Genomic DNA, 55063 nt, shown 5'->3' with positions numbered 1-55063 from the left:
CCGGGCGGCACTGTCACTGGGCTTGGCCACGTAGAACTCCCGCATGGGGATGGAGCTTCCGGCGGTGTTGGGCCAGGTGGCGCCGGCGGAGTTGCGCTTGAGCGAGGGCACGAAGACCCGGTACTTGCCGGCGCTGTCCACGTACAGGTAGGGCTTCTCACGGGTGACGGGGGTGGTGGCCAGGGTGGTGTGCGGCGGGTTGGGGAAGGCGTTCGGCGGTGCTCCCTGCACGCCGGAGTAGACCATGTTCCAGACGCCGCCCTCCCAGCTGCCGATCGAGCTGTCGCGGGTGTACCACTGCTGCTGCGAGCCGGAGGAGACCTTGCCGTCGACCTTGCTGTCGGCCAGGTAACCGCCGCTGGAGTAGCCCTGCCCGTTGTCCTGGTTCGACGGGGCGAGGGTCAGGTTGCCCTTGATGTGCACGCGGCGCATCGGGGCGGCCTGCGAGACGGCCCAGCGGTTGGTGCCGCCCTCGGGGGCGATGGAGATGTTCTCGACACTGCGCCAGAAGTTCTGGGTGGCGTTGGCCGTGTCACCGTAGTTCCAGCCGGAGTCCACGTTGACCGCGCCGTTGATGGTGACGTCGTCCGGGTTCTGGCCCAGGCCGGCAACCGCCGTGTAGAAACCCAGGTTGGCCCAGACCCGTCCGTAAGTACCGGGTTTGAACAGGAAGGCGTGCCGCTGCGGCCCGAACTGCGCGGTGGGGCTGACCAGCTGGGCGTTGAAGGCCGAGTCGAAGGCGGACTGGATCGTGGCCGTCGGGGTCGACGGGTCGAAGACCTTGACGTTGGGGCCGAAGTCGGGCGTGTCGGAGGTCGGCAGCGTCGGGTCGGTCGGCGTGGTGCCGCCGTAGACCTGGAACTCGAAGAGCGAGTAGCCGTATCCGGTGGCCCGGGCGGTTCCGTGCAGCCGCACGTAGCGGCCGCTGCCGCTCACGTCGATGGTCTGCAGGCCGGCCTTGCCCGCGGTGGTGGGCGTGATGTTCGTCCAGCTCGTGCCGTTGGCCGAGGTCTGGATGGTGAACGCCGAGGCGTAGGCGGCCTCCCAGTTCAGCCGGATCTGGCTGATCGTCTGGGTGCTGCCCAGGTCGACCTGCAGCCACTGCGGGTCCGACCAGGCACTGGACCAGCGGGTGCCGGTGTCGCCGTCGACCGCCAGGCCGGCCCCCAGCGCCCCGGCGTTCTCGCTGGAGGAGGCGGTGGCCGGGCGGCCCTGCGAGAGCAGGGTGTCGGCGGCGCTGGCCGGCTGCACCGTGAACGTCAGGAAACCGGCCATCAGGGCCAGGACGGAGCCGATCAGGAGTGCCGGGTACCGGCGACTGCGGCGGAGGTGCGCACGTGGGACGGGAGACATCCTTGACTCCTCAAAATGGGCGTGACGAATGACAGGGCGTCAGGAACTGAAAAAGGCCCTGGGTACAGGGGTGACGACATCCGGAAGGACGTCAGGCGGACTGCCTCATCTACCGGTCGGTGGCCTGGTCGGGCGCCGCTGGGCAGCAGGGTGGGGGTGGGCAGGACTGTGGGGCGTTTCCATGGTGGTGTCCTCCGGTCAGGGATGGCAGAGGGCAGAGGAGATCGCTCTCAACATCGGTGACCGGGACCCCGAGTGTCAATCTGCGGGGCGCGCGAGTGCGCCGAACGGACAACCTGTCCGGACCTGAAAGTTTTCGGCTTCGAACAATTTTCGGAGATCGGTGAGGGGTGGGCGGGCTCGCTCGCCGGGACTGTTACGGGATGGATAAGGGGGCGCGTGACCGCGCAGATCCGGCCTTCTGCAGGCGAGGTCCCCCGAGCCGCAAAGGTCTAATTCACGGACGAACGGGGGGCTTTGGCTTTGGATCGAAGAACGAGTTTTTGTCACCGATCTGTCCCGTTCCAGGGTCAGACCGGTCGCCCTCGCGGCGGCCCGAAACGCTGCGGAACCGAAGGAGCCGGTAGGAATCTACGTCAGTAATGTGCCTTCACTGCAACGACTCTCGCCCTGATCGGTGGTGCTCTTCTGGTCGGTCTGGCGAGCCCGGCCCACGCCTGCAACGCTCTCTGGGCCGGGTACCACGGGGGCTCCACGGTCCAGCCGTCCTCGACCCGGTCGTCCGCCGCCGGTATCGAGGCCCAGTGTCTGCTGAAGTACCGCCCGCACGATCCGGCACGATCGACGGTGTCGTCGTCACCAACTCCCAGAACGCGGTCTACCCCGACGCCGACCTGACCGAAGACGGCAAGGCCGGCCCTAAGAGCTGGCCCTACCTGCGCAGCAGTGCCCGCCGGCCCTCCGCCCGGATCGGCTGGTCAATCGGTCACCTCCGGCCCGGTGCGGGTCGTTATAGCCTCGAACGGCCGAGCCGCACCATCGCGGTGCAGCACGACCTTGGAGGGGCGCCATGAAGCTGTTCGGACGGCAGGCCGAGACGGCGGCCCTGGACGAACTGCTGAACCGGGCGGCCGATGGTGCGGGCTCCGCGCTCGTTCTGTGGGGCGAACCCGGCATCGGCAAGACCGCCCTGCTGGAATATGCGGCCAAAGCCGCCTCCGAGGCCGTGGTGTTGCGCTGCCGGGGCACCCAGATGGAGGCGGGGCTGGCCTTCGCGGCTGTGCACCAGCTGCTGTGGCCGGTGACCGACCAGCTGGACCTCCTGCCCGCGGCGCAGGCGGCGGCGTTGCGCGGTGCGCTGGGGCTGGGCCGGGACGAGACCGAGCTCTTCCGGGTCGGGGCCGCCGTGCTTTCGCTGATCAGCCGGCTGGCCCAGGAACGGCCCGTGCTCGTGGTGATCGACGACGCCCAGTGGATCGATGAGGCCAGCGCGCACTGCCTGGGCTTCGTGGCGCGGCGGGTGGCCGGTGAACCGGTTGCGCTCCTGGTCACCGGACACCAGGACCCGGCCGGCGGCCCCTGGGAAGGGCTGCCCGCGATGCACGTGGCGGGTCTGGCCGAGGACGACGCCCGCGAACTGGTGGCCGACGTCATCCCCGGGGCCGACCGGGAACTTGTGGAGCGCACGGTCGCGGCGGCGGGAGGCAATCCGCTGGCGCTGCACGAACTGCCCACCATCAAGCCGGAATCCGAGGCCCTGACCCCGCTGGGCAGGCCGGCCGACCCGCCGCTCGGCCCGCGGCTGAAGCGGGCGTTCACCGGCCGGGCCGCGGCCATGACACCGCCGGCCCGGGCCCTGCTGCTGCTGGCTGCGGCCGAGGACCGGGGGGATCGCGACCTCGTGCACCGGGCCGGGGCCGAGTGGCAGGTGGGGCCGGCCGCCTGGGACGAAGTCCTGCGCTCGGGCCTGGTCCGGGCCTCGGGTACCCGGCTGGAGTTCCGTCACCCCCTGGTCCGGGCGGCCGTGTACGAGGCGACGCCGTTCCTGCAGAGGCAGGCCGCCCACCGGGCGCTGGCCGCCGCTCTGCCGGTGGAGGCCGAGGCGGAACGGGCCTGGCACCTGGCCACCGCGGCGGACGGGCCGGACGAGGACGTGGCCAAGCTGCTGGAGCAGACGGCCGAGCAGTGCCTGCGCCTCAGCGCGGGGCCGATCGCGGCGCGCACGCTGCGCCGGGCCGCGCAGCTCTCGCCCCAGCCGGACGCGGCCGGCCGCCGGCTGGCTGCGGCCGCCCGCGCGGCCTGGCAGGGCGGTGACGCCGAGCTGGCCCGGGAGTTGCTGGAAGAGGCCGAGGGTCTCAGCGGTGAGGTCGCGGTGGTACGGACGAGTGGCGGCCTACGCGGCATTCTCGAGTTCGCGAGCGGTCGGCCGGAACGGGCCCACCGCTACCTGGTCGGTGACATGAGCGAGGTGGCCGAGACGACCCGCGCCGTGCAGCTGGGCACGGTGGCGGTGCGGGCCGCCTGGTCGGCCGGACGTCCCGACCTGCAGCAGGAGGCGCTGGAGCAGGTGCGGGGTCTGCCCCTGGACGACGAGCCCGCCCTGGCTGCGCTGCTGCCGGTGCTGCGCAACTGGTGGGCCTGCTACGACCCCGACGGTCGGGAGAGCCCGGTCCGGCTGGAGTTCTCCGGCGAGACCGTGACCCGGCTCAGCGGGGCGGCCTGGGAACTGCTGCCCCCAGTGCCGCTGGTGCAGGCCTGGGGCGTCGAGGGCGACCTGCTGGACGTGCTGCGGGTGCAGGCCGAGCAGTTGCGGCGCCGGCACGAGCTGGCCGGATTGGCGATGGTGCTGTCCCAGACCGCGATCCTGGACACGGCGGCGGGCCGATGGGACGTCGCGCAGGCCGCCGCGTCCGAAGGGCTGCCGCTGGCCCAGGAGGTCGGGGCCGATCACGTGGCCACCCAGTTCCACGGCACCCTGGCCGCCTTGGCCGCGCCCCGAGGCCAGGAGCGCGCCGCCGCCGAGCACATCGATCACATCCTGAAGGTGTCTCTGGAACGTGGGGTACGAGCCCTCAGCGCGGCGGCCTACTGGCACCGCGGGCGAGCGGCGCTGTTCGCTGGGCGGGCTCAGGATGCGCTGGTCGATCTGGAGTGCCTGGCCAAGCCCGGCCACGAGGCCGCGCATCCCAGCACGGCGGTGACCGCCTCGGTGGACACGATCGAGGCAGCCGTACAGACCGGCAGCCCCCATGTTGCCGAGGCCAACCTCGTCCTGCTGGCCGAGTGGGCGCAGCGCTCGGGCGCCACCTGGGCCCGGGCCGGCCATCACCGTTCGCGCGCCATCATGGACGGCGGCCCGCAGGCCGAGGAACTGTTCCGGGCCGCCCTGGAAGAAGGCCTGGGAGGCAGCCCGTTCGAGTACGGCCGCACCCGTCTGCTGTACGGCGAATGGCTGCGGCGTGCGCGGCGCCGCGCCGATGCCCGGCTCGAACTGGGCGGAGCTGCGGAGATATTCGAGCGGTTGGGCGCCCAGCCGCTGCGGGTCCGGGCCCTGCGTGAACTGGACCTGGCCGATGGCCCGGCCGCCCGGCGGGCCCCCGATTCGGCGGCCGGCCTGACGGCTCAGGAACTGCGGGTGGCCCGCCTGGCCGCCGACGGCCTGACCAACCGCGAGATCGCTGCCCAGTTGCTGATCAGCCCCCGCACGGTCGGCCACCACCTGGCCAGCGTCTACCCCAAGCTGGGGATCACCTCCCGGGGCGAGCTGGCCCGGATCAACTTCGAGGACGGCCTGCGGCTGGGCCCGGCCGGCGACTGAACCAGCTCACTTCCAGCGGAACGGGTTGTCCTCCAGCGCGGCCCGGTCCCACTTCGCGAGGTCGGCCGCGGCCTCGTAGGTGGTCCGCAGGAACTCGGCGACCGCGCGGTCGGGGTCCGGGGCGGCCCGGGCGGCCTCGTAGGGGAACAGGAACTGCTGGAAGTCGTTGCTGTAGAAGGCTCCATCGGGCCCGGCCAGCTGCTCGGCGAAGCCCTCGGGGGCCGGGTAGGCGTAGGAGTAGAAGGCGCCCTCCTCGCCGCCGCCGGGCCAGAATCCGCAGCTGGACAGCTCGCGTGAGTAGCCCTCGACCATCACCCAGTCGCCGCAGTTGGGCACCCCGCCCGGGTGCGGCGGGGCCGAGCGCCCGGAGAAGCGGGTGCAGGCCAGATCCATTCCGCCCCAGAAGAAGTGCACGGGGCTGACCTTGCCCACGAAGTGCGACCGGAACTCGCCCATCACCCGGTCGGCCTGCAGGAGCTGGCGCCAGAACAGGGTGGCGGCCTCGCCGTCGTAGGAGTTGTGCACGTGGTCCTCGGCGAACGGGATCGCCGGGTCCACCTCGTTGGGGTGCGGCCGGATCGGCGCCTCGATGCCGAGTCCGGCCAGCAGGCCGAGAACCTGGGCGTAGAACTCGGCGACGGCCATCGGCCGTAGGGCCAGGGTCTGCACACCGCCGTTGCTGCTGCGCACCCGAAGCTGGTGGTCGACGAAGTCGAACTCGATCTCGAAAGCGCCCGTGCGGTGAGGGATGCTGGACGTGGTCAGCCCGCGTGGACTGACGTACAGGGTCACCTGCCACCAGTGATTCAGCAGGGGAGTGTGGGCCATCCGGATCTTGCCCACGATCTGCGTCCACATGTGCAGGGTGTCACGGGTGTCGGTCCAGTCCGAGACCCGGAGGCTCGGCCAGCTCGTCGACGTCGGGCCGGTCATCGGTTCTGTCTCCTCAGAGGGCTTGCGGCAGAGTATTTGAGGACGTCTGCGGGTCTCGTTCTGGTCAACGGTACTCAGGATTGGCGTGGTCCGGGTGCGTACCGGCGTCCCAGGCGGTGCGCTGGTTCCCGTAGGCCGGGAACCCACCGGCCCGCCGCAGCAACGAGGCCAGGTGCATCAGGTTGTACGTCATGAAAGAGACGTTGCGGTTGGTGAAGTCGTTGTCCGGACCGCCGGAACCCTCGTCCAGGTAGGAGGGCCCGGGCCCGACCTCACCCAGCCACCCCGCGTCGGACTGCGGCGGCACGCTGAACCCGATGTGCTGCAGACTGAACAGGATGCTCATCGCGCAGTGCTTCAGCCCGTCCTCGTTGCCGGTGAGAAGGCAACCACCGACCCGTCCGTAATAGGCGTACTGGCCTTGTTCGTTCAGAACACCGGAGTACCCGTAGAGCCGCTCGATCACCCGCCGGGTCACCGAGCTGTTGTCACCCAGCCAGACCGGCCCACCGATCACCAGGATGTCGGCCGCCAGAACCCGCTCCAGCAGCGCCGGCCACTCGTCGATGGCCGCCCCGTGGTCGGTCATGTCCGGGCGTACGCCGGTGGCGATCTCGTGGTCGACCGCGCGGACCTGCTCCACGACCACCCCGTTGGCCTCCATGATGGCGGCGCTGCGGTCGATCACCCCCTGGGTGTGGCTGGGTTCGGGGGAGCGCTTGAGGGTGCAGTTGACGTACATCGCACGCAGCCCGGTGAAGTCGGGTTTCTCGATCACCGACGCGGTCATGGGGGTCCTTCCGGATTACCAACGATCACTGACCCCGGCCCGTCAGATCGGACCGGACAGCGCCGAGCACCGGCTCGACGCCCGACATCCAGTTTCGAGTGCGCCGACCGTCACCGAATCGGTCGGTCAATCGGTCAGGCCCGCCAGCTCTCGTCGATGACCACCGCGTGCCCGTCCTGCGGCAGGGAGAACAGCAGGGCGTCGCCGGCGACGTTGCAGTCCTTGCCCTCAGCTCGGCGCAGCCGGGTGGCGAGGGCCGCCCGGTCGGCCGCCGGCACCCACGTGATCGGCAAGCCACAGGGCCAGACGCCGAGGGGCACGTGCTCCCGCTTGATCCAGGGGCGGGCCTGATTGATCGGCATTCTCCGGGGCTCCGGCAGGGGGCGGCCGTCCGGATCGCACGGAACGATCTCTTCGCCGTCGGAGGTGTCGGCGGCCCGCGGCAAATTGCGCAGGGTGTCGGCGAAGGTGTCCCGCTCGGCACGTCCTGGCATGTCTCGAGGGTAGGCGGGCATTGTTGACCTCGCTACGGCGGAAAGCACGCCCCAGCTGTGCGTGGCGTCAGCCGAGGGGCCAGACGTGGACGGGCACCCGGGGAAAGAGGGCGGCCAGGAAGCGCTCGCTGATGCGGTCCCTCACCGTGCAGTCGGGCCAGGCGTGGAGGATCTCGGCCAGTGTGCGATGGCCCAGGACGAGGTGCAGCAGGGCAGCCGGCGGAAGGGCGGCGTGGGTACCCGGGTCGGTGCTGGGGCTGATCACGCCGGGCCTTTCGCTGATGGCCGTCAGCTCGCCGCCGTCGAACTCCAGCTGGGCTGCGCGATGGTAGGTGTCGATGACGAGAGTCGGCTCCGGCCAACGCAGACCGGCGGCCTGCAGGCGCGAGCGCAGCACTGGTTGCAGCCGGCTGAGCAGGTCGACCTGATCCGCGGCGCGCACGTACCAGCCGTTGGCCCGCCTGGGCACTCCCGGGGGACCGAACCGGATCAGCGGATGGTTGGGATGCAGGAGTGGGCGCACCCCGGTGAACGAGCGCCCAGCGGCCTGCGCGTACGAGCGGCCGACGTGGACCAGGTACTCATGCAGGGCGGGGGCTGCCTGCGGCCAGTCGATCGGTTGCCGGCAGGCGGCCGCGACGGTGGTGAGCTCTCCGGTGGGTGAGAGACGGGCGCTGTGGGCGAGATAGCCGCGAACGTCGTCGCCCTGAACCAGGACGGCGATGCAGCGGCGAGCAATGTCCTTCTGCTGCCGCCCGCTGATCTCATAGCGCCACGTCTCCTCGTCCCTGGGGCAGGTCAGGGTCTGGCCGGCTGCCGTTTCCCGGTCGATGGCGGCCAGGGCTGCCGCATCGGTCGGGACGGCCGGGCGGACCGGCAGTTGGCTGTGGGCGGGTTCGCTGGGCGCGGGCAGCATCGGAGCTCCGCCATGAGCCAGTGCGTAGTCGTACCCGAGTCGCCGGTAGAAGTAGGGCACGCCCTCGATCATCTGGACCGGGATGTTTTCCGCCACGCAGCGCTGATGCAGAACGTGGAAAAGCTTTTCGGTCAGCTGGTTCCCGCGGTGATCCGGTGCAACGCCGACCAGTTCGACCTGGACCACGGGCAGCCGGACTCCGGTCAGGCTCCATTCTTGGCGGAGCATGACCAGACTGGCCACCGGGCGGCCCGTTGCCGGATCCTCGGCCACCAGGAAGTCGTCCGGGGCGACCGAGGGGTGCCCGGCCATGAGGTCCTCGACTCAGGCGCTGATGCCGGGGTGCGGCTCTCCGCCGGTCAGGGGCTGCAGTTGCACCTCTGCCTGGAGCCGGGCGAGCTCGGGCAGGTCAGCCGCTCTGCCTGGCCGGACCGGGTAGCGCTCAGAAGCTCGCATCGGATGACCCTTCACTCCCCCCGGACACCCCTGCGAGCCCGTCGCGCAAAAGGTACCTTCAGGTCAATTGGGTGTACAGGCTCCCGCCCCGGTTCTCCCACGGCTCAGCCGCCGTCGATCAGCATCAGAAATGGTGCGTCGGGGCTGGCCACGGTGCTCACGTTGGCTGCGACGACCACGAGCGCAGCAACGGCCACGGCGGCCGTGAGCAGGCTCGCCCAGCGGCGCCGGGGCCACGCGGTCACGGAAAGGCCGATGAGCACGATCGAAAGTAGCCCGATCAGAAGGGCTTTGAGGACGTGCCAGCGGGTGTACTCGCCGAGCATCACATCGAGGGCCGGAGATGCCGGGCCGTTCGTGAGCTGTTCCCGGATCTCGTCCAGTACTGCGGGCATTCGGGGGTCGGAGGCAAGGTTGGGCAGCAGGGTGCCGAAGGGGGACGCGGCGCCCTGGACGTTGGCGATCAGCAGCACTGCTGCCACGAGGGCGAGTGCCCCGAGCGGCAGGCGGCGGCGGGGGAGCCGGGCGGCCAGCGCCAGGAGCACCCCGAGCAGGAGAAGGGTGATCGTCAGGCGCAGCAGGTGGTAGCGGAACTGATGGTCGACGATGGGCTGGAGCTCGGGTGGGAAGTCGGGTTCGCCGCTGGTCCAGTAGAGGATGAACGCGTCTGGGAAGTCTTCGACACGGCTTGGGCCCAGGAGCGCGGGGGCAAGAAAGTATGCGATGGCCAGGAATCCGGCCATGGCGAGGAGCCCGGCGTCGGAACGCCGGGCGGCGATGGTGATCACGGGGAGGAGCTCCTAGTCGGTTCGGCTGCGCAGGTACGCGAGTACGGCCAGGACGCGCCGGTTGGTGTCGTCGCTGACCGGCAGGTCGAGCTTGGTCAGGACGTTGCCGACGTGCTTGGCCACACCGGCCTCGGTCAGGGAAAGGAGCCGGGCGGTGGCCGCGTTCGAGTGCCCCTGCGCCATCAGGGAGAGGACCTCGCGTTCGCGGGGCGTGAGGTGGGCCAGGGGATCGCGGCGGCGTTGCATCAGCTGGCGGACCACCTCGGGGTCGACGACGGTGCCGCCGTCGGTCACCCGGCGTAGCTGGTCGGCGAACTCGGCCACGTCGCCGATGCGGTCCTTGAGCAGGTAGCCGATGGAGCGGCCGGAGCCGGAGGCGAGCAGGTCCCCGGCGTAGCTGTGCTGGACGTACTGGCTGAGGGCGACGACGGGCAGGTCGGGCTGGGCCGTGCGCAGGGCGACGGCGGCCCGCAGACCCTCGTCGGTGAAGTCCGGTGGCATGCGGACGTCGGTGATCACCAGGTCGGGCCGGTGGACGGGGACGGCGCTCAGCAGGGCCGGGGCGTCCCCGACCGCGGCGACGACCTCGATCCGGAAGCGACCGAGCATGGCGGTCAGTCCCTCCCTCAGGAGGACCGAGTCCTCGGCGATCACGACGCGCACGGCAGCTCCACCCGTACAACGGTGGGGCCGCCGGCCGGGCTCGACATGAGCAGTCGCCCTCCGGCCGCGGCGGCCCGGTCGGCCAGCCCGGTGATCCCGGATCCGCGGGTGGGATCGGCGCCGCCCTGGCCGCTGTCGCGGACCTCGATCAGCAACTGGCCGGCCTCTGGCCGGGCGGTGATCGAGATCTGCGTGCTGTCGGTGTGTTTCGTGGCGTTGGCCAGGGCCTCGGAGATCGCCGCGAAGGCCGCCGTCTCCACCTCGGCGCAGTAACGGCCGGGTGTGACGTCGACGTGCACGTCCAGGGAACTGGCGGCGGCGAGTTCCTCCACCGCGGCCAGGAGCCCGAGTTCGCGCAGAGTTCGGGGACTGATGCCGCGGATCAGGTCCCGGAGCTCGGTCATCAGCGTCCTGGCCTGCTCGTGGGCGGCGCTCATGGCCGCCGCGGCCGGTGAGGACCCGGGCAGGTCGAGGCGGGCCAGGCCGATCTGCATGGTCAGGGCGACCAGGCGCTGCTGGGCGATGTCGTGCAGATCGCGTTCGATGCGCTGGCGCTCGGCGTCGAACGCGTGCGCGAGACGGGCCCGTGACCGGGCCACCTCGACCAGGTCCTCGGACGGCTCGGGCTCCAGCAGCTTGCGCGTCAGCGCGGCGTGCCCGGAGCCGAACAACGGGGTCAGGTAGAGCAGGACCGGGATCAGGAGCAGTCCGCCGGTGGTGCGCACCAGCACACCGGTCAGCGAGCCGACGTCGGAGATCCAGTGCTCGACCGACAGCGGCGTCGTCACGACGATCAGGGCGAGGACGGCCAGCGCCCCCAGCCAGATGGGAGCCAGGAAACCCACCAGCACCAGATGGGCGACCGCTCGCCAGAGGTGGGTGCTGTGCCCCCGGTGCGGGAGCGGGGCTCCGTCGAGCAGGCGCAGCCGCCACTGTTCGGCGCGAGCGACGGTGAGCGCGAGCCGGGGCCCGAGCGAGGCCAGCAGGCCGAGTCCGATCAGGAGCAGTCCAGCCGACACGATCAGGTAGGCCCCCGTCGGCCGGGTGCTGAGCACCACGACGGCCGAGATCACCGGGGTCAGCGGGATCGCCAGGAGCAGCCAGAGCACGCTGGAGGTCACCGCTGTCGTGGCGGCGTAGGCAGATCCTCGCCACGGCCGGGCCGGGGCCGGGAACTGCCACCCGGTCGTCCACCGGAGTGCTGCGTCGGTCATGCGCCCAAGCTAGGGTGCTTGGCAGCGCCCTCGACAGCGCACCAGTACGACTGCCGGGGTAGACCTGGCACTACCTTGCGCCACTTGCATGACCTTGCACTGTCTGGCGGCGCCGGGCGAGGATCAGCCCTGAGCGATCTTTACCCGAACGTGTGACGCCGGTGATGGGCCCGTAGTACTCTCCTGAGACTTAGTCGCATGTTGTGACTCAGGCTGAACAGGATGGGCCATGACAGACGCCGCACCTTCGTCGACGAGCACGGGCCGCCCGCGCCGTCGCGGTCGCCGGAAGCCGTGACCGGCGCATGATCGACCTGCGCGGTTATCTGTACAAGCTCGGTCCGGCAGCGCCCGAGGAGCACCGTGGGCCGGCGACCTCAGGCCTGAGGGGCAGGGGGCGGCGTGCGAAGGTGCAGTGGCCCCGGCTGCCCGACGAGCAGGACCGCGGTACCGACGCGGTGATCGTGCGGGCCCGGCTGGGCAGCTACCAGCGGGCCCTGACCAGCGCCCGCAAGACGCTGCGCAGGTCGCACTCGGCATCGGCCTTCCATCCGGCCGGGACAAGTCTTTTCATCACCGACAACGACGGCGGGGCCGGTAGCGGCTCCTCCTCGAGGCAAGGAGGCGACCTGTGAGCACGGGCACCGGCACCGACGTCACCTGGCTGGTCGACGGTTTCGCACAGCAGGTTCCGGGCGTGGCGCACGCGGCCGTGGTCTCGGCCGACGGTCTTCTGCTGGCCGCCTCCGCCGGGCTGCCCCGCGACCGTGCCGACCAGTTGTCCGCGGTCGCGTCCGGTCTGGGCAGCCTCACCAACGGCGCCTCCTCGCTCTTCGCGGCCGGCTCGGTGATCCAGACGGTGGTCGAGATGCAGGGCGGTTTCCTGCTGCTGATGGCCGTCTCGGACGGGTCGTGGCTGGGGGTCCTGGCCGCGCCGACCGCCGACATCGGTCTGGTCGGCTACGAGATGACGGTGCTGGTCGACCGGGTCGGCGAGCACCTTTCCCCGCAGATCCGGCGCGCCGCCAACGGGAACGCGCGACCGTACATGTGAGCCGAGGTCGGCCCCCGGTCGGCGTACCACGTCGGCCGGGGGCCCGATCATCCAAAAATGCTTAGCTCGTAGGTTTTTCTGACGTGTGCGTGGTGCACCGGCGCAACTTCTCCACGGCTTGCCGGTACATCACCGCCAGATCCGCATCCGGCGTCTCCACCCACTCGTCCAGGGTGGCCTGCAGCAGAGCGACCGCGGTCTCGGCCACCACTCGTGCCTCGAAACCGTCGACCGCGCCGGCCGTTGCGACCAGTCGCGAACGGATGCGCCCGGCCAGGGCGTGAGTGTGCGCGTCGGCGGCCTGCCGCAACGCCTGCTCGCGCTGAATGAGCCTGCGCAGGCTCACGTACCGCGCCCGCTGCGGTGGCGTCACCCGGCCGAGCAGGTCGGCGGTGAGCTCGACCAGGGCCGGCAGGGTCGGCTCGACCGGTGACGACGTCCGGCCGCGCCGGTCCATCTCACCGACCAGATCGACCAGGTCGTGCAGGGCGGCCTCCTCCTTCGACCTGAAGTAGCGGAAGAAGGTGGCCCGGGAAATGCCTGCGGTGCAGGCGATGTCGTCCACCGTGGTCCGGGCGAAGCCCTGCTCGCCGAACAGCCGCAGGGCGACTGTCCCGATCTCGTGGGTGGTTTGACGGCGCCGGCGCTCCCGCAGCGTCTCGGCGGGGCTGTCGCTTGCGGCTGTTGCAGTCGACCGCCTCCCTGAGACCATGGCTCATAGTACCGTTCTCGGCTCCCGTCCCCGCTCGAGGCCACGGGCGCGTCCCTCGGTGACCGGCGATCAGGCCACGGACGTCCGCGTCGCCTCGATCAGCCGGATCACGTCCTCGGCGGTGGTGTCGAAAGACGTCATCCAGCGCACCTGACCCCGCCCGATGTCCCAGTCGTAGAAGTGGAACTGCTCGTGAAGGCGCCGCACCGCGGCGGCGGGCAGTTCCACGAACACGGCATTGGCCTGCACCGGATAGCTGATCCGCACGTCCGGCAGGTCTTTCAGCCCTTCGGCGAGGAGTGTCGCCATGGCGTTGGCGTGGGTGGCGTTGCGCAGCCACCGTTCTTGGTGCCGCCGAAGCTGACCACGTCCCCCCCCGTGACGTCACTGGTCAGCGCCCGCAGCGGAACGCCCAGGTGGGCAGCGGCATTGGCCAGCCGGGCGCCGTCCAGGTGCACCCGCATCCCCTGCCCGTGGGCGAACTCGGTGATCGCTGCGATCTCCTCGGGCGTGTACACGGCGCCCGTCTCGGTGGCCTGGGCCAGGGTGACCACCTGGGGCCGGGCCCGGTGCGGGTCGTCGAAGCCCCAGGCCTGCCGGAGCAGGTCGTCCACCCGCAGCTTGCCGTCGCCGGTGGGCACCGGCAGCAGCTTGATCCCGGCCACCTTCTCCGGGGCCCCGCCCTCGTCCCCGTGCACGTGGGCGGATTCGGCACAGATCACCGCGCCCCAGCGGTCGGTGGCGGCCTGAAGGGCGAGGACGTTGGCGCCGGTCCCGTTCAGGGCCGCGTACGGACGCACGTGGTCACCGAAGTGGTCGCGGAACACCTGGGCCAGGTGCCGGGTGTACACGTCCTCGCCGCCGAAAAAGCCATTTTCCGCCGGGTCACCAGCCCCAGGTACCCGGACCACCCTTGAACGGGCCGACCACGTCGTCGGTGATCCAGCCGCCGTAGAAGCCGCCCTCCTGCGGGCGCACCCGCTCACCGTCGACCGTGCACTCCAGCTGGGCCGGATATCCGGTCAGCGCACCGGCGAGGTCGGCGAAGCGAGCGGTCGGGGTCTCGTACGACCACATCGCGGCCGGCAACACCCCGGCCGGTGTGACCACGTCCCAGTAGGTGGCTGCGCCCTTCCACTCGCACAGCGTGGATGCTTTCTCCGAACGTCGCAGCACCCCGGGAGTGATGCTGTCGGCAGGCACGTACCAGGTCGGCGGGTGCGAGGTCTCCAGCACCCGCCAGGCCCGGTCGGTGTCGGCGATCAGCGTGCCGCCGACCCGGACGAGCACTCGCTTCGTGCTGCGGACCAGGGCCGGTGGGCGAGGGTAGTCCCAGACCGACTCCTGTCCGGGGCCGATCGGATGCGGGGTCACGGGTTTCATGGCTGGATTCAACCCTGCCCGATCAGGCCCGGTCGCGCAGCCCCGCCCGGCAGTGGTTAACGTCTGTGGCACAGGTGGCGAACGCACGAGGGAAGGCGACCAGTCATGAGCGTGATCGCGGTGCTCGAGTTCCGGCTCAGGCCCGAGACCCTCTCCGAGGGCCTGCCCGTGCTGCACGAGGTCCTGCAGGAGACCAGGACTTTCGCCGGCTGCCGGAGCGTGGAGGTGATGGTCGACCAGGCCGACCCTGCGCACCTGGTGGTCGTCGAGCACTGGGAGTCGATGGAGGCCGACGAGGCCTACCGGGAGTTCCGCGCCGGGCCCGGCGCCCCCACGGCCCTGGGGCCCCACCTGGCCGGTGCCCCGGTCCTGACCAAGGGCGTCCTCGACCCGTCGATCTGACCGGGACGTTCAGATCCCCAGGAGCCGGCGGGTCACCGTGGCGGCGTTGTCCATCGGCTGCAGGCTGCGGTTGACCTTGGCCATGACGCTGGCCCCGAGCCACAGTTCGTAGAGGGACTGGGCCATCGCGTGGGCCTCGCCGTCCAGGGTCAGCGACCCGTCCTCGGCCCCGCCCTCGAGAGCCCGGGCCAGCCGGTCGATCACCCCGGTGGTCCCGGTCTTCAGGGCCAGGCGCATGGGCTCGGACATGTCGGCCACCTCGGCCCCCAGCTTCACGGCCAGACAGCGGCCCTGGCACTCGTCCAGGCTCTGGGTCTCGCGCCAGTTCTGCCAGTAGGCCATCAGGCGATCGGCCCAGGTGCGGCCGCTGTCACCCATGATCTGGTCCATCTCGAGCAGGTAGTGCTCGAAGTAGAAGGTGATCACGGCTTCGCCGAACGCGTCCTTCGAGGCGAAGTAGTGGTAGAAGGAGCCTTTCGGCACGCCGATGCTGGAGAGCACCTCGTTGATCCCGACACCCGCGTAGCCCTTGCGGGAGAAGATCTTCTCGGCCGAGTCGAGCAGGGCCACGCGGGTGTCCGGGCCGGCGCTTCTGGGGGGCATGAGGGCAGGATATCCCCTCATTAGACCGGTCGTCTCCGGCTCACTGCCCGCGCAGCGCCTCGACCAGGAGGTCGGCGGCCGCGGCGGAGGAGCCGGGGTTCTGCCCGGTGATCAGCAGGCCGTCCTGCAGCACGTAGGACGCCCAGTCCTCACCCTTGGAGTAGACGCCGCCCTGTTCGACGAGCATGTCCTCGACCAGGAAGGGAACGACGTCGGTGAGGCCGACACCCTCCTCCTCGGTGTTGGTGAAGCCGGTGACCTTCCGGCCGGCCACCAGGGGCGTGCCGTCCTCGTTCACCACGTGCCGCAGAACGCCGGGGGCGTGGCAGACCAGCGCGGCCGGCTTGCCGGAGCGGACGAACGTCTGGATCAGGTCGATCGAGTCCCGGTCCTCGGCCAGGTCCCACAGGGGTCCGTGGCCGCCGGGGTAGAAGACGGCGTCGAAGTCGGTCGCGTCGACGGTGGACAGCACCGCGGTGGAGGCGAGAGCGGCCATGGCCTCGGGGTCCGCCTCGAACTGACGGGTCTGGTCGGTCTGTGAGCTGGGCTCGTTGCTCTTGGGGTCGAGCGGGGGCCGGCCGCCCTTGGGGGAGGCGAGCGTCAGTTCGGCGCCGGCCGCCTTCAGCCGGTAGTACGGCGCGGCCAGCTCCTCCAGCCAGAAACCGGTCTTGCGGCCGGTGTCGCCGAGCTGGTCGTGAGAGGTTAGGACGATCAGGACCTTCATGGTGATGCGCCTCGCTGGTTCCGGGGGTCGGCTGCTTCCGGACGGCCTGGCAGGCCGCCGGAAAGAACACTAGACGACTGGTCTACTGGTGTCGAGCGCAGGTGCCCCGACCTGGTGAGGTGCCCACCGGCGTCCTCAAGAAAAAAGCGAGAACCCGGTGGGGCAGGGGCCCACCGGGTTCTCGGGACGGTGCGTCGCCGCAGCTCTCAGCTGCTGGGGTTGAGGACCTGCCCGCCGATCTCGTCGGAGCAGACCTCCACCGAGTACGCCATGAGCGCGCCCGCCTGAGCGTCGCGGAAGTGCCGCTGGATCGGCGAGGTGTTCAGGTAGCCCGACCCTCCACCGGCCTTCACCCCCAGAGCGGCCATCTCCTTGGCGATCTCGTTGGCGGCCAGCTTGGCCTCCATGCCGACCAGGGTCGCCCGGGGATCACCGGCATCGGCCAGGCTCATGGCCTCACCCGCCAGCAGCGTTGCGCCGCGCAGTTTCACGTACAGGGCCGCGGTGTCGAACTTGAGCCACTGCATGTTCGAAAGGGTGGTGCCGGCGCCCGGCAGGAAGCGGGAGCGCGCGTGCTCGGCGAGAGCCTGCAGAGCCGCCTGCGCGATGCCGACGGAAAGGAACGGCAGGCCCACCGCGATGAAGCTGGCCACCGTGGGATCGGGCATGCCGCAGCGCCGTTCGGCCGGCAGCAGGGTGTCCTCGAACGAGATCAGCTGGCTACGGGTGCCCCGCATCCCCATCGTGTCCCAGATCGGCACGAACGAGATCGTCTCGTCCTTGCTGAGCCCGAAGAAGCCCGGGACACCGTCGATCAGGGCGTTGACCAGGAAGTAGTCGGCGATCTCGCAGCCGGAGACGAACCGCTTGGCGCCCTTGAGCGTCCAGCCGCCCTCGGTGGGGGAGGCGCTCTGCTGCGGCATCAGGAACATGTTGCCGCTGCTGGGCTCGGACAGGGCGTTGGCGAAACGTTTTCCGGCAGCCAGTTCGGCGGCGTAGTGGGCGGCCTGCCCGGGGGCGGACATCCCGACCAGCGCCTGGGCGGCCCCGACGTGCATGAGCCAGACCGTGGCGGTGGACGGGCAGGCCTCGGCCAGGACGGTGAGGATCTGCCCGACGGTCCGGTAGGAGACGCCCTGGCCGTAGGGGGCCGGCAACAGCGCGGTGTCCAGGCCGCAGGCGTTCAGGGCCTGGAGGTTCTCCACCGGCAGGGTGGCCTCGGCGTCGTGCCGGGCCGCGTTCTGGGCGAAGCCCTCGGCCAGGTCCCGGACCGTCTTCAGCCACTGGTTGTCATCCATGCCTGGCTTCCTTTCACGTCGCTGACGGGATGTCCAGGGGTGGCCCGGGGTGAGCCTGGTGAACGGAACGAATGACGGGGCAGGCGTGCACCGTGCAGGGGTGGATCGGCCTACGTGAGGCTGTGAGAAGGTTGCTGCACTCTTGCGCAAAACCGCCCAAAAGGTGGCCGACACGGCTTACCTTGGGTGAGGTCTCGGGGGAGACGCCATCGTCCAGGGGGGACGTGTCATGCCTCTTCGTGGCTTGGGCCGGGCCCTGTTCAGCAGCAGGTCCGCAAGCGTAGGAACCGGCTCTCGAGCTGGTCTTTCAGTGTTCGCTGTCACCAACGTAGTCGACGGGAGATCCCCGATGATCAAGCGCACCGTCATGGTCGGGCTGGCCACCACGGCCCTGGCCTCCACCTCACTCCTGCTCGCCGGGCCGGCTCAGGCGGCCAAGAACGTCGAGTCCTGCAGCATCACCGACATCCTGCCCGACCGGGTGGTCATCGGCACCAGCGCCGAGCGGGTGCAGTTCGGGGTCCGGACCACCTGCGACGACCAGGACGTCAAGTTCGCCGTCCGGGGTGCCGGTATCGGCACCAGCGCACACGCGTTCTGGTTCGCGGCCTGCAACTACGACATGCTGCAGGGCCCGACCAATTTCGACTGCACCCACGGGGGTTCCGGCGTGATCAACCCGATCGGGGGCACGTACCGGGGCTACGACTTCGTGCCCGGCAACGACCTCACCGGCCCGAACCCGATCTACGCCGGTGCCTTCGTCGACGCCGACCACAACGCCAAGGACGACGACGGGGGTGGCCATTTCGAGCTGTCCGAGACCATCACCCTGCTGCGGCAGACCCGCTTCGGTGACAGCCTCGACGCCTCTCCCGAACCGGTCCGCAAGGGCAAGAAGATCAACCTGGCGGCCGACCTGGAGACCGCGGACTGGAACACCGGCACCTGGGAAGGTGTCGACGCCACCGTGCAGATCCAGTTCCGGGCCGTCGGGGAGAAGAAGTACCGCACCGTCAAGACGGTCACGGCCACCGGCGGGAAGGTGGACACCAGCGTGGTCGCCAAGCGTTCGGGGGACTGGCGGGCCCACCACCCCGCCACCGAGGCCACCGCCGCCTCCACCTCGGGCAGCGACTACGTCAAGGTGAAACCGGCTCGCTGATCCCCGGTAGGGCGCCGGGCCCGGCCCGGCGCTCTGCCCGGGCACTCCGGCCTGCGACAATGCGGGCATGGATGGCGGACTCTTCTCCTGGCTGCGCCGGCCGACCGCGGGTGAACGGCTTCGCGCCGCCCACGTGCGCGACGACCTGGTCGAGGCGGCCGACCGGGCCGCCTTCGGGCGTCCGTGCGAGGCCGAGGTGGCGGCCCTGGCCACGCTGCTGACGCCGGAGGAGGTCGTCCAGCAGGTCATGGAGGGACGCCACGGCAAGGTGGCCGGGGTGCTGGCCCTGACCACCCGGCGGATCCTGTTCGTGGCCGAGGGGGCCGCGCCGCAGAGCGCGCTGATCATCGACCGCGCCGACGTCCTGGGCGCCTCGGGTCAGGAACACCGCGGGCTCAGCACCCTGGCGCTCCTGACCCGTTCCAGCGAGATGGAGGTGGATCAGGTTCTGGGCAACCAGGCCGTCACCTTCGCCGAGAACACGATGCGGGCCCCGGCCGAGGCTGTGCCCTCGGCCGACCCGCTGGCCGAACTGGCTGAACTGCGGGCCCGGCACCAGGCCGGCGAGATCGGTGACACCGAGTTCGAGACCCGCAAACGTCAACTGTTCGAACAGATCTGAGGGCGCACGGTCAGGAGACGGCCGCCTTGACGAGGGCGCGCACCCTGGTCTCCACGTCCGGGTTCCACTCCACCAGGGCGAAGGCGGTCGGCCACATCCCGGCCTCGTCGAGGTTCGCCGCGTCCTGGAAGCCGAGCGTGGAATACCGGGCCTTGAACTTGCCCGCCTCCTGGAAGAACACCACCACCTTGCCCGCTGCGTCGGCGTAGGCCGGCATGCCGTACCAGGTCTTGGGCTGCAGGTCGGGGGCGGTCCCGGTGACCACCACGTGGACCCGCTCGGCCAGCTCACGGTCGGCCGGTGTCATGGCCGCGATGGCGTCGAGCACCTGCTGGAGCCCGTCGGCCTTCTTGGCGCCCTTCTTGCCCTCGGCCCGCAGTTCGGCGGCCCGGGCCTTCATGGCCGCGCGTTCCTCGGGACTGAACCCGTCTGCCGGTCCGCTCGTCTGCGTGGTGGTCTTCTTCGCCGGCATGCTGGACGTTCTCTCGCGCTGACTCGTCGTCGTGGTGTCTGGCCGGAACGCTACGGCCGCGCGGTGGGTGGAGGCTTCTCGAATCCTGACCGGTTCGGGAAGCTGCCCTCTTTGGCCGGATTGCCTAGACTGCCGGGGTGATCGATTTCGCGACCGACTCCACGTTCAAGCTCACTGCGGCCTCGACCCGGGACGCGCGGCCCGTCGAACCGCTGCTGATCCACGGCGAGGAGCTGGTGTACGCCTTCAAGTCCGTGCGTGACCTGGTGGTCTTCACCAACAAGCGGATCATCGCGGTCGACGTGCAGGGCATGACCGGCAAGAAGAAGGACTTCACCAGCCTGCCCTACTCCAAGGTGCAGGTCTTCTCGATCGAGACCGCCGGGACCTTCGATCTGGACGCCGAGCTCGAGCTGTGGTTCAGCGCCGTGGGCAAGGTGCGGTTCGAGTTCCGGGGCGGTTCCGACATCCGCCAGATCAGCCAGATGATCGCCTCCTACGTGCTCTGAGGCGGTACTCGCGCGGGTTCAGGCGCTCGTGCACCGGCGGGCGAAGTCCGCGGTGAGGGCGTAGCAGTTCTCCACGTCCTCGTCGGAAAGACCGACCCACAGATGGTTTCCACCGGGCAGAAGGCGCAGTTCGGGATCATGTCCGACGGCCCGCAACGCCTCGGCCAGACGCACGGACTGCTGGGCGGGCACCAGGACGTCGTCGGTGCCGTGCAGGATGAGGAACGGCGGCGCGTCCGGGCCGACGTGGGTGACTGGGCTGGCGTCCCGCGCCTGCTCGGGCCGGTCGGCCACGGCGCCGCCGAGCAGCAACGACTCCCGAGTGCTCGGGTTGCGGGGGTCGAAGGCGCCCCCGGGATGGTCTTCGGCGAGCCCGGCCAGATCGGTCGGCGCGTACCAGGTGACGCAGCCGGTCACGGTGGCACTTCCGCGCCGGCGGTGCTGGGTCAGCGCGGTGAGGGCGGCGAGGTGCCCGCCGGCCGACTCACCCCACAGCACCGTTCTGGTCGTGTCGATGTTCAGGTCGGCGGCGCGGGTGTGCAGCCAGGCCAGGCAGGCGGCCAGGTCTTCCGCCTGGGCGGGGTGGGTGGCCTCGCCGCTGAGGCGGTAGTCGGGGGAGGCCACGGCGAACCCGGCCCGAACCAGCCGGACGAAAGGGCCCGGCTGCCAGTTCTGGAAGCGCGGGCCAACGGCATCCCGCGTGCCCGTACGCCAGCCACCCCCGTGGACGAAGACGACCAGCGGAACTGGCCCACCGACGTCTTCAGGCAACCAAAGGTCAACCACCAGAGGACGACTGGCGTCCAGTACCCCGTAGACGGCCCCGCGCAGCAGCCGTACTCCTTCTGCAGGGCGAGCCGGGGGTGGAAGGGGCAGTTCGGCCGGGTCGGGCGGGGCCAGGAGATGCCAGGGAAAAGGCTTGGAGACGCTGTTGGTCACGGTGGCGTCCTTCGTGAGTCAGTGCGTGTTGGGTTGCGCGACGCCAGCTCTCAGCTTCCGGTGCGCCAGTGGTGGTCCGGCAGGAAGATCACGTCGTGCTCCTGGGGCACGGTGACGAACTTCTGCCGGTCGGGGATGTAAGGCGTTCGGGGCAGGCCCTGTTCGTCGGTGGGGGCACCCAGGTTCTCGAAGAACCGCTCGAACGTGCCGCCCGGCCCGGCGGCCACGCCCACGATCCGGCTGTGGTGGCGCTCGATGCGGTAGGCGTGCGGGCAGTTCTTCGGAACGAAGCCGAAGTCTCCCGCCGTGAGCAGCTTCTCGTACTGCTCACCCTCCCGGTCCTCGACGAAGAGACGCACAGCACCGTCGGTGATGTAGAAGACCTCGTACGTGTCCGGGTGCGAGTGCGCGGGAATGGTGTCGCCCTTCGGGCCCTCACAGGTGAAGAAGTTGAACGTGTTCTCGGTCTGCTCGCCACCGGCGTAGATCGTGAACATGTCGGTGAAAAGGTGCGCCCGGTCGCCCATGTCCTTCTCGATGAAGTACGGCCTGCCCGGCTCCGGCGGAATCTGGGAACGCTCGCGGTAGCGGGTGGCGAACTCGATGGTCATCGTCGGCCTTCCTGGTTCGAGAACAGCGCTCGGCGCGGTCGCTCACCCCAAGGTAGGACGGGCGGGCCGGCCGGTCGTCGTACACTCGGGCACACCATGAAGAAAAACGGACAGCTCGCGGCGGGGCGCCGCGAGACCGGCGTCCCGACGGCGTCCTACCACCCGATGGCGGGCCGGCCGCCGGGCCTGGACGTGCTCGATCTGCCCGGGCTCGCAGCCCGGGCCACCGAGCACGAACTGCCGCTGACCGTGCCGGTGCGCCCGGCCTTCCACCTGATCGTCGCGCTGCGCAGCGGGCGACTGGCGTGCTCCGTCGACTTCACCTCGTACGAGCTGGAAGCTGGGGACTGGCTGTGGGTGTGGCCCGGGCAGGTGCTGCACTTTCCGGACGGGCCCGGGGCCGGCGACGCGACGGTGCTGGTCTTCCCGGCCGGCTTCCCCCGGTCCGCGACCAACGACCTGATCCGGGACGCCGAGCACACCCTGAACCGCCTGATCACCCCGGACGCCGTACGCCAGACCGCTCTGCTGCGGGTCCTGGACGCCCTGCTGGAGGAGCACGCCGATCTGTCCGGCCTGGGGCTGGAGGCGTACGTCGAGACGTTGCGGGACCTGCTCTCGGTGATCCTCATCCGGCTCGTGCACCTGATCGACCCGCAGCGTCGGACGGGTCCGGGCAGCGGCGAGCCGTTCCACCGGTTCCGCCAGGCCGTCGAGGAGGACTTCGCCCGGACCCACCGCGTGGAGGACTACGCGGCCCGGCTCGGCTACAGCTCCCGCACGCTCACCCGCGCCACCCGGGCGGCCCTCGGCTGCGGAGCCAAGCGGTACATCGACGACCGGGTGCTGCTGGAGGCCAAGCGTCTGCTGGTTCACAGCGCCCTGCCGCCGGCCACCGTCGGCGAACGCGTGGGTTTCGCGTATCCGACTGCCTTCAGCGCCTTCTTCCGTCAGCGCACCGGTATGACGCCCACGGAGTTCCGATCGCTCACCAAGCCCTGACCAGGTGTGGGCAGCGGTATGGCATCACCTGGCCGGACGGCTGGGCGCCGGGTGACAATGGCCGGATGCGACGCTCCGGCGAGTACGACGCCTTCGGCCCCTGGACGGACGTGGTCCGGACCTGTGAGGAGCTGCCGCGGCTGTACGGGCAGGCCGGGATCGATCCGGCCGAGTACCGCCTGGTGCTGAAGGTCCCGCGGGACATCGAGCGCCGCAACGCCACTCCGGACATGAACCTGTACGACTTCCTGCTTGCGGTGGAGCACGACGGTCTCACGGTGCTACAGCGCCAGGAAGCTCTCGGCGGCGACACCTACACCCGGGTCCGTATCCCGTCCCAGCAGATCACCGCCCTGTCCGACAGCGTCAACCTGCTCGACGGGCAGCTCGAGATCCACACCTACGGCGGCTCGACGACCATCGGCTACAACGCCACCGACCCGCTCCCGATGCAGAGACTGGTGCGGCTCCTGCGCCGGATGTACCTGCCGGCTGCGGCCCATCCGCCCGGCAGGGCCGGTTCTCTCGCGCCGGTCGATCTCGGCGGCCGGGACCTGAACCTGGTGGGGGCCTGCCAGAAGGTGCTGCGCAGTGCACCGCAGATGCGGCTGGTCACCGCCGCCCAGCAGCAGCGGACCGTGCCCGTCGGTGGCTGGGCGAGAAGGATCGTTCATCGCCTGCGGCCCTCGGTGCTGCACGCATTGATCGTTCTCGCCGACGAGCGGGAGATCGCCCTGCTGCACCGCCGGGACCGCACAGGTCGGGGCAAGGCCGATGCGCACTCCGTGGCCTGCACGTTCCTGCCTCGTCACCGCATCACCGACGTGCATCTCCAGCCTCACGAAAAGTACCGTCACATCGAGGTGATCACCGTCATCACAGGTGGGTCCGCGATCTCCTTTCCGGTGCGTGCGGGAGAAACGGCCGAGGCACTGCTCGGACTGTGCGCCGGTGACTGCTGACCGGTCAGGGCCGCCCGCTCAGGGCAGATCGGCCAGGCTGTTGCGGTGGTGGGCTCCCGCGAGGAGGTTCACCACGCCGACCACCAGCACGCCGATGCCCGCGTAGAGGCCGAGCACGAGCAACGGCCCACCGATGGGCGCATCCGGGAAGTAGAGGACCCGGCGTAGCAGGGTGGCGGCCGCACCGGGAGGCAGGGCCTGCCCGAAATCGCGCCAGAAGGCCGGCAGCAGCGGCAGGGCGGTCGCTGCGCCGCTGATCGGCAGCCCCAGAAGGAAGTACAGGATCCCGCCCACGGCCGCGCCGGCGCTGCCGATCAGGCAGACCAGCCCGCTGACCGACGCGGTCACGGCCAGGTTGACCAGGGCCAGGCTCAGGGCCAGCTTCCAGTAGTGCACGTGGTCCCCGGCCCCGAAGGCGTGCGACAGCCCGGCCATCGAGGCGCCGACGCACAGCGCGTAGAGCGCCAGGAAGAGCACCGGCAGTTCGCCGCGGGTCCAGTTGGCCCGGTAGCGCGGCACCAGTCGGCCCAGGCCCACCGAGCCGATCGTGCCGACCAGGACGGTGACCTGGATCATGACCGCCAGGCTCCCGCCGCCCGAGTCGCCCGCGGGCAGGGGCGTGATCTCGGTGATCGTCGGGGTGCCGGCCGTCGACTGCTGGGACACCAGGGTGGTCAGGGTACTGGCGACCTGTGGCGCCGAGGCGGTGGACTTGAGCAGTTCGACCCCGTCCGGGCCGACGACGAGCGCCCCGTACACCTCCATGCGCCCGATACCGGTGACCGCGGCGTCGCGGCTGTCGTACGTGCGGATGTCCAGGGCCTGACCGGCCTGCTGGGAGAGTGCGGCCGCGGTCTCCGCGGGACCGACGTAGGCCAGCGGCACCTCGTGCGGCGTGGGCGCGTGCGAGATGCTGAGCAGGGCCGAGCCGAGCGCGACCAGGACGCCCAGCCCCAGCAGGGCCACCACGACCGCCCGCTCCCAGAAGTGCTTCTCGCGCTGCTTCTCGGCCTCGGCGGGCAGAGGCAGGTCGGTGTGGGGTTCGTCCTGAGAAAGGGTGCTCACGGTTTCTGTTCGCCTCTCGCGGGCTGCCTGACGTCTGCGAGGCCGCGACCCGCGTCGGAACGTGCGCGGCCTGCGAAGGTCGAGTCGGCCTCCGGCTGCTCACCGGTGTATCGAGAACGTCCGGCCCGTACTTGAGGCCGCCGGACCCCTCGCGGCCGATCCCGACCTGATCGGGTGTATTTCCGGGCCCTGGCCTACACCCGGCCCGGGCCTGTGTAACCAGCCGCCTGAAGGGTGAACAGTTCGGCGTAACGCCCCTTCCGGCGCAGGAGTTCAGCGTGGGTGCCGGTCTCCACCACGGCCCCTTCGTGCATGACGTGGATGACGTCCGCGTGCACGACGTTGGCCAGGCGGTGGGTGATCAGGATCGTGGTGCGTTCGCCCTGCCGGGCCCGAAGGTCCTGGAAGAGGGCGTCTTCGGCGCGGGGGTCGAGGGCGGAGGAGGGCTCGTCCATGATGAGCAGGTCGGCATCACGGTAGAAGCCGCGCGCGGCGGTGATGCGCTGCCACTGACCGCCCGAGAGGTCCTGCCCGTCCTTGAAGGTGCGGTCGAGCAGGGTCAGATAACCGTGCGGCAGGTCGAGAATCATCTCGTGGGCCAGAGCCCGCTGCGCTGCTCGCTCGATCTGCGCCTGCTCGGGCACCGTGGTGATCGCACCCATCGCGATGTTGGCCGCGGCCGAATAGGGCCACTTGTGGTGTTCCTGCAGCACGACGCAGACCCGGGCGGCCAGCACGTCGCGGTCCCAGGCACGGTAACTCTGCCCGTTCCACAGCAGCTCACCGTTCGAGGGCTCGCGCAGCCCGGCGATCATGGCGGCCAGTGTGGACTTGCCCGAGCCGTTCTCCCCGACCAGGGCGATCGTCTGCCCGGCCGTGATGGTGAAGGAAACCTCCTTCACCGCCGGAGCGGAGCGGCCGGGGTACTGCAGATGCACGCTTTTCAGCTCAAGCGTTCCCAGCGGGCCCGGAACGGCCTTCTCGGAAGGGGGAAGCAGGTGCTCATCGGCGCGCTCCAGAAATGTCAGGTACTCCCGCACGTACTGACCACTGGTGTACATGTGGTCGAGCTGAAAAGTCAGGTTCGACAGGGCCAGCTGCGCCGCCTGCACGGCCACGACGCAGGTCACGGCGGCCGACAGGGGAAGTCGGCCGCCGGCCAGCAGCCACCCCAGAAGGACCCAGACCAGGGCCAGGCCCACGCCGCTGACGGCGGAACCGAGGGCGGTGGTGGTGGCCACCTGCCGGGCCAGGCGAAGTTCCACGGCGGCCTGGGCGCGCATGACCATGTCGTGCTGGTTCAGCAGGAAGTCGCGCAGGCCGTACGAGCGCAGTTCGGGGGCGGACTGACGGTCGGCCATCTGTCGCTCCAGCGTGTACATGCGCCGCCGGCGAACCGAACCGGCCACGTAGCTGGCATACCGGAGGTGACCGGACCTCAGTGCGGCGTAGCCCCGGGGGACGGAGGCGACCAGCAGCGCCAGCAGCAGCACCGGATTGATGACGAGCAGGGCAACCGCGACGGCCACGAGATTGACCAGTCCGGCCAGGGCGCTGGCGGTCGCGTCCACCAGTTCGGACATGGAGTTACCGACCAGCTTGGCCCGCTCCATGTCGTCGGCGAAGGTGTCGGCGTCGAACGCCTCCAGGCGCACCCCGGTGGTGGTCTCGAAGAAACGCCGCTCGGCAGCATGTTTCACGCGAGGAGCCAGTCCGCTCTCGGCGTAGCCGATGCTGATGGCCAGGGTTCCCCGCAACAGGGCCACACCGGCAAGGACGGCGATGGCCGGCAGGGCGGCCAGCACCCGGCCGGAAGTCGGTCCGGCTCCGAACAGTTCCACCAGCACGCGCTGGGTGGACAGCAGCCCGAAGGTGGACAGCGTCCCGGCGGCGAGGGTGGCCAGGGCGACCACGAGCGTCCGGGGCCGGTCGGCCCTCCAGCTGGTCACCACCGCGTACTTGGCCAGGTGCGGCAACTCGGCCAGGATCCCGCTCACGGCGGTCTCCGCCCGGCGCCGGGTCCCGGTCTCCCACCAGGCGTCTCTCAGCTCGGGAAGCACTGGCCCCACAATGTTTTGGCTGGCCTGGTCGAACAGGCGGGGTTCCGGCTCCGTCTCCACCGGCCCACTCTCGGCCTCTACCTCGGGGTAGGCGACGGTGGATGCAGTGGCAGGTCCGGATTCCCTGGCCGCAAGCGGAGTGCCGCTGGCGCACCGCTCTTCCTACGGTGGGCAGCACAACAGCCCACAACCACCAGGAGTCAGATCGTGCACACCCTCGCGCACAAGGTCGCTGTCGTAGCCGGTGCATCGGCCGGTATCGGCAGAGCGACCGCGAAGCTGTTCGCCGCCCACGGCGCCGCCGTCGTGCTGGTGGCTCGCCGCGAGGACCGGCTCGCCGAGCTCGCCGACGAGATCCGGCGCGACGGCGGCCGCGCATCGTTCGTCGCCGGAGACGTCGGTCACCCGGAAACCCATGATGCAGCAGTGAAGACCGCCCAGAAAGACTTCGGCGGCCTCGACGTCGCCGTCAACAATGCCGGCACCACGGGCACCCTCATGCCGCTGGCCGAGCTCCCCGTCGAGCAATGGCACGCGATTGTGCAGACCAATCTGACGTCGGCCTACCTGGGGGCCCGCAGCCAGATCCCCGCCATGCTCGAACGTGGCGGCGGATCGGTGGTTTTCACGTCCAGCTTCGTCGGGACCAGCGTCGGCCTGCCCGGTATGGCGGCCTACGGCGCCGCCAAGGCAGGACTCATGGGTCTGGTCAAGGGCATCACCGCGGACTACGCGGCGCTGGGCGTCCGGGCGAACGCGCTGCTGCCCGGAGGAACCGTCACCGACCTGGCCGGAGACCAGGACCAGCAGGACTGGGCGGCCGGCCTGCACGCCGTGAAGCGTCTCGCCCGGCCGGAGGAGATCGCCCAGGCCGCCCTGTTCCTGGCCGGCCCGATGTCGAGCTTCGTGGCCGGATCGGCGCTCTTCGCCGACGGCGGCAACGCGGCGGTGAAGTTGTGAAGCTACCGGACCAGGGACTGCGGCGGGTTCGTCGCCGACGGGTTCCTCAGGGGGCCCATCAGGGCTCCCTGGACCAGGTCGCAGCCGGCCTCCTGAAGGCGCCGCAGGGTGTGCTCGTCGTTCACGTTCTGCGCGGAGACCGCCAGACCGGCGGCACGGGCGACGTCCAGCACGGCCTGCAGCAGGGCGGCCCGGTGGGGTGAGCGGACCAGGTCCTCGTACAGCCGCAGCCCGTCGATCGGCGCCCCGTCCAGCAGACCGACCGGCACCTGGTCGCGGCCGAACTCGTCGACCACGATCAGCACGCCGGTGCGGCGCAGCGCACCGAGGGTGTCGTGCAGGGCCGAGGTACTGGTCAGCACCGCTTCGGGAACGTGCAGCACCAGGCGCCGGGGGGAGAGGCCGCCGGCTTCGAGGGTCTCGATGATGCTCTGCGCCAGGCCCGGTTCCAGCAGCCGGGCCAGCGAGACGGAGACCGCGATGATGTGGCTGGGACTCTCACCGGCCTGGTCCCACACCTGCATCTGGCGCACCGCCTCGGACAGGGCCCAGCGGTCGATGTCGCCCTGCCTGCGGGTCTCCTCGGCCACCGGCCGGAACTGGGCCGCCGACAGCTTGTCGTGACCGGGCCGGGCCCACCACACCCGGGCGTCCCACCCCCGCAGCGCCATCGAGGCCAGGTCCACCACCGGCACGTAGTCCAGCTCGAACTGCCCCGAGGTGACGGCCTGGTTCAGCGCCGCCTGCAGCTCCTGGCGCCGGCGCAGGCGTACCTGCAGCACCTCGTCGAAGAGCTGGCAGCAGCCGCGTCCCCGGGCCTTCGCCTCGTAGACGGCGGCGTCGGCCTCGGAGAACAGGGTCTCGGCCGAGATCAGCGGGTCCACCGCCAGCGCGACCCCCACGCTGGCGCCGACCCGGACCTGGATCTGCCGCTCGTTCTGCACCAGGGTGACCGGCCGGCTCACCTCCTCGATCAGCCGCTCCGCGATCGCCACCGCGTCCGGGGCGTCGGTGACCTTCTCGATCAGCACGACGAACTCGTCCCCACCGAGCCGGGCGGTCAGGTCCTCGGCCCGGGCGCAGCTGTCCAGGCGCTGGGCCACCGCGGTCAGCAGCTGGTCGCCGGCGGCGTGGCCGTGGGTGTCGTTCACCGCCTTGAACCCGTCCAGGTCGACGAACAGCAGGGCTGGTCCGGTGCCGTTCGCGGTGCCGCCCACCGGGCGCCGGGCCAGCGCGGCCCGGGTGGCCTCGAGCAGCCGGGGCCGGTTGGCCAGGCCGGTCAGGGCGTCGTGGGTGGCCGCGTGGGTGAGTTCGGCCTGCAGCTCCTCCCGCTCGCGCACCGCGGTGACGATGCGCGCCACCGACGAGTGCACCACCTCACCGAGGGGGCCGGGCAGGGGTTCCTGCAGCAGCGGGTTGACCAGGTCCCCGGAGGCGACCGCGGCCGACTGGCCCTCGATCCGGCGCAGGTTGTGCACCATCGACTGCAGGGCCTGGGAGGCCGCCTGCACCTCCCGGGGGCCGCCCACGCCCACTTCGACCAGGTGCCCGCGGCTGATGTCGCGGGCCTGCGCGGACAGGCGCCCCAGGGGCCGGGCGATGGCCCGGCTCACCCACATCACGGCGGCCAGGGCGGTCAGGACCAACAGGGCGACCACCACCAGGGCGCGGTACATCTGTTCGTTCGTGCGGTCCTGGTAGGCCACCGCCGAGCGGTCGGCGACCAGGAGCGCCTCGTACAGCAGGCTGGACAGGGCCCCGGCCCGGGTGGCCTCCAGCGCCAGCAGCCGGTTGATGTCACCCCGGTTGGTGCTGGCGGTGCTCGGCAGCCGGGTGAGCGCGACGTCGAGCGTCTCCAGGGTGCCGGTCTCGGTCAGCGTGCGCCAGGCCCGGGCCAGTTCCGGCTCGGTCAGGGTGCCCAGCGCCCGGGACATCTGCGACCAGGTCGGCCCGAGCTTGGGCAGGTCGATCAGGTGTTCGGGGTCGACCGCGCTCATCAGGTAGGCCGGAAGTTCCCGGCTGGCGGCCAGGTTGGCCGCCGCGATGTCGGTGATGTTCTGCACCGTGCGGATACTGGCCAGGTCGACGCCGCGTTCCACGGCGGTGGCGGCGGCCCGGCTCTGCGCGTCGTTGAGCCGCTCGGCCAGGGCACCGTAGGCGCGGTAGACCTCCTGCAGGTCGGTCGCGGTCATCGAACTGGCGTCGACCCGGGCCCGCAGCCCCCTCAGGGTGGCGGCGGTGTGCTCGACCAGGTCGGGCTGGCTGGCCCGCAGCGGTTCCAGGGTGTCGTTCGTGGCGTCCCGGACCTGCCGCTTCATGCTCGTCGCGATCCGGCTCAGCGAGGCGAAGGTCGCCGCGGAGCGCGGGCTGGAGTCAGGCCGGAGAACTCCGGTGCGGAACAGGCCGAGCAGGACCGAGGGCATCAACTCGGAGTTCAGGGCGTCGTTGGTCGCCTCCAGGGCCACCACCGAGCGCACCGCCTCCTGCATCCGGCGGGCGGTGGCGGCCCGATCGGTGGCCGAGGACACGGTGAGGGCGGCGAAGGGCGCCACACACAGGGCCGAGACGCACAGCAGCGCCGCCAGGTACAGCCACAGCGGCGGGCCGGAGGTCCCGTTCCCGGGACCGGTGGTCGTCACTGGAGCCGCGCCTGGGCCGCGGCCAGCGCCGGCACGGGGCCGCGGCCCTCGGTCAGCACGGCCTGCACCGCTGTCCACAGAGCCGCCGACACTTCCCGGTACCGGGAACCGATCAGGTCCTCCTGGGTGCGGCCCTGCGCCGAGCGCACCGCCTTCACCCAGGGCTCGAGCCAGGGACGCGCGGCGACCTGCTGGTCCTGCACCTCGGGGTGGGCCGCGATGTAGGTGAGCGCGGTGTCGGCGGCCAGGGCGTTCTTCCCCTGAGTCAGGCAGGAGATGATCGAGCGGCTGACCTCGTAGCGGCCGGGGTCCCCCTGGCGGGGGGCGGTGATGAACTCACCGCCGATCGGCGAGGGGGCGATGCCGCCCCGCTCGCCCGGCAGCACGATCACGCCCCAGCTCAGGCCGGAGGCGCGCGCGTTCTCCAGCTGCCAGGTGCCGTTCTCGACGAAGGCGTAGTCCCCGGTCAGGAAGTCCTCCCAGGCGGTGGACTGCGAGTTGTTGATCACCGCGACCGGGGCGTAGCCCTTGGTCAGCCAGGAGGACCACAGCGACAGCGCCCGCACCGCCGCGGGGGAGTCCAGCCGGCCCAGTTCGGCGCCCGCTCCCCAGAACCAGGGCAGGAACTGGAAGGTCCCCTCCTCGGTGCTGGTCGCGGAGAAGGTGATCCCCATCCGCCCGGTCCGGGCGACCTTCTTCAGGGCCGTGTTCAGGCTCTCCCAGTCGCGCACCGACGCCGGATCGACGCCGGCCTCCTCCAGGATCGCCTTGTTGTAGTAGAGGGCCAGGGTGTTGGCCCCGACCGGGATCCCGTACATCTTGCCCTGGTACCGGCCGGCCCTGAGCAGGTTGGCCGACATGCCGGTGGTGGACATCCCGAACTCGTCGGCGTCGACCAGGGCACCGGCCTCGGCCAGGCTGGAGACGTCCGGGTTGTCCACCACCAGCACGTCCGGCGGGTGGCCCTGCTGGGCCGCCAGGAGCGCCTTGTCGGTGAGCTGGGTGGTCTCGAACCCGGTGCGGCGGATCTTCACCCCGGACTCTTTCCCGCACCGCTGCACCAGGCGGGGCCACTCGGAGCTGCTGGTGAACTGGGTGTACGGATCCCACAGCGAGTACGTCCGGGAGTCGGCCGTGGCCCCGGACGTGACCGTGTCGTCCTTCTCGCACGCGGCTGCGCCGGTGAGCAGCAGGCATGACAGAAGGACGCCGGTGCTCACCCTCCGGAACAGCGTCCGCCGCGATCTCATCTCCCCGCCCGTCCCTCGCTGATGAGTGCATCGGCTCGATCAGGGCAGGGTTGAGCCATGAACTGCTCAGGACCGGGGTCAGGACCCGGAGGGCGGCACCACCGGGCTGCGGTACTTCGCGGACAACTCGGTCATGTGCTCGTCGAACCGCTCCGGCCCCCACGGCTGCGCACTGACGCCCGGCTGCGGTTCGTCCCCGGCCTCCAGGAACAGTCCTTCCGGCCCGCCCGGCGTGTACAGGAACAGCATGTTGGCGGCCTTCACGCCGATGTTGGTGAAGCGGTGCACCCCGCCGCGCGGCACGAACACCAGGTCGCCGGCCCGGGCCACAAAAGTACGGTCGTTGTCGAGGAACTCCAGTTCTCCGCTGAGCAGGTAGAAGATTTCGTCGGACTGCTCGTGCACGTGCGGCGGCGGACCGCCACCGGGCGGCACGGAGGCCTCGATCAGGCCGATCGAGCCGTTGGTGGTGCCGGCCTCGAGCTTGACCGTGTAGACGTCGCCGGAGAACGTCCTGGTCTCGCCCTCCCCGGCGGGAACGTGCAGACCGGACGGACGGTGATGGGGCAGTGTCAGACTCATTGCAGGACTCCGGTTCGGTGGGTCAGGTCGTCCCGCCGCACGGTAGGCCTCGCCACTTATCTCAGAGTTTGGTGCTCCCGGCGGACCCGTCGCGAACGTTCGGGCCCGGGCCGGACATGAGTACGGCGTGAGGGACCCTGCAGCCGACGACGCGTTCCGGCGCCTGTACACGGCCAACTTCCCGGCGATCCTGAACTACGCGCAGCGCCGGGTCGGGGGGCCGGACGACGCCGCCGACCTGGTCGCCGAGACGTTCCTGGTGGCCTGGCGCCGGCGTGAGGAGCTGCCGCCGGGCCCGCAGGCCCGGCTCTGGCTCTTCGGGGTGGCTCGGCTGGTCCTGGCCAACCACACCCGGGGCGAGCAGCGCCGGGTGCAGCTCGGCGCCCGGCTGCGGCTGGAGCTGCGCGACGAGCCCGGCGACCCGGCCGCCGACCTGGTCGAGGTGATGGCGGTGGACAGCGCGCTGGCCGCGCTCGACGACACCGATCGCGAGGTGCTGGAGCTGACCGTGTGGGACCAGCTCACCCCGCGCGAGATCGGTGCGCTGCTGGATCTTCCGGCCCGGGTGGTGCGCTCGCGACTGTTCCGGGCCCGGGCCCGGATGCGCGGCCGGACCGACCTGTCTGCGGTGAATGTCGCTGCGGAGAAGAACGATCGGGCCGGCCCCGGACACGTAACGGGTGTCCACCGAACGCTCGCGTCCAGAAGGGACCCCAAGGCATGAACGATCGCCAGGTCGAGGACCTGATGCGCCGGGCCCGGCCCGTGTCGTCACCCTCGCGGTTCCACGACGCCGGGCAACGACTCCTTGAGGAGATCATGTCCAGCCCCGCCGAGGAAACCCTCGAGACCGACGTCACGCCGATACCGCTGCGCCGTAACCCGACTCACCGCACCCGGTGGCTGGTGGCCGCGGCCGCCGTCGTGGCCGTGGCGGCCGCCGTGCCGATCCTGCTCTTCCAGAAGCAGGACCCGGCCGCCCCGGCCGCCCCTCTGCCGCAGGAGAGGCTCGAGGTCGACGGCAATCCTCATCTCTTCCTGAAAGACCCCCAGTGGCAACCGACCTCGCTCTACCAGGGTGCGGTGACCGACGGCAGCCAGACTTTCGTCCAGGGCGATCGGACGACCACTATCTCGTGGGTGCCGATCAGGGTCCGGGACCAGGTGCTGGCCGCACGCACGAGCGAGATGCGTCCGGCGCCGCCGCTGACCGTGTTCGGGCAGGAGGCGACCGTGCTGGAGGACGCGCTCAACCAGGAGGCGTTCATCCCGGCCGGCGACATGCTCGTCACCGTGAAGGTTCACGGCATCCGGGAACGCAAGGACTTCCTCTCGGTGCTGAGCCAACTTCAGGTGTTGCCCCCTGACCAGTGGGAGGCAACCCTGGGCGAACGCTTCGTGAACGCCGACCGTTCCGCGGCCACGGCCCGGGAAATGCTCGCCGACATCACCCTTCCCCCCGGGTTCGACCTCGCATCGCTCATGTCCGGCCTCACCCAGGACCGCCACCAGTTCGGCAGCAACGTCCTGGTCACGGTGAGCTGCGCCTGGCTGGACCGCTACGAGCAGGCCCGGGCCCAGGACGACGAGAAGACCATGGCCGGCGTCGACCGGGCACTCGACGGCAACCGGGAGTGGGCACTGCTGCAGGAGATCGACGACCAGGCACCGGACATCGCCCTCCAGGTGACCCAGGCGGCCAACAGCGTCGCGGCCCGGGAAGGGGTCTCGGAGTCCACCACGGCGCTCGGGTGTAGCGACCGGGACTGATCCGAGGACGATCGTGGCCGGGTCGGCGGATCCGGTCACGATCGTCGGTTCCGGGGCCTGCGCAGGGCAACTGGCTCACGCCGTTGTTCACGGGCCCACCGATCGCCAGGGCAGGACGACCGCGCTGAGCAGGGTGACCACGGCGGCGACCAGCAGCGTGGGGCGCAGGCCGACGAGCGCGGCCAGCACCCCACCGGCGGCGATGGCCGTGGGCTGGGCGATGCGGGAGCTGATGGCCCAGGCCGTGATCACCCGGGCCAGATACTGGTCGTCAACTGCCTGGGCACGGTATGTCGCGAACAGGGGGTTGAACACGCCTGCGCACACCAGCAGGCCGAAGTCGGCGCCGATCAGCAGAACCAGGCCGGCTGTCCCCGGTGGGACGAAGGGCAAGGGCAGCAGCCACACCGTCCGCAGGGCTCCGGCGCCCAGCAAGAGACTTCCGAATCCGAAGCGTGCGACCAGGCGGGGAGTCAGCGCCGAACCGAGAATGCCGCCCAGGCAGGGGAGACCGAGCACCAGACCGTACTGCCAGGCCGAAAGCCCCAGGTCCTGCAGCATGAGCACGGCGGTCAGAGGGGCGGCCGCCATGATCCCGGCCCCGAACAGCAGCGCATTGGCCAGCAGGGCGCGAAGATCGGGCCGGCTCCGCACATACGCCCACCCAGCGACCAGATCCCGGCCGCTCATGCGCGAAGGGCTGGGCGGCGGAACTGGTTCCGGTCGACGTATGCGAAGGATGCAGCAGGCCGAGACCAGGTAGGACAGGGCGTCCAGCGCCAGAGTCGTCCCGGAGCCGAGGGTACTGATCAGGAAGCCACCGGCCGAGGAACCGACGGTCGTAGTGGTCCAGGAAGCCGACTCGAACCTGCTGTTGGCGATGTGCAGCTGCCCGGGAGCGACGAGAGCCTTCAGATGCGCGCCACCAGCGGCGCCGAACGCGATCGTGGCCGCGCTGGTGAGCACCGCGACCAGGCACAGCTGGGCGAACGTCAGCCACTGGGCCCAGATCGCGACCGGCACAGTCGCGATGACCAGGAAGCGGAACAGGTCCGCGGCCACCATGACCGGTCGCTTGCGGCGGTACTCGATCACGTGGCCCAACGGCAACGCGAGGACTGCGCCGGCGATCCCGGACAGGGCCGCCAGCGCGGAAACCTGCCAGGCAGCCACGCCGAGCACCGTGACGGCGATCAGCGGGAGCGCCCCGGAACCCAGCGCCGTACCCAGTGAGCTGACCGTGTGTGCCCAGTACAGGCGTCCAAAATCTCTGTCCGGCAACGCATCCCCCGCGCTCGGTGAGTGGCCCCCAATTCGATGACGTCGGTGCTTCCCAAGAGCGACGCCGATGTCGTACGTGTCACTTTCGGGGCTTTTGGCAGTTTTCCGGGTACTTTCCTGGCACGGTGTTACCGACACATGACGAGTACCAAGTCGGAGGTATCTGCATGACCCTGCGCCGCAACCGCCTGTTCATCCTGGCCGGGAGCACTTCCCTGGCCGCTGCCGGTCTGTTCGCCACGCCCGCCCACGCGGCCGGGGACACGGCCACGGCAGAGCTCTCCGGACGGGACGGACGGCTGAACCTGTTCACCTACGAGGGCGGCGACCTGCGCAACCAGGCCGAGGTGGTGCTGTCGCTGTCGGAAGACCGCAGCGTGTACACCTACGAGGTCGACGACGTGGTGGACATCAAGGCGGGGACCAACTGCGCGCACCCCGACAGCGCCGACCTCACAAAGGTCGTCTGCGAGATCGAGAACGTGGTGGGCGGCACCACTTCGGACTGGCCGAGCGGTCAGATCTCCTTCGGGGCGGGCAACGACACGGTGGAATTCACCAACCGCACCACGACTTACTTCAACGCGATCTCTCTGGACGCCGGCAACGACACGTACACCGGTTCTCCCCTCCGCGATGCCGTCGTTTCCGGGAACGAAGGCACCGACACCCTCAACATCGGAGGTGGCGGGGAAGGTCACGGCGACGAGGGCAACGACCTCATCACCCTGGTCGCCGGGCGGGCCATGGCCAGCGGCGGCGACGGCGAGGACGAGATCCAGGGTGGCGTCGGTGGCGACAGCCTGCACGGCGGGGCCGACGACGACGTGATCTACGGCAACGACGGCGACGACCTCATCTACGGCGACCAGGGCAACGACTTCCTGTACGGCGGCCGTGAGCACGACGAGATCTACGGCAACAGCGGTGACGACACGATCTTCGGGAACTCCGGGAACGACACCATCTCCGGAGGGCCGGGGACCGACACCATCTCCGGCGGAACGGGCAGCAACACCATCACCAACTGATGTGTGAAAGGTCTGCCCCGGTGCGGGGCAGACCTTTCCGTCAGAAGCCGGGGAAGACGGCCCGCAGTTCGTTCAGGGTGATGTTCCCGTCGACCGAGGTGCCGTTCGGGGTGTGGGCCGGGGTCAGCCGACCGTAGAGCAGACGCAGCGCCGCCTCGAGCGACCCGGTGAACTTCGCCGTCGCGGCCGGGGCCTCGGTGGTGAACTGGGCCTTCTCGTCGAGGACGATGTGGTACGAGGTCTTCGCGACCTCGATGACAGCGGGTTCCGCAGTTGCCGTGGGCTTTCCGATGAACCCGAGCAGGAAGGCCAGGTCGGTGCTGAGGTGCTGGGCCAGGAGCTCGGCGGAACCGTCGGGCAGCGTCGCGCCCGCGTCGAGGCCGGCGCGCACGTCCCAGGTGTGCGGAACCACCTCGCTCAGCCGCATGGCCGCGAACGTCGCGAGCGGCAGGGGTTCGGGCAGGAAGCCCATGTCCACCTTGATCTCCTCGTGCCGCTCCTGCGGAACGGCCTCGAGGGCGGCGACCAGGGCCTCGTCGGACTGCGCCCAGCCGGCGGCCTGGTCCTGCGGGCTCAGCGCGTTCCAGCGGTCCCAGACGCCCTGGTTGAAGTCCGCGCCGGGCGCCTCGGCCTCACCCAGCCCCGCGCGCAGACTGGCCAGCGTGATCTCCGCGCCACTGCCCAGATGGGACAGGACGTCGGCGACGGTCCACTCGGAGGCCCCGGAGGGAGTGGTGAGCTGCTCGGGTGAAAGTGTGGCGACGACGCTCGCGAGGGCGTCGTGCTCACTGCGCAGGGCAGTGATGATCTCGGCCGCAGAGGTGGTCATGCCCGGGAGCCTAGCGACCGGCACCTCGGTCGACGAGGTGCCGGTCCGGGGTGGGAAGTTTTGGCGCGCGCAGGTGTTACTGGGGCCATGAAGAAGATCGGATTCCTGTCCTTCGGCCACTGGTCGGACACCCGGTACTCGCAGGCCCGCACGGCGGCCGACACCCTTCTTCAGTCGATCGAGCTCGCCGTCGCGGCCGAAGAGGCCGGGGCGGACGGCGCCTACTTCCGCGTGCACCACTTCGCCAGCCAGCTCGGTTCGCCGTTCCCGCTGCTGGCCGCGGCCGGGGCCAGGACGAGCCGGATCGAGCTGGGGACCGGCGTCATCGACATGCGCTACGAGAACCCGCTGTACATGGCCGAGGACGCGGGCGCGGCCGACCTGATCTCCGGTGGGCGCCTGCAGCTGGGCATCAGCCGGGGATCACCCGAGCAGGTCATCGACGGCTACCGCTACTTCGGGTACGAGCCCGAGGGCGACCCGGACGGCTCCAAGCTGGCCCGCGAGCACACCCAGCGCTTCCGTGAGGTGATCAAGGGCAAGGGCTTCGCCAAGCCCAACCCCCGGCCGATGTTCCCCAACCCGCCGGGGCTGCTCCGGATCGAGCCGCACTCGCCCGGCCTGTCCGAGCGGATCTGGTGGGGTGCGGGCAGCCGGGCCACGGCCGAGTGGACGGCCCAGCAGGGCATGAACCTGATGAGCTCGACGCTGCTCACCGAGGACACCGGAGTGCCGTTCCACCAGCTGCAGGCCGAGCAGATCCAGCGCTTCCGCGACGCCTGGAAGGCGGCCGGCCACGAGCGCGAGCCGCGCGTCTCGGTCAGCCGCAGCATCTTCCCGATCGTCAACGACCTGGACCGTGCCTACTTCGGCTCGGCCCGCGGCGGCGAGGACCAGGTGGGCATGATCGACGGCGGCAAGGCACGCTTCGGCAAGACCTACGCGGGGGAGCCGGAGCAGCTGATCAAGGAGCTGGCCGACGACGAGGCGATCGCGGCGGCCGACACCCTGCTCCTGACCATCCCCAACCAGCTCGGCGTCGACTACAACGCCCACCTGCTGGGAACCGTGGTCCGGGAACTGGCCCCCGAACTGGGCTGGCGTTAGGCCGGACCTGGCAACCCCGGTGCGGGCGGTCCGGCCCCTGCATCGCCGTTCCGTCCCGCCGCCAAGGAATTCTTGCGACGATGTCGATCCGTCGCGCTCCCGTTCGAATCACTGGTGAGCGGGGCCGAGCAGCGCCCCGGCGGACCGGTCGGACCTCACGAACAGGGAGACAGCGACATGGCGAAGTACATGCTGATCATGCGGGCCTCGGACGAGGCGCACAAGGCGATGGAGAACGTCTCCTTCGACGAGATCCTGGAGACGATGGGCCGCTACAACGACGAGTTGATGAAGGCCGGGGTCCTGCTCGCCGCCGAGGGGCTCGACCCTGAGGTGAGCGTGGTCGTGGACTACTCCAGCACCCCGCCCCTGGTCACCGACGGGCCCTACGGAGAGACCAAGGAGCTGTTCGGTGGCTTCTACCTGATCGACGTACCCACGCTGGAGGAAGCGGTGGAGTGGGCCCGGCGCATGCCGGCCGGTCCGGGAGCCAAGACGGAGGTCCGCCGGATCCCCAGCATCGACGAGTTCCCGGCCGAGAACGAGTACGTCTACCGGGAGAAGGCCTGGCGTCAGCAGAACGGCCAGCTCTGAGCGCCCACGGGGAGCAGGACGCCCGGCGCACGGTCGAGGCGGTGTGGCGGATCGAGTCGGCGCGCATAGTGGGCGCGCTGGCTCGCTACACCAACGACTTCGCGCTGGCCGAGGACGTCGCCCAGGAAGCACTGGCCGAGGCGCTGCAGGGGTGGCCGAAAGACGGGGTACCGCCGAACCCGGCGGGGTGGCTGTACACGGTCGGCCGCCGCCGGGCTGTCGATGCGTTCCGGCGGCGCTCGGGGCTGGATGAGCGGTACGCCGTTCTGGCCCAGGGGCTGGAAGAACAAAGCACGGACGTCCTGTGGGATCCGGATGCGATCGACGACGACGTCCTCGCCCTGCTCTTCATCGCCTGTCACCCGGTGCTGTCCGCAGAAGCCCGGGTGAGCCTGACCCTGCGTGTGGTGGGCGGCCTGACCAGCGAGGAGATCGCCCGTGCCTTCCTGGTGCCGGTGCCCACCGTCCAGGCCCGGATCACCCGGGCCAAGAAGACGCTCGCGGCCGCGCGCGTGCCCTTCGAGGTACCACCGGCAGACGAACGAAAGGCCAGGCTCGCAAACGTCCTCAATGTGCTCTACCTGATCTTCACCGAAGGATCGACGGCCACCTCGGGCCGGGACCTGCTGCGCACCGACCTGGCCGACGAGGCCCGGCGGCTGGTGCGGGTACTGGCCCAGTTGCTGCCCGACGAGCCAGAGGTGTTCGGCCTGCTGGCGCTGATGGAGCTGACCGCGGCCCGGTTCCCGGCCCGGGTCGGCCCCGACGGCGCCGTGATCCTGCTGGAGGACCAGGACCGGCGCCGGTGGGACCGCGCGGCGGTCGCACGCGGGAAAGGCGCTCTTTCGCAGGCCGCTTCGATCGGTCGAGGTCTGGGGGCGTACGGTCTGCAGGCAGCGATCGCTTCCTGCCATGCGGCCGCTCCATCGGTGGAAGGCACCGACTGGGGGAGCATCGTGGTGCTTTATGAGGCGCTGGGCCGGATCGCGCCCTCCCCGGTTGTCGAACTGAACCGCGCGGTGGCGGTTTCCATGGCTGATGGCCCGCAGAATGCGCTGGCCATTGTGGACGATCTCGCGGTGGATGGGCGGTTGGCCGGCTCTCACCTGCTGCCGAGTGTCCGGGGCGAGTTGCTGTTCCGCCTCGGACGCACGGTGGAGGCGGGCCGCGAGTTCGAGCTTGCGGCCGGGCTGTGCAAGAACGAACGCGAACGAGATCTATTGCTGAAGAAGGCCAACCGAATTTCTTGAGGACGATTGTGAGGCTCAGTAAGTGACGCGGACACGGATTCACAACTTGTCCATCTCGCTGGACGGTTTCGCCTGTGGTGAGGGCCAGAGCGCCGAGGCGCCGATGGGCCACGCCGGGCACCGGTTGCACGAGTGGATGATCGCTACTCGTTTCGGAGCCCCGATCATGGGGCTTTCAGGCGGAACCGCCGGGCTGGACGATGCTTTTGCGCAGCAGCACGAGCCCGGCATCGGGGCCGAGATCATGGGCTCGAACAAGTTCGGCCCTCCGGGCTGGCAGGACGATCCGGAGTGGAAGGGCTGGTGGGGTGAGAACCCGCCGTTCCACACGCCTACGTTCGTGCTCACCCACCGGCCCCGCACTTCGATCGAAATGGCTGGTGGGACAACCTTTCACTTCCTCGACGTCTCGCCCGTCAAAGCCCTGGACCTGGCGCGTGAGGCGGCCGGCGGGCGGGACGTACGCATCGGCGGCGGTGCCACGATGGCCCGGGACTTCATCGCCGCCGGGCTGGTGGACCACATTCATCTGGTGCAGGTGCCGATCGTGCTGGGCCGGGGCGTCCGTCTGTGGGACGGCTTGGAAGGCATGGAGGGCGACTACAGCGTGGAGGCGGTCTCGGCGCCAAGTGGCGTCACCCATCTCACTTTCACGAGACAGTCGTCCCTCGTGGGGCTCTGCTGAGCCGAACAGCCCAACAGAACCCCACGACGTCTTCTATTCGAAGAACTTCAGACTCCAACCACGGTCGGAGGTTTCACCCGGAACGTTGGAGCGGGTGTACGTGACATCGCCCCACCAGGTGAAACTGCCGGTGAACCAGCGCCGGTTGTCCCAGGTGTACCCGGTGCCCTTGGGTACGGCGTGGAACATCAACGGGAACCGGGGGCCGGCCGGTGGGCTGGTGTTGATGTCCCCGTCCAGCAGCACGAAGGTGTGGTGGCCGGGACCGTTCACGTGCAGGGTCGGGTCCCAGCCCCTCGTCAGGGTGGCCGGGTTGGAGCCGAACAGGCAGCCGTTGGACTTGTACCAGTCCCAGACGTACGCCGGGTTCCCGCCCTTCTTCAGCCGTAGGTCGGCCAGGCAGTACTGGTCGCTCCAGGAACCGTTGGCCGAGTACACGATGTGCAGCTGGCCGTTCGGGTCCTTGATCGCCTCGGGCCCCTCGTTGATGTAGGGGTTGCCGACCACGCGCTCCCAGCTCTCCCGCGGCTGCGAGACGACCGAGCGGGCGCCGGTCGTGGTGGTGGGGCTGGACATCCTGGCGATGTAGAGGTTCTGCTCGACGTTGGTGTCGCCCGCCCATCCGGACCAGACGAACCACAGCTGGTTCTCGAACGTGAACGCGGTGCCGTCGATCGCCCACTTGTCATCGGGCAGGCTCATTCTCGTGGGTTGACCGTAGCCGCTGGTGGGCGAGTTCGAGCTGATCACGTACATGCGGTGGGCCGCGCCGGCGCCGGCCGCGAAGTACACGTAGTAACGGCCGCCGATCCGGACCAGTTCGGGGGCCCAGACCTCCTGCAGGCCGTTGTTGGCCCAGATCCGCACCCGCTCGCTGCCGGCCAGGGCGGCTGGGCTGGAAGCCGAGCGGGTGTAGAGGTGCCCGCCGGCCGACTCGACCGAGTAGTACGTGCCGCCGACCCGGATGACGCTGGGGTCGGCGATCGGTGGGGGAGGGGCGGCCTGGGCCGGCCCGGTCATCAGCAGGCCGATCGACAGCGCCGCCACCAGGGCGGCTACGGCCACTCCCAGAGCCTTCCTCAGGCGGAACGGCTTCGGTGTGCTTCCTTGCTGTGGCGCCATTTCTGCTCCTCAGGGATGGAGCCCGCGAGGGAGGTGGCGCTGGCCTGCTCCCTCGCAGGCTCGGTGCAGTGTGTGACGGGAGCCAGTGTAATTCGCGCAGCCGGTCCAACTGCTCTCAACCGTTCGTGTCCTCATCGCGTCAGTTTGGGCATGATGAGGAATCGCGTAGCAGTTGGGGGGAAGCATGCGCGCTCAGGGTGAGGAGGCCTTCCGGGCCTTCGTGCGGCAGGAATGGAGACATCTGGTCCACACGGCCTATCTGCTGACCGGCGACCGGAATCACGCCGAGGATCTGGCGCAGACGGCGCTGGAGAAGATCCACCGGCAGTGGGGCACGCTCGAGAATCCCGGCGCCTACACGCGGCGGGTCATGGTCAACACAGCCATCTCCTGGCGCCGGCGGCGCAGTTACGGCGAGATCCCGCACGAGCCGCAGGACACCGCGTCCCCGGGCGACGACTTCGACCAGATCGACCAGCGGCACCAGCTGGTCAAGGCCCTGCGCAGGCTTCCGCCCAAGATGCGGGCGGTGCTGGTGCTGCGCTACTTCGAGGACCTTCCCGACCTCGAGATCGCCCAGACCCTGGGCTGCTCGACCGGGACTGTCAAAAGTCAGGCTTCCCGGGGCATTCAGCGGCTTCGGGAGCAATTCGAGATCACCGATCCGGGGCTTGCTGCGGCCTTCCAGAGGAGCTGATGATGAACATCGAATCCATGCTCCGCGAGGGGCTCGCCGAGGACGTCCAGCGAGTTCCCGTCGCGGACGACCCGTGGCCCTCCTTCGCCCGCCGCGAGGTGCGCCACCGCCGCGTGAAGCGCACGCGCATCGCCGCAGCGAGCCTCGTCCTGGCCGGGGCGATCGGGCTGCAGTCCGGGCTGGTACCAATGCCGGGCTGGGCGCCGGGTCTGGCTGTCGCGTCGATGAACGACGAACTGATCAACAGTCCGCTGCGGGGCTCGCTGGCCGGCGACACGGCCTGGCTCGACGGGATGCGGGCAGCGATCCCCGACCTCCCGGACGAAGAGGGATCCGGATACTGGAAGGTGCGTCGGGACAAGATCAGGTTCCTCTACGCCAGCGATGTCGGCGCCTTCCGGATGGTGCTGGCCTACGTGCCCCTGCAGATGGGGGTCCTGGCTCAGCCGCAGCTGGTCTGGTACCAGGGCCCGGCGGGGGCGGCGCCGGAGGCGATGGACTGGTCGTCCTACGGTGATGCCGGCGAGAGAGTGACCGCGAACCTGGGCATGGCCCCGGACGGGACGAACGTCTTCGTCGTGGTGGGGCCGGCAGGCAGCCGGGCGGCGATTCGGCCGGGCTTCGAGTTCACCGCTGAGGGGCGGCTGAAGATGGACGAGCCGATGGGCGGGATCGGGAACACGGGAGTTGCCGAAGCAGTCCTGGAGCCGACCTATTCTCTGGAGCCCCTGGGGGTCGTCGAGTACGAGGGGAACGTCGACGAGGTCGGCTTCGGCGGCTCGTTCAACGGCCCCGACCCTACCGGCGAGATCCTGGAGTCGTTGGTGAAGAAGGTTCGGGGCGACAACGACTTCGACTACGAACTGCTGCACACCTTCGTCGATTCGGCCCTGTGGCGGGCCGGGGTCCCGCTCGAGGGACTGCTGATCGACCTGCGCTGGACCGGCGTCGTGAACGGTTCCCCGGCGGCGCTGTTCACCGTTCAGGAACCCGGCCACGGCGTGGTGGCCTTCGCCTTCCACGGAACCACCGAGTCCTTCAGCGCGGATCTGGAGATGCTCATGCCGGCAGCCGGTGTCGAGGACCGGCCGATCGCCTGGCGTATGCGGGGCGAGGAGCACGGGGACATCGAGACCGACCGGGTGACCGTGATCGCTCCGGAGAAGGCGGCGTCCGTGTCGTTGGAGATCACTGGGCAGGCGCCGGTCGACGTCGTCCTGGACGAGACCGGGAAGGGGGAGGCGACGGTGGAGCCCGACCAGGAGGCCTCGGTGGTGGCGCATCGCGCGGACGGGTCGGAGCTGAGCCGCTCGCCGGTGCTGCCGTTCGAGGGCCGGGAAACCATGATCGGTGAGGCCCGGGGAACGCGGCTGGTGCCGTAGGCGTAGGCCCTGGGTGTGCTTGCCGAAGCGCACCCAGGGCCGAAGGCCGTCCTACTTGCGCGGGCCCTCCTTGCGGGGCCGCGCAACCTTGGGGGCCGCGGGTGCCGCCTTGCCCCGATCTCCGGCCGGGGGCTGGATGTTGCGCAGCGACTCCACCAGTTCGGTGAGTCGCCGCGACGTCCTCACGGCCTCCGGCAGCCGGCCGGCGCGCAACTGAGCGCCGAGCACGCGGTACTCGCTGTCGATCATCTCGCTCATCCGCTGGCCGCGTGCTCCAGGGCCGGGACGCGTCGACGGAGGCGCCTCGGACTCCGGTGAGCCGGTGCTGTTCTGTCGTCCACGGGCCGCCGACCCGGTCGTTCGTGCCATTCGGTGCTCCCTGGTGTGCTCAAGTGTCAGGCGATTGTCTCCTGTCGCCTCGCTGCGCATCGGCAATCCTCTCGAACAATGGACGCCGGTGGGCACCGTGGTCAGTGCGGTCCAGCGAGGGCGCGTACGGGCTGAGCACACATGCGTCGAGAACTCGTGTGGGTGGGGGCGGCGCATGCACGCCACCCCCACCCCCTCGTCCCCTCCGGTTCCCCCCGGGCTTACGGCACCAGACGCGTTCCCTTGGCCTCGCCGAGCGGGCCCGCCTCCCGGAACGGGAGCAGGGGAGTGGAACCGATCTCGTCGCCGGCACTGTCGTAGGCCGTCACCGTGGCCTGGTCGCCGGGATCGACGGTGGTCTGCGCACTCCTGGAACTGTCCAGTTCCAGCAACTGCGGCTGTTCGCCCTGCACGGTGAGTTCGAGGCGTTCGGTGCTGGGGTGGCGCAACGACGTTGACGTTGTTCGTCTTGCCCCGGCCGTTCTTGGCGTACAGGCGGTAGGCGATGGGCCGGGCGGCGGCACCCTCGGCCGGCATCAGCACCTGGTAGTCCGCGATCTCGCCCTGATCTGTCGCCCGGTAGGCGAAGGCCAGAAACCCCTGGCTCTTCACGCTGCCCACGGAACACCCCAGGATCCGGGCGATCTCGGGATCCGGGAGGTCCTCGAAGTAGCGCAGCACCAGCACCGCCCGCATCTGCGGCGGAAGCGCCTGCAGCCCGGCGAACAACTGGTGGTGCTGTTCGACCTGCTCGAATCCACCCGGCTGGTAGGTGGTGTCGGTGGGCTCCTGGGGCACCTCGCCGAAGCTGCGCTTGCGCCGCCACGAGGTGACCGTGTTGATCATCGTGCGGTGCACGTAGGCCTTGGGCGAGTCCATCGCCGAGACCGAGCGTCACCTGCGGTGGGTCTTCTCCAGCGCGGTCTGGACCAGATCTTCGGAGTGGTCCCGGTCACCGGTCAGCAGATAGGCCGTGAGGGTCAGCGAGTCCCACTCCTTCTGCATGAAGGCGCGGAAGCTCTCCTCCTCGTCCTGCGGTCTTGCCGAGGCAGTGCTTTGTGGCCTCTCGGCGGCTGTGGTTGGCTCGGGCGGTGAATCTTCTGCTGACGTCGGGCGGTCTGCGCAACGGCTCAATGCTCGGTGCGCTGCGGGACATGCTGGGCAGGCCGTTCGCGGCCGCCAACGTGGTGTACATCCCCACGGCCTCGGTCGCCCAGCCGGGAGACCACGGCTGGCTCCTGGAGGACATGAACCGCCTGCACGGCCTGGGCTGGCGCGAGTTCGACGTCCTGGACCTGAACGGCCTGCCTCCGCAGGTGGTGCTCGAGCGACTGCGGCACGCCGACGTCGTCTACGGCAGCGGTGGCAACCACTACCACCTGGCCCGCAGCATCACCGGCAACGATCTGGCCGACGGCTTCCTGGAGGCCCTGGAGAGCCGCGTCTACGTGGGGCTCAGCGCCGGGTCGATGATCTTCAGCCGTAACCTCACCGAGCACTCGGCCCGCGTCATCGGCGACAGCGCCGATCTGCACCTTCTCGGTGCGACCACCGTGGAGTCACCCTTCGGGCTCTTCGACTGGTACCTCAAGCCGCACCTGTACTCGCCCGACTTCCCGGAACGCGACGACGCCTGGGCCGATCGCATCGCCGGGCAGGCGGACTTCCCCATCTACTTCATCGACGACGAGTCGGCCGTCCGGGTCGTCGACGGCACCACGGACGTGGTGTCCGAGGGGCGGTGGCGGTTCCATCCCGACGCGAGCGCCGACGTCACCTCCGGCGCAGACGCTGGGTGATGAAGAGGGCCGCACGGTCCAGGGCGTCGTCGGCCTCGTCCAGCCGGCCCGCGAAGATCTGGAACACGTGCGGCACCCCGGCCACCACGTCGAGGATCACGTCGACCTCGAACTGCCGGGCCCGTTCGGCCAGCCGGGTCGAGTCGTCCAGCAGCACCTCGTTGGTGCCGACCTGCAGCAGCAGGGGCGGAAGTCCGGTCAGGTCGGCGTGAACGGCGGGGCTGAGCAGTTCGTGCGCCGCGTCCGCGTCGCCCTGGTACAGATCCAGGGCCGGGGCCAGGCCCTCGCGGGTGAAGATGGGGTCGATCCCGGCCTTGCTGTCCATGCTGGCGCCGGTGCGGGTGGCGTCCAGGCCGGGCGAGAAGGCGACGATCCCGGCCGGTACAGGTAGGCCCGCTGCTCGGGCGGCCAGGCTGGTGGTGACCGAGAGGCCGCCGCCGGCCGAGTCCCCGGCGAACACCACCGATGCCGGATCGGTGCCCTGGCTCAGCAGTTCCCGATAGGCGGCGACCCCGTCCTCGACGGCGGCCGGGAACGGGTGTTCGGGGGCCAGTCGGTAGTCCACCGAGATCGCCCGGACCCCGCTGCGCACAACCAGATTCGCGGTCAGGGCGATCGCGGTCTCCGGTGAGCCCAGGCTCCACGACCCACCGTGGAAGTACAGGATCGTGCCGGGCCGCGCCTCGCCCTCCGTCTCGACCGTCACCACCGGTCGGCCGCCGAGCGTGCCGGTTCCGCGCCGCCAGCCCTTAGGTACCTGCCCGAGGTGCGCCATCAGGGCCGCGAATCCGGCCCGCTGTTCCTGGATCGAGACCGGCTCAGCGGGTGCAGAGGGTGCCGGCCGTCGCAGTTCGCTGTCCGCGGCCCGGCGTTGCTGCTCGCTCATCATGTACTCCCCTGAGAAACATGCCCAGGAACTATATGCCCAGGCATCTACTTGTCTCGAGTAATGTACATGCCATGGCATCTAGTTGGGACTTCTTCGACGATCTGGTGCGCCTGGAGACCCGGCTCTACAACGCCCTGGCCGAGGAGGTCCGCGCCCGGCACGGCATCTCGATGGGCCAGTTCGAGTTCCTCAGCCACCTGAACGAGCATCCCGGCTCGCGGGTCGGGGACCTCGCCGTCAGCTTCGCCATCGGGATCGGGGCCACCAGCAAGGGCATCGACCGGCTGCAGAACCTGGGCTGGGTGCAGCGGGTGCCCAACCCCGCCGACCGGCGTTCCTCGCTGCTGGAGCTGACCGAGGCCGGGCGCGAGGTCCTGGAGACGGCCCGCGGCACGGTCGAGGAGCGGCTCGCTGAGCTGCTGGACCTCGACGCCGAGCAGCTGGCCGTGGTGGCCGCTGCCGTCTCCGCCCTGCGCCGCAGGCTCGAAGACGACCAGGTCGGCCTGCCCGTCGGCTGAGGGTTACCGGCCGACCGCGTCCATGGCGCGGTCGAGCAGCACTTCCCGGGGCACCGCCCCGCCGCAGACGCGCCAGGTGTCCAGGGCTGCGTTCCAGCACTCGACCGCCGAGGCCGCCAGGGCGCGGGGGCGGGGGTCCTGCTCGGCCGGCCCGTCCTGGGGCAGCCGGGCGGCGATCAGGGGGCGCAGGAGTTCTTCCCAGCGGTGCTGCTTCTCCCGCCGTCGCGCGCGCATCGTGGGATTCGCCTCGAGCATCCGCTCGAACTCCATGGCCTGCTCCAGCGTGGCGCCGTTGAGCTCCAGGAGGATGTCGAACGTGCGGCGCAGGGCCTGCCAGGGGGATTCGGTGCCGGGTCGCGCGGCGAGGGCCTCGGCCAGCTCGGGGCCCAGCTCCTCGATCCAGATCAGGACCACGTCTTCCTTGGTGCCGAAGTAGCGGAAGAACGTGGTGCGGGACAGCCCCGCTTCGGCGGCGATCTGCTCCACCGTGGTGTTGGTGCAGCCCTGCTCGGCGAACAGCCGGGTCGCGATGCCGCTCACTTCGGCGCGCATCGCCTGCCGGGTCCGCTCGCGCAGTGAGCCGGGACCGGGTCGGATCTGGGGCCTTTGCGGCACATCAGTCACGTGATGGAGTCTACTGCGTCCCCGACTGGTACTCAGTACCAACTCGGGCTAGCGTCCCAGTCGTTGACCGCATGCCACCACCGGCGTGCCCGGAAGCAAGATCGAGGAACCCACGTGACGCCCCAGCCCCGCCCCGAGAAGCTGTTCACCCCTCTCACCCTGGGCGCCCTGCAGTTGTCGAACCGCCTGGTCATGGCGCCCCTGACGCGCACCCGCACCGAGCCCGACGGGGTGCCCACCGACCTGCACGTCGAGTACTACCGTCAGCGCGCGTCCCTCGGCCTGATCGTCACCGAGGGAACCTGGCCGATCATCGAGGGGCGCACCTGGATGGGGCAGCCCGGCCTGCAGACCCCCGAGCAGATCGCCGGCTGGCACCGGGTCGCCGACGCGGTGCACGAGGCCGGCGGCCGGATCGTCGCGCAGATCATGCACGGAGGCCGCATCTCGCACCCCTCGATCACCGGCACCGGGCGCACGGTTGCCCCCAGCGCCCTGGCTGCTCCCGGCGAGATCCGGACGGCAGACGGCGGCAAGGCCGCCCTGCCGGTGCCCGAAGCGCTGACTGGAGGCGAGATCCCGTCCATAATCGAGGGTTTCGTGACGGCTGCGCGCAATGCTGTCGAGGCGGGCCTGGACGGCGTGGAGATCCACGCGGCCAACGGCTACCTCGTGCACCAGTTCCTGGGCAAAGCCTCCAACCAGCGCACGGACGAGTACGGGGGCTCCCCGGCCAACCGGGCCCGCCTGGCGATCGAGATCCTGACTGCGGTCGCCGAGGCCATCGGGGCCGAGCGCACGGGCCTGCGCATCTCGCCCGAGCACAACATCCAGGGCGTGGTGGAGGACGACCAGGAGGATCTGGCTGCTACCTACACCGCGCTGGCCGAAGGGCTGGCGCCGCTGGGCCTGGCGTTCGTGGACATCCTGCACGTCGAGCCGTCCGGGACGCTGGTGCAGCAGTTCCGCAAGACCGTCCAGGCGCCGGTCATCCTGAACTCGGGCTTCTCGGTCAACACCACCCGCTCCGAGGCCATCGACCTGGTCCGCAACGGCCACGCCGACGCCGTCGCAGTCGGCCGCGCCGTGATCGCCAACCCGGACCTGGTGGCCCGCTGGCACGAGGGCGCCACCGAGAACGCCCCCGACCCGAGCACCTTCTATGTTGGTGGCGCCCACGGATACACCGACTACCCCACGCTGGAGCAGGGCGCGGCCTGAGCGAAAGGTCTGCCATGGGTTCTTCCCCCACCAAGGTCTGCGCGTCGTGCGGGCGCACCATCGCGTGGCGCAAGAAGTGGGCCGCGAACTGGGACGAGATCCGCTACTGCTCGCAGGCATGCCGTCGCACCAGGGTCGGCGACGTGGGGCGGAGACTCGAGGGGAGCATCCTGGAACTCGTACGTCACCGGGCCCGAGGAGCGGGCGTGGACCCGAGCGAGGCGCTGCGCTCGCTCGGGCTCGGGGACGAGCAGCAGTACCGGGAGGCGGCCCGGGCTGCTGCCCGGCGGCTGGTGGCCGCCGGGCAGGTCGAGATCGTCCAGAACGGACGAGTGGTGGACCCTTCCCGGGCCAAGGGCGCCTTTCTCGTGCGGAGCGTTCCGTCAGGTCCCCGCTCAGCGTGATCGATACTCGCTTGCTGCTTCTGGCCACCGACGGCTAAGCAGGGTCTCGTGCACTTTCGCCCCGCCACCGCGCGCGATCTCGAGACTCTGCTCGCCTTTCCGGTCGACCCGGTGATCGGCGGCATCGGCCCGGACCGGCTCCGTGAGGAACTGGCGGCCGGGCAGATGCGCCTGCCGTGGAGTTGGCTGGTCCTGGACGACGAGGGCGTCGTGGTCGGCCGCGCCCTGTGGTGGGGCCGGTCCGACAGCGTCACCCCGTTGGCGCTGGACTGCCTGCACCTGCTGGAGCGTGTCGACGACCGTGCCGCCGTCGCTGGGCACCTCCTGCAGCAGGCTCACGCCGGCTTTACCGCTGTGAGACATCCCCCTGAGTACCAGCTCACCCTGCCCACGCACTGGCGCCGCGACCCGGCCGCCGTCGACGCGGTGTCCTGGCGCGTCGCAGCTGCGGCCCTCGCCGGTCTGAGCGAGCAGACGGAACGGCTTCAGTATGAGTGGATCCCCGGCGACCAGCACCCAACTTCCTCGCAGCGTCTGCGCTTTCGTGCTGGCGACGAGCAGGAGTTCCTCGCTCTCTTCGAACAGGCTGCGGTTGGCACACTCGATGTCACCACCCGCAGGGCGCTGGTGGTGATGGACCCGGCAGCCCAGGCCCGCGACGACTACAACTTCTACCTCAACTGCCCCGGCGAGCGGGCCTGGTGGCGCGTCGCCACTGCACCGGACGGGGAACCGGTCATCCGCCTCCACGCGGACGCCGGAGCCGAGCGCGTTACCGCCACCACCGACGTCATTAATGTTCCGATGGCCGCTGCGTTCGACCGGGCCGGGTTCCGGGTGACCGAGACGCGCCTGATGCTCGAGGGCAGGACGACCGGCTGAGTCCAGGTTGCGGCTGAGTCCAGGTTGCGGATGAGTCCAGGTTGCGGACCGGTGAGTCCTGACCCTGATCAGCGGAGTGCGACGGCGATCGTCTCGGCCGGGGTCGCGGTGGGCCCTCCGATCAGGCGCCGCAGGTCGCCGGAGTTCGTGTACTGCTCGTCGGCAGTTGCGGCAGGAGCTCGAGGGGATCAGCGAGAAGATGTCCACCCAGACGCTGCGCACCCTCGAGCGCGACGGGCTGCTGGTGCGCACGGTGTACCCGAAGGCCCCGATCCGGGTGGAGTACGAGCTGACGCCGCTCGGCCAGACCCGCCGGGGTCCGCTCAAGGCCCTTACCGAGTGGTCGGTGCAGCACGTCGAGGAAGTCGTCGAGGCCCGTCGGGGCCGGATCAGCGCAGGGTGTCGATGTCGATGACGAACCGGTAGCGCACGTCCGAGGAAAGGACGCGCTTGTAGGCGTCGTTGACCTGGGAGGCGTCGACGACCTCGATCTCCGGGGCGATCCCGTTCGCTGCGCAGAAGTCGAGCATCTCCTGGGTCTCGGCGATGCTGCCGATGCTGGAGCCGGCGAACGAGCGGCGATTGCCGAACAGCGTGAACACGCCCACCGGGAGCGGCTCGGGCGGGGCGCCGACGCTGACCAGGGTGCCGTCCAGGCGCAGCAGGCGCAGGTAGGCGTTCAGGTCGACCGGGGCGCTGACCGTGTTGATGATCAGGTCGAACGTGTTGGCCAGGTCGGTGAAGGTGGCCTCCTCGCTGGTGGAGCGGTAGTCCTTGGCTCCGTGGCGCAGGCCGTCCTCCTTCTTGGACAATCCACGCGAAAGCACCGTCACCTCAGCGCCCTTGGCCACGGCGATCTTGACGGCCAGGTGGCCGAGGCCACCCATGCCCACGACGGCGACCTTCTTGCCGGGGCCGGCGTTCCAGTGGGCCAGCGGCGAGTAGGTGGTGATCCCGGCGCACAGCAGGGGAGCGGCCGCCTCGTAGGGGATGGCCTCGGGGACCTTGAGGACGAAGTCCTCGTCCACCACGACGTGGGTGCTGTACCCGCCCTGGGTGATGGTGCCGTCGCGGTCGAGGGAGGTGTAGGTCTGGGTGTTGCCCTTGAGGCAGTAGTTCTCCATGCCGGCCTTGCAGTTCTCGCACTCGCGGCAGGAGTTGACCATGCAGCCGACGCCGACCCGGTCCCCGACAGCGTGCTTGGAGACGTCGGTGCCGACTTCGGTGACGACGCCGACGATTTCGTGCCCGACGACCTGCGGGTAGGCGATCGGACCCCATTCGCCCCGGACGGTGTGGATGTCGGAGTGACAGATCCCGGCGTAGCGGATCTGGATCAGCACGTCCTTCGGGCCGACGTCGCGGCGCTGGATCGTGGTGCGGACCAGGTCGCCGGTCGCGGAGGGCGCGGCGATGGCGTTGACGTTCAGCATGGTTCTCCAAAGAGGCTTGCTGGGTGGGCAAAGGAGCGGATTTGCACGGTTTGGACAGGGGAGTGCCGACAACGGCGTCCGCGGTTACAGACAACACTTCTCGGCAGTCCGGTGGGAGTCACTGTCGAAGGACGTACTGGCAGGGAACCCCACGCGGCTGCTGGTGGGCCTAGCCTCGAGCGTATGGACAACCGGTCGGAGGTGCGTGACTTCCTGATGTCGCGCCGCGCCAAGCTCACCCCGAAGGATGCAGGTCTTCCCACCGGGGTGAACCGGCGCGTGGCCGGGCTGCGCCGCGCCGAGGTCGCCGTCCTGGCCGGGATCAGCGTCGAGTACTACTCGCGGATCGAGCGCGGCGACATCGCTGGTGCGTCCGCATCTGTGCTGGATGCCCTGTCCCAGGCCCTGAAGCTCGACAGGACGGAGCACGCGCACCTGCTCGACCTGGCCCGGGCCGCCGACGGCATCCCCGCCGCCCGACGGCCCCGCCGCCGCCCGAACAAACCCGTCGATTCGCGGCCGGCCATGCAGTGGATGCTCGAGGCGATCACCGGAGGCCCGGCCATCGTGCGCAACGCCCACCAGGACGTCGTGGCGATGAACGCGCTCGGGCGGGCGTTCTACGCGCCGGCGATCGGTGATGGTGGCCGGCCGGTGAACCTGGCCCGCTTTCAATTCCTCGACCCGGCCTCACGTGACTTCTACCCCGACTGGGAACTGTTCGCCGACATGTGCGTCGCGATCATCCGCGCAGAGGCCGGGCGCGACCCCCATGACCGGTCGATCCAGGACCTGGTGGGCGAATTGTCCACGCGAAGCGAGCTTTTCCGACGTTTATGGGGGGCTCATGACGTGCGTACCCACGGTGCGGGGACGAAGCGGTTCAATCACCCGGTCGTCGGTGAGGTCACACTGGCGTTCCAGGAACTGGCCCTGACCGACGAGCCCGGCCTGGTCATGCTGGTCTACACCGCCGAGCCCGGCTCGGCGTCTGCCGATCGGCTGGACCTGCTGGCGTCCTGGGCCAGGACCGCGGCCGAGGATGTTGAGAACAGCTCAGACGTCGCCCGTTCCTGAGTGCGCACACGCAGTTCTCCGGCCAAAAGTTTGCTGCGCTTTGTCCTTTGCCGACCAGGTGCCCACGGTGTCAGATACGGACCAGGCCGAGGGCTACTGTGTGGGTGTGGCAGCTTCTGAGGTATGGGTTCGTCGGCGCAACGGGATCGAAGAGATCGGACGGGCTCAGCCACAAGGCGCTGGATACGTGGTCACGTGGACGGGGGAGCAGCCGGTCGAGGTGCCGCGGCGTCCGTCCGGGGTGAGGTGGGCGCCCGATGGCAGCCTTGCGGCCCAGGTCTTCGCCGACGGGGCGGCGGTCGGCCGGCAGTTGACGAAGTCCGCCGACGACGTCGTGCGACAGCTTCTCCGGGAGGAGGCAGTCGTCATGACCACCCAGACGATCGTCGCGCGCCTGATCGAGCTCAACGTGTCCAAGAGCGATGCCAACAAGGCCGTCAAGAGGGCGGAACCGGGGCTGCGTCAGGATCCGCACATCGTCTACGACCCGGAGGGTGGGGCCGAGCAGTTCGCGTGGTCGGACTCGCCGGTCCCGGTCGATCCGGACGCCTTCTTCAGGGGAGGCCGGTGGCCGCAGGTCCTGGAACGGGCCGCCGTCGGAGTCACACCTCAGCAACGCGATCTTCTGCGTGATCGGGCGCTGGAGGACCCTCAGGTGACGGATCTGACGCGGGTGGCGTTGGCTGCAGTGGGCGTGCTGCCCTGGCCCGAGACCGACGTCGTCCAACGTCTGACGCGGCGTTCCGGCGCCGGGACAGCCCTGAAAGATCTGGCCGAGAACGTGCTCGCCCGGATACGTGCGGCCGCGGTCGAGCAGGGCCGGGTGGACGTCCTGCTGTTCCTGGTGCGTGCGGAGAACACGTCCAGGGCGCTGACCGGACTGGCGAAAGACATCAACGATCTTCAACCGGCAGCGGGACTCGTCGAGGAGACGCTGCGTTCCCTGCACAACGACCTGGGGAGCCGTCGCACCACCGGGGCACAACGGACTGCGATTCTCCGGCGTCTGCCCCTCCTGAGAACCGAGCGGCAGGTGGGAGCCGCGCTGGGCCTGTGTGCGTTTCTCGACGCGGAGCGCGAATTCAGTGCACTGATCGCTTGTCTGGATAGCGAGCAGGTCCTGTCCCTGCCGGACCAGGTCTGGGCGGAGGTCGTGGGAGGGCTGCGTCGGCCGGCTCGCGAGCACCTGGCCGTGGTCGCTGAGTCTGAAGCCCTTCGTGCCCGGCTCCTGGGATCGGCCTTCTCCGGTTGAACGAAGCACGCTCGAGGCGACTGCTGCACGAGTGAGGAGATCCAGGTGCCCGATGCGCGATGCATGCACAATCAGCCGCCCCGCCCGCCCCTGTCCTCGGTGCCGGAGCATTCCGTGACACGAGGCGTCGTCTGCGCCCACCAGTTCGGAGTCGGCGTCTATTTGCTCGACGTCGGCGATTTCGGGCACGTCAACGTCCCGGCCCTGGGGATGAGCACGCCTGGGGGGCTGGATGACTTCCCGCCGGTCGGGACCCTTCTCTCACTGACGGTCTTCAACAGAGGCGCCTACGGCCAGTTGCGGTTGGGTGTCACGGCCTCGCCCTAGGGCGTGTCCTGCGGATCTTCATCGGAGATGAAGAACGATGCAGGCGAGGACGATCTCGGCGCGGTGGTAGGTCGCTCGCTTGGCGAAACGGGTGGCCAGGCCACGGAACTGCTTGAGCCGG

General features: G+C 70.0%; 57 protein-coding genes and 3 pseudogenes (1 of these 60 cut by a window edge). 29 read left to right on the top strand and 31 right to left on the bottom strand.

All coding sequences use genetic code 11. From position 1 onward, the window contains the following. Positions 1–1353: the 5' portion of a discoidin domain-containing protein gene (locus LWF15_RS21785; protein WP_232812736.1), read on the bottom strand. The gene continues 873 nt to the left of window position 1, outside the view; the window shows 1353 of its 2226 coding nt (coding positions 1–1353); its start codon is at positions 1351–1353; its stop codon lies off the left edge, out of view. A gap of 764 nt (positions 1354–2117) precedes the next feature. On the opposite strand from LWF15_RS21785, the gene LWF15_RS21780 reads away from it, so the two are divergent. After that, positions 2118–2387: a hypothetical protein gene (locus LWF15_RS21780; RefSeq protein WP_232812735.1), complete on the top strand. Its 270-nt coding sequence runs from the start codon at positions 2118–2120 to the stop codon at positions 2385–2387. Then, positions 2384–5131 (top strand): ATP-binding protein, encoded by a 2748-nt coding sequence (locus LWF15_RS21775; RefSeq protein WP_232812734.1) that lies wholly within the window; start codon positions 2384–2386, stop codon positions 5129–5131. The genes LWF15_RS21780 and LWF15_RS21775 overlap by 4 nt, the downstream gene beginning before the upstream one ends. Before the next feature lie 6 nt (positions 5132–5137). On the opposite strand, the gene LWF15_RS21770 is transcribed toward LWF15_RS21775, so the two are convergent. The 7 genes and pseudogenes from LWF15_RS21770 to LWF15_RS21740 form a co-directional block, all read right to left on the bottom strand. Then, the gene (locus LWF15_RS21770; RefSeq protein WP_232812733.1) at positions 5138–6064 is read right to left on the bottom strand and encodes a DUF5996 family protein; all 927 of its coding nucleotides are present in this window, start codon (positions 6062–6064) and stop codon (positions 5138–5140) included. A 64-nt stretch (positions 6065–6128) separates the two neighbouring features. Beyond that, positions 6129–6854, bottom strand: coding sequence for a flavodoxin family protein (locus LWF15_RS21765; RefSeq protein ID WP_232812732.1), 726 nt, complete (start codon positions 6852–6854; stop codon positions 6129–6131). 134 nt (positions 6855–6988) lie between these two features. Further along, positions 6989–7348, bottom strand: a complete 360-nt coding sequence (locus tag LWF15_RS21760; protein ID WP_232812731.1) for a hypothetical protein — start codon at positions 7346–7348, stop codon at positions 6989–6991. Between the two features lie 67 nt (positions 7349–7415). Continuing rightward, positions 7416–8720, bottom strand: a pseudogene (locus tag LWF15_RS21755) (GNAT family N-acetyltransferase). Positions 8721–8824: 104 nt separating this feature from the next. Then, a complete protein-coding gene (locus tag LWF15_RS21750) occupies positions 8825–9508 on the bottom strand; it encodes a hypothetical protein (protein WP_232812855.1) in 684 nt (227 codons plus the stop codon). 12 nt (positions 9509–9520) lie between these two features. Further along, complete coding sequence (locus LWF15_RS21745; RefSeq protein WP_269810626.1) at positions 9521–10117, bottom strand: LuxR C-terminal-related transcriptional regulator; 597 nt, start codon at positions 10115–10117, stop codon at positions 9521–9523. A gap of 41 nt (positions 10118–10158) precedes the next feature. Continuing rightward, a complete protein-coding gene (locus tag LWF15_RS21740) occupies positions 10159–11385 on the bottom strand; it encodes a sensor histidine kinase (protein ID WP_232812728.1) in 1227 nt (408 codons plus the stop codon). Positions 11386–11795: 410 nt separating this feature from the next. Between LWF15_RS21740 and LWF15_RS21735 the strand changes: the two genes are divergently transcribed. Further along, positions 11796–12020, top strand: coding sequence for a hypothetical protein (locus tag LWF15_RS21735; protein WP_232812727.1), 225 nt, complete (start codon positions 11796–11798; stop codon positions 12018–12020). Further along, positions 12017–12439, top strand: a complete 423-nt coding sequence (locus LWF15_RS21730) for a roadblock/LC7 domain-containing protein (RefSeq protein ID WP_285618015.1) — start codon at positions 12017–12019, stop codon at positions 12437–12439. Before LWF15_RS21735 ends, LWF15_RS21730 begins: the two co-directional genes overlap by 4 nt. Before the next feature lie 61 nt (positions 12440–12500). On the opposite strand, the gene LWF15_RS21725 is transcribed toward LWF15_RS21730, so the two are convergent. The 3 genes and pseudogenes from LWF15_RS21725 to LWF15_RS21710 form a co-directional block, all read right to left on the bottom strand. Continuing rightward, a complete protein-coding gene (locus LWF15_RS21725; RefSeq protein ID WP_232812726.1) occupies positions 12501–13151 on the bottom strand; it encodes a TetR family transcriptional regulator in 651 nt (216 codons plus the stop codon). A 69-nt stretch (positions 13152–13220) separates the two neighbouring features. Continuing rightward, a pseudogene (locus LWF15_RS38190) lies at positions 13221–14137 on the bottom strand (threonine aldolase family protein). Further along, positions 14037–14534, bottom strand: coding sequence for a DUF427 domain-containing protein (locus LWF15_RS21710; protein ID WP_232812723.1), 498 nt, complete (start codon positions 14532–14534; stop codon positions 14037–14039). Before LWF15_RS21710 ends, LWF15_RS38190 begins: the two are co-directional and overlap by 101 nt. Before the next feature lie 105 nt (positions 14535–14639). On the opposite strand from LWF15_RS21710, the gene LWF15_RS21705 reads away from it, so the two are divergent. Beyond that, entirely contained in the window at positions 14640–14936 is a 297-nt protein-coding gene (locus LWF15_RS21705) for a putative quinol monooxygenase (RefSeq protein ID WP_232812722.1), read from the top strand. A 9-nt stretch (positions 14937–14945) separates the two neighbouring features. Here LWF15_RS21705 and LWF15_RS21700 read toward each other — a convergent pair whose 3' ends face one another. From LWF15_RS21700 to LWF15_RS21690, 3 genes are all read right to left on the bottom strand, one after another. Then, positions 14946–15539 (bottom strand): TetR/AcrR family transcriptional regulator, encoded by a 594-nt coding sequence (locus LWF15_RS21700; protein WP_232812721.1) that lies wholly within the window; start codon positions 15537–15539, stop codon positions 14946–14948. 40 nt (positions 15540–15579) lie between these two features. Then, positions 15580–16263 carry a type 1 glutamine amidotransferase domain-containing protein gene (locus tag LWF15_RS21695; RefSeq protein WP_232812720.1) on the bottom strand — a complete coding sequence of 228 codons (684 nt, stop codon included), beginning with the start codon at positions 16261–16263 and terminating at the stop codon, positions 15580–15582. Positions 16264–16469: 206 nt separating this feature from the next. Next, the gene (locus LWF15_RS21690) at positions 16470–17561 is read right to left on the bottom strand and encodes an acyl-CoA dehydrogenase family protein (RefSeq protein WP_232812719.1); all 1092 of its coding nucleotides are present in this window, start codon (positions 17559–17561) and stop codon (positions 16470–16472) included. Positions 17562–17910: 349 nt separating this feature from the next. On the opposite strand from LWF15_RS21690, the gene LWF15_RS21685 reads away from it, so the two are divergent. After that, on the top strand, positions 17911–18726 hold the full coding sequence (locus tag LWF15_RS21685) for a hypothetical protein (protein WP_232812718.1): 816 nt from the start codon (positions 17911–17913) through the stop codon (positions 18724–18726). Between the two features lie 67 nt (positions 18727–18793). Beyond that, on the top strand, positions 18794–19348 hold the full coding sequence (locus LWF15_RS21680; protein ID WP_232812717.1) for an SHOCT domain-containing protein: 555 nt from the start codon (positions 18794–18796) through the stop codon (positions 19346–19348). Between the two features lie 10 nt (positions 19349–19358). Here the strand turns inward: LWF15_RS21680 and LWF15_RS21675 are convergent, their stop codons facing one another. Beyond that, positions 19359–19820, bottom strand: a complete 462-nt coding sequence (locus LWF15_RS21675; protein WP_232812716.1) for an iron chaperone — start codon at positions 19818–19820, stop codon at positions 19359–19361. A 137-nt stretch (positions 19821–19957) separates the two neighbouring features. On the opposite strand from LWF15_RS21675, the gene LWF15_RS21670 reads away from it, so the two are divergent. After that, the gene (locus LWF15_RS21670; RefSeq protein ID WP_232812715.1) at positions 19958–20329 is read left to right on the top strand and encodes a PH domain-containing protein; all 372 of its coding nucleotides are present in this window, start codon (positions 19958–19960) and stop codon (positions 20327–20329) included. Between the two features lie 18 nt (positions 20330–20347). Here the strand turns inward: LWF15_RS21670 and LWF15_RS21665 are convergent, their stop codons facing one another. Together LWF15_RS21665 and LWF15_RS21660 are read right to left on the bottom strand one after the other, a co-directional pair. Further along, positions 20348–21268: an alpha/beta hydrolase gene (locus LWF15_RS21665; protein WP_232812714.1), complete on the bottom strand. Its 921-nt coding sequence runs from the start codon at positions 21266–21268 to the stop codon at positions 20348–20350. Positions 21269–21318: 50 nt separating this feature from the next. Further along, complete coding sequence (locus LWF15_RS21660; protein ID WP_232812713.1) at positions 21319–21879, bottom strand: quercetin 2,3-dioxygenase; 561 nt, start codon at positions 21877–21879, stop codon at positions 21319–21321. 96 nt (positions 21880–21975) lie between these two features. Between LWF15_RS21660 and LWF15_RS21655 the strand changes: the two genes are divergently transcribed. Together LWF15_RS21655 and LWF15_RS21650 are read left to right on the top strand one after the other, a co-directional pair. Then, positions 21976–22881 carry a helix-turn-helix transcriptional regulator gene (locus tag LWF15_RS21655; protein ID WP_232812712.1) on the top strand — a complete coding sequence of 302 codons (906 nt, stop codon included), beginning with the start codon at positions 21976–21978 and terminating at the stop codon, positions 22879–22881. 65 nt (positions 22882–22946) lie between these two features. After that, entirely contained in the window at positions 22947–23843 is an 897-nt protein-coding gene (locus LWF15_RS21650) for a hypothetical protein (RefSeq protein ID WP_232812711.1), read from the top strand. A gap of 18 nt (positions 23844–23861) precedes the next feature. Here the strand turns inward: LWF15_RS21650 and LWF15_RS21645 are convergent, their stop codons facing one another. Both LWF15_RS21645 and LWF15_RS37740 read right to left on the bottom strand, forming a co-directional pair. Next, the gene (locus LWF15_RS21645) at positions 23862–24908 is read right to left on the bottom strand and encodes an ABC transporter permease (RefSeq protein WP_232812710.1); all 1047 of its coding nucleotides are present in this window, start codon (positions 24906–24908) and stop codon (positions 23862–23864) included. 194 nt (positions 24909–25102) lie between these two features. After that, positions 25103–27028 carry an ABC transporter ATP-binding protein gene (locus LWF15_RS37740; protein ID WP_232812709.1) on the bottom strand — a complete coding sequence of 642 codons (1926 nt, stop codon included), beginning with the start codon at positions 27026–27028 and terminating at the stop codon, positions 25103–25105. Between the two features lie 147 nt (positions 27029–27175). Between LWF15_RS37740 and LWF15_RS37735 the strand changes: the two genes are divergently transcribed. Further along, entirely contained in the window at positions 27176–27928 is a 753-nt protein-coding gene (locus tag LWF15_RS37735) for an SDR family oxidoreductase (protein ID WP_232812708.1), read from the top strand. A 2-nt stretch (positions 27929–27930) separates the two neighbouring features. Here the strand turns inward: LWF15_RS37735 and LWF15_RS37730 are convergent, their stop codons facing one another. From LWF15_RS37730 to LWF15_RS21620, 3 genes are all read right to left on the bottom strand, one after another. Beyond that, positions 27931–30567 carry a putative bifunctional diguanylate cyclase/phosphodiesterase gene (locus LWF15_RS37730; protein ID WP_232812707.1) on the bottom strand — a complete coding sequence of 879 codons (2637 nt, stop codon included), beginning with the start codon at positions 30565–30567 and terminating at the stop codon, positions 27931–27933. Continuing rightward, positions 30564–31787, bottom strand: coding sequence for a sugar ABC transporter substrate-binding protein (locus tag LWF15_RS21625; protein ID WP_232812706.1), 1224 nt, complete (start codon positions 31785–31787; stop codon positions 30564–30566). The genes LWF15_RS37730 and LWF15_RS21625 overlap by 4 nt, the downstream gene beginning before the upstream one ends. A gap of 108 nt (positions 31788–31895) precedes the next feature. Next, positions 31896–32399, bottom strand: a complete 504-nt coding sequence (locus LWF15_RS21620; protein WP_232812705.1) for a cupin domain-containing protein — start codon at positions 32397–32399, stop codon at positions 31896–31898. A 127-nt stretch (positions 32400–32526) separates the two neighbouring features. On the opposite strand from LWF15_RS21620, the gene LWF15_RS21615 reads away from it, so the two are divergent. Together LWF15_RS21615 and LWF15_RS21610 are read left to right on the top strand one after the other, a co-directional pair. After that, positions 32527–33123: an RNA polymerase sigma factor gene (locus LWF15_RS21615; RefSeq protein WP_232812704.1), complete on the top strand. Its 597-nt coding sequence runs from the start codon at positions 32527–32529 to the stop codon at positions 33121–33123. Continuing rightward, complete coding sequence (locus tag LWF15_RS21610; RefSeq protein WP_232812703.1) at positions 33120–34169, top strand: hypothetical protein; 1050 nt, start codon at positions 33120–33122, stop codon at positions 34167–34169. Before LWF15_RS21615 ends, LWF15_RS21610 begins: the two co-directional genes overlap by 4 nt. A gap of 87 nt (positions 34170–34256) precedes the next feature. On the opposite strand, the gene LWF15_RS21605 is transcribed toward LWF15_RS21610, so the two are convergent. Further along, positions 34257–35450, bottom strand: coding sequence for an MFS transporter (locus LWF15_RS21605; protein WP_232812702.1), 1194 nt, complete (start codon positions 35448–35450; stop codon positions 34257–34259). Positions 35451–35617: 167 nt separating this feature from the next. Between LWF15_RS21605 and LWF15_RS21600 the strand changes: the two genes are divergently transcribed. After that, entirely contained in the window at positions 35618–36481 is an 864-nt protein-coding gene (locus LWF15_RS21600; protein WP_232812701.1) for a calcium-binding protein, read from the top strand. A 40-nt stretch (positions 36482–36521) separates the two neighbouring features. Here LWF15_RS21600 and LWF15_RS21595 read toward each other — a convergent pair whose 3' ends face one another. Next, positions 36522–37310, bottom strand: a complete 789-nt coding sequence (locus LWF15_RS21595) for a maleylpyruvate isomerase family mycothiol-dependent enzyme (RefSeq protein WP_232812700.1) — start codon at positions 37308–37310, stop codon at positions 36522–36524. Between the two features lie 87 nt (positions 37311–37397). Between LWF15_RS21595 and LWF15_RS21590 the strand changes: the two genes are divergently transcribed. The 4 genes from LWF15_RS21590 to LWF15_RS21575 all read left to right on the top strand — a co-directional run bounded on the left by LWF15_RS21590 (position 37398) and on the right by LWF15_RS21575 (position 40946). Next, complete coding sequence (locus LWF15_RS21590) at positions 37398–38417, top strand: LLM class flavin-dependent oxidoreductase (RefSeq protein ID WP_232812699.1); 1020 nt, start codon at positions 37398–37400, stop codon at positions 38415–38417. Positions 38418–38594: 177 nt separating this feature from the next. Then, complete coding sequence (locus tag LWF15_RS21585; protein ID WP_232812698.1) at positions 38595–39011, top strand: YciI family protein; 417 nt, start codon at positions 38595–38597, stop codon at positions 39009–39011. Between the two features lie 41 nt (positions 39012–39052). Then, the gene (locus tag LWF15_RS21580) at positions 39053–40261 is read left to right on the top strand and encodes an RNA polymerase sigma factor (RefSeq protein WP_232812697.1); all 1209 of its coding nucleotides are present in this window, start codon (positions 39053–39055) and stop codon (positions 40259–40261) included. A 22-nt stretch (positions 40262–40283) separates the two neighbouring features. Beyond that, positions 40284–40946, top strand: a complete 663-nt coding sequence (locus tag LWF15_RS21575) for a dihydrofolate reductase family protein (protein ID WP_352396509.1) — start codon at positions 40284–40286, stop codon at positions 40944–40946. Positions 40947–40979: 33 nt separating this feature from the next. On the opposite strand, the gene LWF15_RS21570 is transcribed toward LWF15_RS21575, so the two are convergent. Then, positions 40980–42068 carry a glycoside hydrolase family 43 protein gene (locus LWF15_RS21570; protein ID WP_232812695.1) on the bottom strand — a complete coding sequence of 363 codons (1089 nt, stop codon included), beginning with the start codon at positions 42066–42068 and terminating at the stop codon, positions 40980–40982. Between the two features lie 184 nt (positions 42069–42252). Here LWF15_RS21570 and LWF15_RS21565 point away from each other — a divergent pair, with 184 nt between their 5' ends. After that, on the top strand, positions 42253–42765 hold the full coding sequence (locus LWF15_RS21565) for a SigE family RNA polymerase sigma factor (protein ID WP_232812694.1): 513 nt from the start codon (positions 42253–42255) through the stop codon (positions 42763–42765). A 2-nt stretch (positions 42766–42767) separates the two neighbouring features. Continuing rightward, positions 42768–44147 (top strand): hypothetical protein, encoded by a 1380-nt coding sequence (locus LWF15_RS21560; protein ID WP_232812693.1) that lies wholly within the window; start codon positions 42768–42770, stop codon positions 44145–44147. A gap of 51 nt (positions 44148–44198) precedes the next feature. Here LWF15_RS21560 and LWF15_RS21555 read toward each other — a convergent pair whose 3' ends face one another. The 3 genes and pseudogenes from LWF15_RS21555 to LWF15_RS38185 form a co-directional block, all read right to left on the bottom strand. Continuing rightward, the gene (locus tag LWF15_RS21555) at positions 44199–44405 is read right to left on the bottom strand and encodes a hypothetical protein (RefSeq protein WP_232812692.1); all 207 of its coding nucleotides are present in this window, start codon (positions 44403–44405) and stop codon (positions 44199–44201) included. A 332-nt stretch (positions 44406–44737) separates the two neighbouring features. Beyond that, complete coding sequence (locus LWF15_RS21550; RefSeq protein WP_232812691.1) at positions 44738–44965, bottom strand: hypothetical protein; 228 nt, start codon at positions 44963–44965, stop codon at positions 44738–44740. Positions 44966–45116: 151 nt separating this feature from the next. Then, a pseudogene (locus tag LWF15_RS38185) lies at positions 45117–45362 on the bottom strand (sigma factor-like helix-turn-helix DNA-binding protein); the annotation flags it as partial. 245 nt (positions 45363–45607) lie between these two features. On the opposite strand from LWF15_RS38185, the gene LWF15_RS21545 reads away from it, so the two are divergent. Next, entirely contained in the window at positions 45608–46315 is a 708-nt protein-coding gene (locus tag LWF15_RS21545; protein ID WP_232812690.1) for a Type 1 glutamine amidotransferase-like domain-containing protein, read from the top strand. Here LWF15_RS21545 and LWF15_RS21540 read toward each other — a convergent pair. Then, positions 46290–47201, bottom strand: a complete 912-nt coding sequence (locus tag LWF15_RS21540; RefSeq protein WP_232812689.1) for an alpha/beta hydrolase — start codon at positions 47199–47201, stop codon at positions 46290–46292. The genes LWF15_RS21545 and LWF15_RS21540 overlap by 26 nt on opposite strands. 74 nt (positions 47202–47275) lie before the next feature. On the opposite strand from LWF15_RS21540, the gene LWF15_RS21535 reads away from it, so the two are divergent. Next, entirely contained in the window at positions 47276–47722 is a 447-nt protein-coding gene (locus LWF15_RS21535; RefSeq protein ID WP_232812688.1) for a MarR family winged helix-turn-helix transcriptional regulator, read from the top strand. Between the two features lie 3 nt (positions 47723–47725). Here the strand turns inward: LWF15_RS21535 and LWF15_RS21530 are convergent, their stop codons facing one another. After that, a complete protein-coding gene (locus LWF15_RS21530; protein WP_232812687.1) occupies positions 47726–48346 on the bottom strand; it encodes a TetR/AcrR family transcriptional regulator in 621 nt (206 codons plus the stop codon). 114 nt (positions 48347–48460) lie between these two features. On the opposite strand from LWF15_RS21530, the gene LWF15_RS21525 reads away from it, so the two are divergent. From LWF15_RS21525 to LWF15_RS21510, 4 genes are all read left to right on the top strand, one after another. Continuing rightward, the gene (locus LWF15_RS21525) at positions 48461–49567 is read left to right on the top strand and encodes an alkene reductase (RefSeq protein ID WP_232812686.1); all 1107 of its coding nucleotides are present in this window, start codon (positions 48461–48463) and stop codon (positions 49565–49567) included. A 14-nt stretch (positions 49568–49581) separates the two neighbouring features. Further along, positions 49582–49971 carry a DUF2256 and DUF3253 domain-containing protein gene (locus LWF15_RS21520; RefSeq protein ID WP_232812685.1) on the top strand — a complete coding sequence of 130 codons (390 nt, stop codon included), beginning with the start codon at positions 49582–49584 and terminating at the stop codon, positions 49969–49971. Between the two features lie 48 nt (positions 49972–50019). Beyond that, positions 50020–50853: a hypothetical protein gene (locus LWF15_RS21515; RefSeq protein ID WP_232812684.1), complete on the top strand. Its 834-nt coding sequence runs from the start codon at positions 50020–50022 to the stop codon at positions 50851–50853. 166 nt (positions 50854–51019) lie between these two features. Next, complete coding sequence (locus LWF15_RS21510; RefSeq protein ID WP_232812683.1) at positions 51020–51268, top strand: winged helix-turn-helix transcriptional regulator; 249 nt, start codon at positions 51020–51022, stop codon at positions 51266–51268. Here LWF15_RS21510 and LWF15_RS21505 read toward each other — a convergent pair. Beyond that, entirely contained in the window at positions 51243–52286 is a 1044-nt protein-coding gene (locus LWF15_RS21505; protein WP_232812682.1) for an NAD(P)-dependent alcohol dehydrogenase, read from the bottom strand. The two genes, LWF15_RS21510 and LWF15_RS21505, sit on opposite strands and share 26 nt — an antisense overlap. 183 nt (positions 52287–52469) lie before the next feature. On the opposite strand from LWF15_RS21505, the gene LWF15_RS21500 reads away from it, so the two are divergent. From LWF15_RS21500 to LWF15_RS21490, 3 genes are all read left to right on the top strand, one after another. After that, positions 52470–53363, top strand: coding sequence for a helix-turn-helix transcriptional regulator (locus tag LWF15_RS21500; protein WP_232812681.1), 894 nt, complete (start codon positions 52470–52472; stop codon positions 53361–53363). 367 nt (positions 53364–53730) lie between these two features. After that, positions 53731–54615: a hypothetical protein gene (locus LWF15_RS21495; protein ID WP_232812680.1), complete on the top strand. Its 885-nt coding sequence runs from the start codon at positions 53731–53733 to the stop codon at positions 54613–54615. A 45-nt stretch (positions 54616–54660) separates the two neighbouring features. Beyond that, on the top strand, positions 54661–54942 hold the full coding sequence (locus tag LWF15_RS21490) for a hypothetical protein (protein ID WP_232812679.1): 282 nt from the start codon (positions 54661–54663) through the stop codon (positions 54940–54942). Positions 54943–55063: the final 121 nt, after the last annotated feature.

Origin of the sequence: Kineosporia rhizophila (assembly GCF_021277265.1) — a bacterium.
In the GTDB taxonomy this organism is placed as follows: Bacteria; Actinomycetota; Actinomycetes; order Actinomycetales; family Kineosporiaceae; genus Kineosporia; species Kineosporia rhizophila.
The sequence above is the reverse complement of the archived record's forward strand: the minus strand, read 5'-3'. Positions and strand labels throughout refer to the sequence as shown.

Excerpts from the sequence above, each read along its gene's own strand:
- LWF15_RS21585 (WP_232812698.1), top strand. The coding sequence starts at position 38,595 with ATGGCGAAGTACATGCTGATCATGCGGGCCTCGGACGAGGCGCACAAG.
- LWF15_RS21555 (WP_232812692.1), bottom strand. The coding sequence starts at position 44,405 with ATGAGCGAGATGATCGACAGCGAGTACCGCGTGCTCGGCGCTCAGTTG.
- LWF15_RS21540 (WP_232812689.1), bottom strand. The coding sequence starts at position 47,201 with ATGAGCGAGCAGCAACGCCGGGCCGCGGACAGCGAACTGCGACGGCCG.
- LWF15_RS21745 (WP_269810626.1), bottom strand. The coding sequence starts at position 10,117 with ATGCTCGGTCGCTTCCGGATCGAGGTCGTCGCCGCGGTCGGGGACGCC.
- LWF15_RS21680 (WP_232812717.1), top strand. The coding sequence starts at position 18,794 with ATGGATGGCGGACTCTTCTCCTGGCTGCGCCGGCCGACCGCGGGTGAA.
- LWF15_RS21505 (WP_232812682.1), bottom strand. The coding sequence starts at position 52,286 with ATGCTGAACGTCAACGCCATCGCCGCGCCCTCCGCGACCGGCGACCTG.
- LWF15_RS21705 (WP_232812722.1), top strand. The coding sequence starts at position 14,640 with ATGAGCGTGATCGCGGTGCTCGAGTTCCGGCTCAGGCCCGAGACCCTC.
- LWF15_RS21760 (WP_232812731.1), bottom strand. The coding sequence starts at position 7,348 with ATGCCAGGACGTGCCGAGCGGGACACCTTCGCCGACACCCTGCGCAAT.
- LWF15_RS21620 (WP_232812705.1), bottom strand. The coding sequence starts at position 32,399 with ATGAGTCTGACACTGCCCCATCACCGTCCGTCCGGTCTGCACGTTCCC.
- LWF15_RS21710 (WP_232812723.1), bottom strand. The coding sequence starts at position 14,534 with ATGAAACCCGTGACCCCGCATCCGATCGGCCCCGGACAGGAGTCGGTC.
- LWF15_RS21690 (WP_232812719.1), bottom strand. The coding sequence starts at position 17,561 with ATGGATGACAACCAGTGGCTGAAGACGGTCCGGGACCTGGCCGAGGGC.
- LWF15_RS21535 (WP_232812688.1), top strand. The coding sequence starts at position 47,276 with ATGGCATCTAGTTGGGACTTCTTCGACGATCTGGTGCGCCTGGAGACC.
- LWF15_RS21700 (WP_232812721.1), bottom strand. The coding sequence starts at position 15,539 with ATGCCCCCCAGAAGCGCCGGCCCGGACACCCGCGTGGCCCTGCTCGAC.
- LWF15_RS21570 (WP_232812695.1), bottom strand. The coding sequence starts at position 42,068 with ATGGCGCCACAGCAAGGAAGCACACCGAAGCCGTTCCGCCTGAGGAAG.
- LWF15_RS21610 (WP_232812703.1), top strand. The coding sequence starts at position 33,120 with ATGAACGATCGCCAGGTCGAGGACCTGATGCGCCGGGCCCGGCCCGTG.
- LWF15_RS21675 (WP_232812716.1), bottom strand. The coding sequence starts at position 19,820 with ATGCCGGCGAAGAAGACCACCACGCAGACGAGCGGACCGGCAGACGGG.
- LWF15_RS21765 (WP_232812732.1), bottom strand. The coding sequence starts at position 6,854 with ATGACCGCGTCGGTGATCGAGAAACCCGACTTCACCGGGCTGCGTGCG.
- LWF15_RS21565 (WP_232812694.1), top strand. The coding sequence starts at position 42,253 with ATGCGCGCTCAGGGTGAGGAGGCCTTCCGGGCCTTCGTGCGGCAGGAA.
- LWF15_RS21770 (WP_232812733.1), bottom strand. The coding sequence starts at position 6,064 with ATGACCGGCCCGACGTCGACGAGCTGGCCGAGCCTCCGGGTCTCGGAC.
- LWF15_RS21725 (WP_232812726.1), bottom strand. The coding sequence starts at position 13,151 with ATGGTCTCAGGGAGGCGGTCGACTGCAACAGCCGCAAGCGACAGCCCC.
- LWF15_RS21775 (WP_232812734.1), top strand. The coding sequence starts at position 2,384 with ATGAAGCTGTTCGGACGGCAGGCCGAGACGGCGGCCCTGGACGAACTG.
- LWF15_RS21740 (WP_232812728.1), bottom strand. The coding sequence starts at position 11,385 with ATGACCGACGCAGCACTCCGGTGGACGACCGGGTGGCAGTTCCCGGCC.
- LWF15_RS21685 (WP_232812718.1), top strand. The coding sequence starts at position 17,911 with ATGATCAAGCGCACCGTCATGGTCGGGCTGGCCACCACGGCCCTGGCC.
- LWF15_RS21595 (WP_232812700.1), bottom strand. The coding sequence starts at position 37,310 with ATGACCACCTCTGCGGCCGAGATCATCACTGCCCTGCGCAGTGAGCAC.
- LWF15_RS21590 (WP_232812699.1), top strand. The coding sequence starts at position 37,398 with ATGAAGAAGATCGGATTCCTGTCCTTCGGCCACTGGTCGGACACCCGG.
- LWF15_RS21560 (WP_232812693.1), top strand. The coding sequence starts at position 42,768 with ATGAACATCGAATCCATGCTCCGCGAGGGGCTCGCCGAGGACGTCCAG.
- LWF15_RS21660 (WP_232812713.1), bottom strand. The coding sequence starts at position 21,879 with ATGACCATCGAGTTCGCCACCCGCTACCGCGAGCGTTCCCAGATTCCG.
- LWF15_RS21495 (WP_232812680.1), top strand. The coding sequence starts at position 53,731 with ATGACCACCCAGACGATCGTCGCGCGCCTGATCGAGCTCAACGTGTCC.
- LWF15_RS21600 (WP_232812701.1), top strand. The coding sequence starts at position 35,618 with ATGACCCTGCGCCGCAACCGCCTGTTCATCCTGGCCGGGAGCACTTCC.
- LWF15_RS21655 (WP_232812712.1), top strand. The coding sequence starts at position 21,976 with ATGAAGAAAAACGGACAGCTCGCGGCGGGGCGCCGCGAGACCGGCGTC.
- LWF15_RS21650 (WP_232812711.1), top strand. The coding sequence starts at position 22,947 with ATGCGACGCTCCGGCGAGTACGACGCCTTCGGCCCCTGGACGGACGTG.
- LWF15_RS21500 (WP_232812681.1), top strand. The coding sequence starts at position 52,470 with ATGGACAACCGGTCGGAGGTGCGTGACTTCCTGATGTCGCGCCGCGCC.
- LWF15_RS21695 (WP_232812720.1), bottom strand. The coding sequence starts at position 16,263 with ATGAAGGTCCTGATCGTCCTAACCTCTCACGACCAGCTCGGCGACACC.
- LWF15_RS21520 (WP_232812685.1), top strand. The coding sequence starts at position 49,582 with ATGGGTTCTTCCCCCACCAAGGTCTGCGCGTCGTGCGGGCGCACCATC.